This is a genomic window from Oceanicella actignis (assembly GCF_008124525.1).
Classification (GTDB): domain Bacteria; phylum Pseudomonadota; class Alphaproteobacteria; order Rhodobacterales; family Rhodobacteraceae; genus Oceanicella; species Oceanicella actignis.
Genome location: NZ_VNHJ01000007.1, coordinates 1 through 54,770 on the forward strand (window position 1 = coordinate 1; position 54,770 = coordinate 54,770).

51 protein-coding genes (1 of these 51 running past the window's edge) are annotated in these 54,770 nt (G+C 74.5%); 21 read left to right on the plus strand and 30 right to left on the minus strand.

Annotated features, from left to right (window positions below; all coding sequences use genetic code 11):
- From LY05_RS10370 to LY05_RS10425, 12 genes are all read right to left on the minus strand, one after another.
- Positions 1-467: acetyl-coenzyme A synthetase N-terminal domain-containing protein (locus tag LY05_RS10370; RefSeq protein WP_148923128.1), on the minus strand; the 467-nt coding region annotated here is incomplete at its 3' end.
- A gap of 185 nt (positions 468-652) precedes the next feature.
- A complete protein-coding gene (locus LY05_RS10375) occupies positions 653-1,597 on the minus strand; it encodes an AEC family transporter (protein WP_148923129.1) in 945 nt (314 codons plus the stop codon).
- A gap of 8 nt (positions 1,598-1,605) precedes the next feature.
- A complete protein-coding gene (locus tag LY05_RS10380; RefSeq protein ID WP_072747610.1) occupies positions 1,606-2,433 on the minus strand; it encodes an MBL fold metallo-hydrolase in 828 nt (275 codons plus the stop codon).
- A complete protein-coding gene (locus LY05_RS10385; protein WP_148923130.1) occupies positions 2,430-3,239 on the minus strand; it encodes a TatD family hydrolase in 810 nt (269 codons plus the stop codon). The genes LY05_RS10380 and LY05_RS10385 overlap by 4 nt, the downstream gene beginning before the upstream one ends.
- Positions 3,240-3,290: 51 nt before the next feature.
- Entirely contained in the window at positions 3,291-4,424 is a 1,134-nt protein-coding gene (locus LY05_RS10390; protein WP_072747608.1) for a DNA polymerase III subunit delta', read from the minus strand.
- Positions 4,421-5,056 carry a dTMP kinase gene (tmk, locus tag LY05_RS10395; protein WP_148923131.1) on the minus strand — a complete coding sequence of 212 codons (636 nt, stop codon included), beginning with the start codon at positions 5,054-5,056 and terminating at the stop codon, positions 4,421-4,423. Before tmk ends, LY05_RS10390 begins: the two co-directional genes overlap by 4 nt.
- Positions 5,053-6,315 (minus strand): D-alanyl-D-alanine carboxypeptidase family protein, encoded by a 1,263-nt coding sequence (locus LY05_RS10400; protein WP_148923132.1) that lies wholly within the window; start codon positions 6,313-6,315, stop codon positions 5,053-5,055. Before LY05_RS10400 ends, tmk begins: the two co-directional genes overlap by 4 nt.
- Positions 6,316-6,345: 30 nt before the next feature.
- On the minus strand, positions 6,346-7,497 hold the full coding sequence (locus LY05_RS10405) for an SPOR domain-containing protein (protein ID WP_148923133.1): 1,152 nt from the start codon (positions 7,495-7,497) through the stop codon (positions 6,346-6,348).
- Positions 7,498-7,835: 338 nt separating this feature from the next.
- On the minus strand, positions 7,836-8,561 hold the full coding sequence (locus tag LY05_RS10410; protein ID WP_072747605.1) for an alanyl-tRNA editing protein: 726 nt from the start codon (positions 8,559-8,561) through the stop codon (positions 7,836-7,838).
- Complete coding sequence (locus LY05_RS10415) at positions 8,558-11,005, minus strand: DUF3772 domain-containing protein (RefSeq protein WP_148923134.1); 2,448 nt, start codon at positions 11,003-11,005, stop codon at positions 8,558-8,560. The genes LY05_RS10410 and LY05_RS10415 overlap by 4 nt, the downstream gene beginning before the upstream one ends.
- 30 nt (positions 11,006-11,035) lie before the next feature.
- Positions 11,036-12,076: a cysteine synthase A gene (locus LY05_RS10420; RefSeq protein WP_148923135.1), complete on the minus strand. Its 1,041-nt coding sequence runs from the start codon at positions 12,074-12,076 to the stop codon at positions 11,036-11,038.
- Positions 12,077-12,190: 114 nt separating this feature from the next.
- Positions 12,191-13,222 (minus strand): pseudouridine synthase, encoded by a 1,032-nt coding sequence (locus LY05_RS10425; RefSeq protein WP_170258974.1) that lies wholly within the window; start codon positions 13,220-13,222, stop codon positions 12,191-12,193.
- Between the two features lie 361 nt (positions 13,223-13,583).
- Here LY05_RS10425 and LY05_RS10435 point away from each other — a divergent pair, with 361 nt between their 5' ends.
- Both LY05_RS10435 and LY05_RS10440 read left to right on the plus strand, forming a co-directional pair.
- Complete coding sequence (locus LY05_RS10435; RefSeq protein WP_148923138.1) at positions 13,584-14,129, plus strand: GNAT family N-acetyltransferase; 546 nt, start codon at positions 13,584-13,586, stop codon at positions 14,127-14,129.
- Positions 14,126-14,620, plus strand: coding sequence for a nucleoside deaminase (locus tag LY05_RS10440; RefSeq protein ID WP_249041931.1), 495 nt, complete (start codon positions 14,126-14,128; stop codon positions 14,618-14,620). The genes LY05_RS10435 and LY05_RS10440 overlap by 4 nt, the downstream gene beginning before the upstream one ends.
- A 320-nt stretch (positions 14,621-14,940) precedes the next feature.
- Here LY05_RS10440 and LY05_RS10445 read toward each other — a convergent pair whose 3' ends face one another.
- Positions 14,941-15,624: a metal-dependent hydrolase gene (locus tag LY05_RS10445; RefSeq protein WP_148923139.1), complete on the minus strand. Its 684-nt coding sequence runs from the start codon at positions 15,622-15,624 to the stop codon at positions 14,941-14,943.
- Positions 15,625-15,770: 146 nt separating this feature from the next.
- Here LY05_RS10445 and LY05_RS10450 point away from each other — a divergent pair, with 146 nt between their 5' ends.
- The 3 genes from LY05_RS10450 (at position 15,771) to gatA (ending at position 18,732) form a co-directional block, all read left to right on the plus strand.
- On the plus strand, positions 15,771-16,457 hold the full coding sequence (locus tag LY05_RS10450) for a ceramidase domain-containing protein (RefSeq protein WP_148923140.1): 687 nt from the start codon (positions 15,771-15,773) through the stop codon (positions 16,455-16,457).
- A 423-nt stretch (positions 16,458-16,880) separates the two neighbouring features.
- Positions 16,881-17,168, plus strand: coding sequence for an Asp-tRNA(Asn)/Glu-tRNA(Gln) amidotransferase subunit GatC (gene gatC / locus LY05_RS10455; RefSeq protein WP_072747598.1), 288 nt, complete (start codon positions 16,881-16,883; stop codon positions 17,166-17,168).
- A gap of 76 nt (positions 17,169-17,244) precedes the next feature.
- Positions 17,245-18,732: an Asp-tRNA(Asn)/Glu-tRNA(Gln) amidotransferase subunit GatA gene (gene gatA, locus LY05_RS10460; protein ID WP_148923141.1), complete on the plus strand. Its 1,488-nt coding sequence runs from the start codon at positions 17,245-17,247 to the stop codon at positions 18,730-18,732.
- A gap of 322 nt (positions 18,733-19,054) precedes the next feature.
- On the opposite strand, the gene cobM is transcribed toward gatA, so the two are convergent.
- The 7 genes from cobM to LY05_RS10495 all read right to left on the minus strand — a co-directional run bounded on the left by cobM (position 19,055) and on the right by LY05_RS10495 (position 26,635).
- On the minus strand, positions 19,055-19,819 hold the full coding sequence (gene cobM / locus LY05_RS10465) for a precorrin-4 C(11)-methyltransferase (RefSeq protein ID WP_148923142.1): 765 nt from the start codon (positions 19,817-19,819) through the stop codon (positions 19,055-19,057).
- On the minus strand, positions 19,816-21,675 hold the full coding sequence (cobJ, locus tag LY05_RS10470) for a precorrin-3B C(17)-methyltransferase (RefSeq protein ID WP_148923236.1): 1,860 nt from the start codon (positions 21,673-21,675) through the stop codon (positions 19,816-19,818). The genes cobM and cobJ overlap by 4 nt, the downstream gene beginning before the upstream one ends.
- A gap of 83 nt (positions 21,676-21,758) precedes the next feature.
- Complete coding sequence (gene cobI / locus LY05_RS10475) at positions 21,759-22,469, minus strand: precorrin-2 C(20)-methyltransferase (protein ID WP_148923143.1); 711 nt, start codon at positions 22,467-22,469, stop codon at positions 21,759-21,761.
- Positions 22,466-23,668, minus strand: coding sequence for a precorrin-6y C5,15-methyltransferase (decarboxylating) subunit CbiE (gene cbiE, locus LY05_RS10480; protein WP_072747594.1), 1,203 nt, complete (start codon positions 23,666-23,668; stop codon positions 22,466-22,468). Before cbiE ends, cobI begins: the two co-directional genes overlap by 4 nt.
- Positions 23,665-24,342: a precorrin-8X methylmutase gene (locus LY05_RS10485; protein WP_148923237.1), complete on the minus strand. Its 678-nt coding sequence runs from the start codon at positions 24,340-24,342 to the stop codon at positions 23,665-23,667. Before LY05_RS10485 ends, cbiE begins: the two co-directional genes overlap by 4 nt.
- A 905-nt stretch (positions 24,343-25,247) precedes the next feature.
- On the minus strand, positions 25,248-26,393 hold the full coding sequence (locus LY05_RS10490; protein ID WP_148923144.1) for a sirohydrochlorin chelatase: 1,146 nt from the start codon (positions 26,391-26,393) through the stop codon (positions 25,248-25,250).
- A complete protein-coding gene (locus LY05_RS10495) occupies positions 26,390-26,635 on the minus strand; it encodes a DUF6732 family protein (RefSeq protein WP_072747592.1) in 246 nt (81 codons plus the stop codon). Before LY05_RS10495 ends, LY05_RS10490 begins: the two co-directional genes overlap by 4 nt.
- A gap of 289 nt (positions 26,636-26,924) precedes the next feature.
- Between LY05_RS10495 and LY05_RS10500 the strand changes: the two genes are divergently transcribed.
- The 10 genes from LY05_RS10500 (at position 26,925) to LY05_RS10545 (ending at position 38,282) form a co-directional block, all read left to right on the plus strand.
- A complete protein-coding gene (locus tag LY05_RS10500) occupies positions 26,925-27,308 on the plus strand; it encodes a DUF1636 family protein (RefSeq protein WP_148923145.1) in 384 nt (127 codons plus the stop codon).
- Between the two features lie 2 nt (positions 27,309-27,310).
- Positions 27,311-28,360, plus strand: a complete 1,050-nt coding sequence (gene cobT, locus LY05_RS10505; protein WP_148923146.1) for a nicotinate-nucleotide--dimethylbenzimidazole phosphoribosyltransferase — start codon at positions 27,311-27,313, stop codon at positions 28,358-28,360.
- Positions 28,360-29,352, plus strand: a complete 993-nt coding sequence (gene cobS / locus LY05_RS10510) for an adenosylcobinamide-GDP ribazoletransferase (protein WP_148923147.1) — start codon at positions 28,360-28,362, stop codon at positions 29,350-29,352. Before cobT ends, cobS begins: the two co-directional genes overlap by 1 nt.
- On the plus strand, positions 29,349-29,888 hold the full coding sequence (locus LY05_RS10515; RefSeq protein WP_148923148.1) for a histidine phosphatase family protein: 540 nt from the start codon (positions 29,349-29,351) through the stop codon (positions 29,886-29,888). The genes cobS and LY05_RS10515 overlap by 4 nt, the downstream gene beginning before the upstream one ends.
- Entirely contained in the window at positions 29,870-30,379 is a 510-nt protein-coding gene (gene cobU, locus LY05_RS10520) for a bifunctional adenosylcobinamide kinase/adenosylcobinamide-phosphate guanylyltransferase (protein WP_072747588.1), read from the plus strand. The genes LY05_RS10515 and cobU overlap by 19 nt, the downstream gene beginning before the upstream one ends.
- Positions 30,376-31,890: a cobyric acid synthase gene (locus LY05_RS10525; protein WP_148923149.1), complete on the plus strand. Its 1,515-nt coding sequence runs from the start codon at positions 30,376-30,378 to the stop codon at positions 31,888-31,890. The genes cobU and LY05_RS10525 overlap by 4 nt, the downstream gene beginning before the upstream one ends.
- Before the next feature lie 875 nt (positions 31,891-32,765).
- Positions 32,766-33,632, plus strand: coding sequence for an HTD2 family dehydratase (locus tag LY05_RS10530; protein WP_148923150.1), 867 nt, complete (start codon positions 32,766-32,768; stop codon positions 33,630-33,632).
- A gap of 28 nt (positions 33,633-33,660) precedes the next feature.
- A complete protein-coding gene (locus LY05_RS10535; RefSeq protein WP_148923151.1) occupies positions 33,661-35,661 on the plus strand; it encodes an acyltransferase family protein in 2,001 nt (666 codons plus the stop codon).
- Positions 35,658-36,794, plus strand: a complete 1,137-nt coding sequence (locus tag LY05_RS10540) for a pyridoxal phosphate-dependent aminotransferase (RefSeq protein WP_148923152.1) — start codon at positions 35,658-35,660, stop codon at positions 36,792-36,794. Before LY05_RS10535 ends, LY05_RS10540 begins: the two co-directional genes overlap by 4 nt.
- A gap of 141 nt (positions 36,795-36,935) precedes the next feature.
- Positions 36,936-38,282 carry a DUF3422 family protein gene (locus LY05_RS10545; protein ID WP_249041932.1) on the plus strand — a complete coding sequence of 449 codons (1,347 nt, stop codon included), beginning with the start codon at positions 36,936-36,938 and terminating at the stop codon, positions 38,280-38,282.
- Positions 38,283-38,286: 4 nt separating this feature from the next.
- Here the strand turns inward: LY05_RS10545 and LY05_RS10550 are convergent, their stop codons facing one another.
- Positions 38,287-39,057 carry an amino acid ABC transporter permease gene (locus LY05_RS10550; protein ID WP_083581351.1) on the minus strand — a complete coding sequence of 257 codons (771 nt, stop codon included), beginning with the start codon at positions 39,055-39,057 and terminating at the stop codon, positions 38,287-38,289.
- A 345-nt stretch (positions 39,058-39,402) separates the two neighbouring features.
- Here LY05_RS10550 and LY05_RS10555 point away from each other — a divergent pair, with 345 nt between their 5' ends.
- A complete protein-coding gene (locus LY05_RS10555; RefSeq protein WP_072747583.1) occupies positions 39,403-40,197 on the plus strand; it encodes a transporter substrate-binding domain-containing protein in 795 nt (264 codons plus the stop codon).
- Between the two features lie 295 nt (positions 40,198-40,492).
- Here LY05_RS10555 and LY05_RS10560 read toward each other — a convergent pair whose 3' ends face one another.
- The 4 genes from LY05_RS10560 to LY05_RS10575 all read right to left on the minus strand — a co-directional run bounded on the left by LY05_RS10560 (position 40,493) and on the right by LY05_RS10575 (position 44,930).
- Positions 40,493-41,707, minus strand: a complete 1,215-nt coding sequence (locus tag LY05_RS10560; RefSeq protein ID WP_072747582.1) for a beta-ketoacyl-[acyl-carrier-protein] synthase family protein — start codon at positions 41,705-41,707, stop codon at positions 40,493-40,495.
- Positions 41,708-41,714: 7 nt separating this feature from the next.
- On the minus strand, positions 41,715-41,981 hold the full coding sequence (locus LY05_RS10565; protein WP_072747581.1) for an acyl carrier protein: 267 nt from the start codon (positions 41,979-41,981) through the stop codon (positions 41,715-41,717).
- Between the two features lie 64 nt (positions 41,982-42,045).
- Positions 42,046-43,116 carry a UDP-3-O-(3-hydroxymyristoyl)glucosamine N-acyltransferase gene (locus LY05_RS10570; RefSeq protein WP_072747580.1) on the minus strand — a complete coding sequence of 357 codons (1,071 nt, stop codon included), beginning with the start codon at positions 43,114-43,116 and terminating at the stop codon, positions 42,046-42,048.
- 74 nt (positions 43,117-43,190) lie between these two features.
- Positions 43,191-44,930, minus strand: coding sequence for a L,D-transpeptidase family protein (locus LY05_RS10575; RefSeq protein ID WP_148923153.1), 1,740 nt, complete (start codon positions 44,928-44,930; stop codon positions 43,191-43,193).
- Positions 44,931-45,223: 293 nt separating this feature from the next.
- On the opposite strand from LY05_RS10575, the gene mepK reads away from it, so the two are divergent.
- Positions 45,224-45,787 carry a peptidoglycan L,D-endopeptidase MepK gene (gene mepK, locus LY05_RS10580; RefSeq protein ID WP_072747579.1) on the plus strand — a complete coding sequence of 188 codons (564 nt, stop codon included), beginning with the start codon at positions 45,224-45,226 and terminating at the stop codon, positions 45,785-45,787.
- Positions 45,788-45,791: 4 nt separating this feature from the next.
- On the opposite strand, the gene LY05_RS10585 is transcribed toward mepK, so the two are convergent.
- Positions 45,792-46,424 carry an NnrU family protein gene (locus tag LY05_RS10585; RefSeq protein ID WP_170258975.1) on the minus strand — a complete coding sequence of 211 codons (633 nt, stop codon included), beginning with the start codon at positions 46,422-46,424 and terminating at the stop codon, positions 45,792-45,794.
- Positions 46,425-47,248: 824 nt separating this feature from the next.
- Here LY05_RS10585 and LY05_RS10590 point away from each other — a divergent pair.
- Entirely contained in the window at positions 47,249-48,016 is a 768-nt protein-coding gene (locus tag LY05_RS10590; protein WP_148923155.1) for a CbiX/SirB N-terminal domain-containing protein, read from the plus strand.
- Positions 48,017-48,028: 12 nt separating this feature from the next.
- Here LY05_RS10590 and LY05_RS10595 read toward each other — a convergent pair whose 3' ends face one another.
- Positions 48,029-48,784 carry an SDR family NAD(P)-dependent oxidoreductase gene (locus LY05_RS10595; protein WP_148923156.1) on the minus strand — a complete coding sequence of 252 codons (756 nt, stop codon included), beginning with the start codon at positions 48,782-48,784 and terminating at the stop codon, positions 48,029-48,031.
- 10 nt (positions 48,785-48,794) lie between these two features.
- Positions 48,795-49,769: an NADPH:quinone oxidoreductase family protein gene (locus LY05_RS10600; RefSeq protein ID WP_148923157.1), complete on the minus strand. Its 975-nt coding sequence runs from the start codon at positions 49,767-49,769 to the stop codon at positions 48,795-48,797.
- 303 nt (positions 49,770-50,072) lie between these two features.
- On the opposite strand from LY05_RS10600, the gene pimC reads away from it, so the two are divergent.
- Positions 50,073-51,269, plus strand: coding sequence for a pimeloyl-CoA dehydrogenase large subunit (gene pimC / locus LY05_RS10605; protein WP_148923158.1), 1,197 nt, complete (start codon positions 50,073-50,075; stop codon positions 51,267-51,269).
- Positions 51,270-51,290: 21 nt separating this feature from the next.
- The gene (locus tag LY05_RS10610) at positions 51,291-52,427 is read left to right on the plus strand and encodes an acyl-CoA dehydrogenase family protein (protein WP_072747573.1); all 1,137 of its coding nucleotides are present in this window, start codon (positions 51,291-51,293) and stop codon (positions 52,425-52,427) included.
- A 262-nt stretch (positions 52,428-52,689) separates the two neighbouring features.
- Here the strand turns inward: LY05_RS10610 and LY05_RS10615 are convergent, their stop codons facing one another.
- Positions 52,690-53,490, minus strand: coding sequence for a crotonase/enoyl-CoA hydratase family protein (locus LY05_RS10615; protein ID WP_072747572.1), 801 nt, complete (start codon positions 53,488-53,490; stop codon positions 52,690-52,692).
- A 57-nt stretch (positions 53,491-53,547) separates the two neighbouring features.
- On the opposite strand from LY05_RS10615, the gene LY05_RS10620 reads away from it, so the two are divergent.
- The gene (locus tag LY05_RS10620; protein ID WP_148923159.1) at positions 53,548-54,000 is read left to right on the plus strand and encodes a DUF2799 domain-containing protein; all 453 of its coding nucleotides are present in this window, start codon (positions 53,548-53,550) and stop codon (positions 53,998-54,000) included.
- A gap of 6 nt (positions 54,001-54,006) precedes the next feature.
- Here the strand turns inward: LY05_RS10620 and LY05_RS10625 are convergent, their stop codons facing one another.
- Positions 54,007-54,770: the 3' portion of a class I SAM-dependent methyltransferase gene (locus LY05_RS10625; protein WP_091764219.1), read on the minus strand. Its footprint extends 28 nt past the window's final position; the window shows 764 of its 792 coding nt (coding positions 29-792); the start codon falls outside the window, past its right edge; its stop codon occupies positions 54,007-54,009.

The following is a 54,770-nucleotide window of genomic DNA, read 5'->3' on the forward strand; positions in this document are numbered from 1 at the left end:
GCGCAGGCCAGCATCGCATAGGCCGCCGCCGGGATCATCGGCAGATACAGCACCACCCGGTCGCCCTTCGACACCCCCATCGCCCGCAGAACGTTCGCAAAGCGGCACACCTGGCGGTGAAGCTCGGCGTAGGTGATGTGTTCGCTCACTCCCGGATCGTCCGATTCCCAGATGATCGCCGTCTGATCCGCCCGCTCCTTCAGGTGACGGTCCACGCAGTTCGCGCACACGTTCAGCGTCCCGTCCTCGAACCAGCGGATCGACACGTCGGGATACGCGAAGGACGTGTTCTTCACCTTCGTATACGGCCGGATCCAGTCCAGCCGACGGCCATGCTCGCCCCAGAAAACCTCGGGATCCGAGATCGAGCGCGCATACATCCGCTCGTAGCCCGCCGCGTCGACATGCGCCCGCGACGATATCTCGGGCGGAATCGGGTAGATCCTGGGTTCGGTGGTCTCGCTCATCAGGGTTCCTCCGGTCTGCGGTCTGAAGCGCCGCGGGCGGGCGCGGCGTCGGCGCGCCCGGCCCTGTTGACCCGAGGTCATAGCACAATTCGCAAAGAAATGCGCAACTTTCTGACCCTGAACGATTTTTTTGTAAATTTACATACCGATGCGACGTCAAGAATGTGAATTCTTGACGCGCCGGTTCAGAATCCCGCCGCCTCGAGCGCGAACAGCCAGAACGACGCCGTCGCCACCGAAGCCGCCGTCGCCATCAGCACCGTCGAGGCCGCCACCGCCGTCGCGCGCTGATACATCGCCGCGAAGACATAGGCGTTGATCCCCGGCGCCATGGCCGCCGTCACCACCGCCGAGCGCACGAACTCGACCGGCAGCGCGAACACCCATCCCGACAATACAAGGGCGATGGCCGGATGCACCAGCAGCGACAGGACCGAGACCATGATCCCCTCGCCCAGCCCGCCGCGGATCGCATAGCGCGTCAGCGCGCCGCCCAGCCCGAACAGCGCCGCCGGAAGCGCCGCGCGCGCCAGCATCTCGACCCCCGCCAGCGCCGGCTCGGGCAAGGCGAAGCCGCTCGCATTCGCCGCCAGCCCCAGCGCCAGGCCGATGGTCAGCGCGTTGCGGAACATCGTCCCCGCCACGGCGCGCAGGGTCGCCGCGACGCCGCGTCCGTCGGCGCGCACGGTCTCCATCGCCAGGATGCCCACCAGATAGCATAGCGGCGCATGGATCGAGATGATCACGTAGTTTCCCGCCACCGCATCCGCGCCATAGGCGCGCTGGGTGATCGGCAGCCCCAGCAGCAGCGAATTCGAGAACAGCGCCGCGAAGCCGATCGCGACGCTCTCGCCCGGGCGGCGGCCGAACAGCCGCCACGCCCCCAGCGCCCCCAGCGCGAAGCACAAGAGCGCCCCGGCGTAGAAGCTGACCAGAAGCCGCCAGTCGTATTGCGCGTGCAGGTCCAGCCGATACATGCCCAGGAACAGCAGGCACGGCACGCCGAAGCGCATGGCGAAGGCCAGCACCCCGTCCACATGCCCCGGCTGGAAGAAGTTGGCGCGCGCGGCGCCGTAGCCGCCGGCGACCACCACGAAGACCGGCAGGATGATGCGCAGGATGTCCAGCATCGCCGCCCTCAGGCGTCCGCCGCGGCGTCGGCCGGCGGGAAGGCGTCGGGAAAGACCAGCGTCATGCCGTCATGGGCGGGCTCGACATGGTCGGGCGTGCGCGCGGCGACCTCGTCATAGTCCATGTCGATGTGCATGTTGGTCAGCACCCCCCGCCGCACGCCGGCGCGGGCGATCCAGGACAGGGTCTTGTCCAGATGCGCGTGGGTGGGATGGGGCTTGTAGCGCAGCGCGTCCACGATCCAGGTGTCGGCGCCCTCGAGCGCGGCCCAGGCCTCGTCGGTCATCTCGTGCACGTCGGGCAGATAGACCGCCGGCCCGATGCGAAAGCCCAGCGCCGCGATCGCGCCGTGATCGACGGCGAAGGGACGGAAGGGAATCGGCCCGCCGGCGCCGTCGATGACGAACGGCCCCTCGATGGTGCGCAGGTCGAGGATCGGCGGATAGGGCGAGCCCTCGGGCTGCACGAAGGCGTAGCCGAAGCGCCCGATCAGGGCGTTCTGCGTCTCGGGCGAGGCATAGACCGGCAGGCGCGCGCGGCGGTTGAAGACGATCATGCGCAGATCGTCGAGCCCGTGGACATGGTCGGCGTGCTCATGCGTGTAGAGCACCGCGTCCAGCAGCCCCACCCCTGCATCCAGCAGCTGCCGGCGCAGGTCGGGCGAGGTGTCGATCAGCACCCGCGTGACGCCCTGCGGCCCCTCGCGCTCGACCAGCAGCGAGCAGCGCAGCCGCTCGTTGCGCGGGTTGGTCGGGTCGCACGCCCCCCACAGCCCGCCAAGGCGCGGCACGCCCCCCGACGAACCGCACCCCAGGATGCGCAGGCGCAGGGTCATGCCGTGGCCTCCTGCGGCGCCCAGGCGGCGGCCTTGGCGAAGAGGCGCTCGAAATTGGCGGTGGTCGCGGCGGCGAACGCCTCGAGCGACAGGCCGAACAGCTCGGCCCCCACCTGCGCCGTCAGCGCCACATGGGCCGGCTCGTTGCGTTTGCCCCGATGCGGCGGCGGCGCCAGGTAGGGCGCGTCGGTCTCGACCAGGATGCGGTCGAGCGGCGCGTCGCGGAAGATGGCGCGCAGCGCGTCGCTGCGCTTGAAGGCGGCGATGCCGGACATGGACAGGTGGAAACCCAGCGACAGGGCCTCTTCGGCCAGCGCCCGGCCCGACGAGAAGCAGTGCATCACGCAGCCGAAGGCGCCGGCGGCGCGCTCTTCGCGCAGCACGCGCGCCACGTCCTCGTCGGCGTCGCGCGCGTGGATGATCAGCGGCAGCCCGGTGCGGCGCGCCGCCTCGGCATGCACGCGCAGGCTTTCGATCTGGGCGTCGCGCGTGTCGGCCGAATAGTGCAGGTCGATGCCCGTCTCGCCGATGCCGACCATCTTGGGGTGGCGCGCCAGCGCGACCAGCGCCTCGACCGTGGCCTCGGGCGAGCGGCCGACATTCATCGGGTGGACCCCGACGGCGTAGAAGACCGGGGCGTGCTCCTCGGCGATGGCGCGCACGCGCGGCTCCTGGTCGAGACGGGTGCAGATGCTGACCATCCGCGTCACCCCCGCCGCCTGCGCGCGCTCGATCACCTGAGGCAGGTCGTCGGCGAAGTCGGGAAAGTCGAGGTGGCAGTGGCTGTCCGCAAGGACGGGAGGCATGGGCGGCTCCGGCGTTCGTGACCCGATGCGCGGCGGCGCCGGCTTGCGGCGTCAGGCCTGCCGCGCCGCGCGGGCGGCGGCGGCGTCAAGCGCCAGCAAGGTATCGAGCATGATCTGCGCCGGGTCAAGATTGACCGCGCGCGCCGCGCGCGCGCGCGCCGGCGCCGTCATGGCCGCCTCGGCCCAGATGCGCGCGCGCGCCTCGCCGCCGCCCAGCCGCCGATGCAGGGCCTCTTCCTCGGGCGTCGCCGCTTCGGGCGCCGCGCCCAGCGCAGCGCCGCGCGCCAGCCGCGCCAGCAGCAGCGCCAGAAGGCGCAGCGCGGCGTCGAAGCGTTCCTCGCCCGCGGGGCCGGCGCACTCGGCCGCAAGGCGCTGCATCTCGACCCGGTCCATGCCCGGCGCGCCGGCCAGGAGCCGCGCCAGGCGCCGGAACAGCGCCGGTCCGTCGGCCGCGCGCAGCCGCAGCGCCTCGCCCGCCGAGCCGGCCGCCAGCGCCGCCAGCGTCGCCGCCTCGTCCGAGGCAGGATCCAGCCCGATCGCGCGCGCCAGCGGCTCGGCCGCCAGAGGCCGCAGCGCCAAGCGGCGGCAGCGCGAGCGGATGGTGGGCAACAGCCCCGCCGGCGCGTGGCTGACCAGCAGGAACAGGCTGCGCGCGGGCGGCTCCTCGATCAGCTTGAGCAGCGCGTTGGCGGCGCTGGGGTTCAGGTCGTCGGCCGAATCCACGATCGCCGCCCGCCAGCCGCCATCGGCGGCGGTGCGGCGGAACAGCTCGGCCATGGCGCGGGCGTCCTCGACCACGATCTGCGCGCGCAGGCGCTTGCGCGCCGGGTCCCAGCCGCGGCGCAAGAGCCGCAGCCGCGGCTCGGCCAGCGCCGCGGCGCGGCGAAAGACCGGATGCGCGGGATCGAGCGCCAGGCTGTCGGGCGCCGGCCCCTCGGCGCCGCCTTCGGACCAGGCCAGCACCGCCCGCGCGATGCGCCAGGCCAGCGTGGCCTTGCCGACGCCGCGCGGCCCCTCGAGCAGCCAGGCGTGGTGCAGACGCCCGCCGCGCCAGGCGTCCAGAAAGGCGCGCTCGGCGGCCTCCTGCCCGAACAGCGCGACCGCCTCGCGCGGGTGGGGGGCGCCCTCGACCCGGTCGGGCTCGGGCGGGGCGGCCTCGGGCTCGATCTCGGCCGGGCGCCTCATGCGCGCGCCTCGAACAGCGGCGCCGCGGCGGCCCAGACGCGCGCGGCCACGGCCTCTTCGTCGCCCTCGGCGTCGATCAGGCGGCAGCGGGCGGGGTTGGCGGCGGCCAGATCGCGGAAAGCGGCGCGCACCCGCGCCTGAAAGGCCAGGCCGAAGCGCTCGAAGCGCTCCTCGGCCGTGCCGCGGGCCAGGCCGCGCGTCAGCCCCGTGCGCGGCGCGATGTCGAGGATCAGCGTCAGATCGGGCTCGATCCCGATGGCCAGCGCATGCAGCGAATCGGCCAGCTCGGCGCCGGCGCCGCGCACCACGCCCTGATAGACGCGGCTCGAATCGGCGAAGCGGTCGCACAGCACCACCGCCCCGCGCGCAAGCGCCGGCGCGATGGTGCGCTCGACGTGATCGCGCCGCGCGGCGTTGAAGAGCAGAAGCTCGGTCACCGCCGACCAGCGGGCCGGGTCGCCCTCGAGCACCAGGCGGCGGATCTCTTCGGCGCCCGGCGCGCCGCCCGGCTCGCGCGTCTCGACCACCTCGCGCCCCTGGGCGCGCAGGCGGACGGCCAGGCGGCGCAGCTGGGTCGTCTTGCCGGCGCCGTCGGCGCCCTCGAAGCTGAGGAACACGCCGCGCGCGCTCACCGCGCGCCCTCCGCGCCCTCGCCGGCGACATCCTCGGCCGCCTGGCTGAGCGCGCGCATGGCCCGGGCGAAGACAAGGCGCGCGGCGGCCTTGAAGCGCTCGGGGAAGCCGCCCTCGGGCACGGCTTCGGCCGCCACCACCGGGACCTCGATGGGCGCCATGTCGGGGGCCTCGATCACCAGCCGCGCCACCTCCTGCCCCCTGGCCACGGGCGCCTCGAGCGGACCTTCGTAGACGATGCGCGCGCGCAGCTTGTCGCGCGCGCCCCAGGGCACGGTGGCGACCACGTCGCGCGCGACCGTCAGCGGCGCGCTGGGGCGCGCGCCCAGCCACACCTCGGCCTCGCCCAGGATCTGCCCGGCGGCGTAGAGCTTGCGGTTCACGAACTCGCGGAACGCCCATTTGACCAGGCGCTCGGCCTCGAGCGCGCGGGCCTTGGCGTCGGGCAGCCCGCCGATCATCAGGATCACGCGCCGGTCGCCGCGCCGGGCCGACCCGACCAGGCCGTAGCCGGCCTCTTCGGTGTGACCGGTCTTGAGCCCGTCGGCGCCGACATCGGCGAAGAGCAGCGGGTTGCGGTTGCGCTGGCGGATGCCTTCCCAGGTGAACTCGGTCTCGGCGAAGATGGGGTAGTATTGGGGGAAATCCTCGATCAGCCGCTGCGCCAGGGTCACCAGATCGCGCGGGGTCATGCGCTGGCCCGGATCGGGCCATCCGGTGGCGTTGGCGAAATGCGATCCGCGCAGGCCCAGCTGCCGGGCGCGCTCGTTCATGCGCGCGGCGAAGGCCTCCTCCGAACCGGCCAGGCCCTCGGCCAGCACGACGCAGGCGTCGTTGCCCGACTGGACGATGACGCCGCGCAGAAGGTCGGCGACGCGGATCGCGTCGCCCTCGCGCGCGAACATCTTCGAGCCGCCCATGGCTGCCGCCCGCGCCGAGACGCGGAAGCGATCCTCCATGGACAGGCGGCCCTCGGCCAGCGCCTCGAAGACCATGTAGACGGTCATCAGCTTGGACATCGAGGCGGGCGGGATCGGAACGTCGGGGTCGCGCGCCAGAAGCTCGGCCCCCGTGCCCGCGTCGATCACCAGCGCGGCCCGCGCGGCGGTGTCGAGCGCGCGCGAGGGCGCGGCGGAGCCAAGCGCCAGCGCGGCGAACAGGGCCGCGGACAGGGTTGCGCGCAGGCTGGGGCGCAAGATGGGGCGCAGGCTGGGACGCGGCGGGCGGGAGGCGGCGGAGCGCGGCGTGGCGTCAGGCATTGCGCTGTCCTTCTCGTGCGGCGGCGCCGGTCATCGGCGCACGCGCATGGCGTCGGGAAAGCCCGCGGCACGGGCAAGGTCCAGGGCGTCGCGCGCGGCGCCCTCCCGGGCGAAGGGGCCGAGCAGCAGACGCACCCAGCCGCCCTCGGGCGCGCCGACGCGCACCGGCAGCCCCTGGGCGGCGAAGCGGCGCGCGGCAGCCTCGGCGTTCGCCGGGTTGCGGAAGCTGGCCACCTGAACATACGGCCGTTCCGGCGCCTCGGCCAGATCCGGCGGCACGCCCGCCTGCGCGCCCTGCGGCGCGGCGGCGCCAGCCTTGGGCGGCGGCGCGCCGCGCGCCGTCTCGGCGCCGGACGCGGGCGCGGCGCGGCCCGGCGCCACGCCCGCGGGCGCGTCGGCGCGCAAGACGGCCCCGGGCGAGGCCGAAGCCGCCGCCGGCGACGCGATGGGCGGCGAGGAGGGCGACGGGGCGGGCGACGGGGCGGGCGAAGCGGCGGGGGACCGGCGAGGCGGGGCCGCGGCGCCTGCGCCCGTTCCGACCTCGATGGGGCGGGCGGCGCCAGCTTGCGCAGCCGTGGCGGGCGCCGGCGCCTCTTGCCTTGCCGGATCCGACGGCGCAGGGGCGGCTCCGGCGAGCGCGGGCGCGGCGGCCGCATCGCCCCCCGCCGTCCCGGCGCCGGCGGCCGATGGATGCGCGGCGGGCGACGCTCCGAGGGCCGAGCGCCCCGCCCCGGCCCGCGGCGCGCCCGCCGCCTTGGGCGCCTCGGCGCCCGGCCGCGCTTCGGCGTCAGGCGGCACGCCAGGGGCCTGCGCGCGCGCCTTGGCGACATCGCCCCCGCCCGCCTCCGCCCCCTCCTCGCCGGCCGCCCCGGCGCGCGCTCCCGACGGGGCGGGCGCGAGCGCGGTCAGGCGCACGCGCGCCACCTGCCCCGGTTCGATCCCCAGCGCGCGCGCCGCCTCGGCCGAAAGCAGGATCGAGGGGCCCGCCAGCCATCCCTCGCGCCCCAACAGCGCGCCGTCCACGAAGGCGCCGCCGTCGAGATTGCGGATGCGCCCGCGCAGCGGACCGCGGATGCCCGGATGCGCCGCCCACACGCCGCCGAGCGAGGGCGCGCCGTCCCACAGCGTCAGCCCTTCGACGTCGAAGGCGGCGGGATCCTCGATCAGGGAGGCAGGGGCCAAGGGGGCGGCCGAGGCGGGGGCTTGCGACGACTCGCGCGACGACTCGGGCGGCGTCGAGGCCGGCGCGCCGCCCTCGCGCCCGTCGGCCGGCGATGGCGCCGCCGCCCCATCGCGCGCCGTCGCAAGGCTCGCCGCGCCCACCGCCGCGTCAAGCCCCGCCGCGCCCGCCGCGCCGGGCCGCAGGTCGGGCCGCACAGGCCCTGCGCCCGGCTGCGGCGCGCAGGCGGCGGCGAGCAGCGCCGCGCACGAGGCCAGGGCGCAGCGCCCCGGCGCGGCCCGCGCGCTGGGCCGGGCGCTGGGCCGGGCTGCGCCCGGCAAGGGGCTCGGCGCGCGCGCCCTCACGGCTCCAGATGCAGATGGACGCGCCTGTTGCGGCGGCCCTTCTTCTCGATCTTGCCCAGACGAACGCCCCCGATCAGCCCGGTGCGCGCCACATGCGTGCCGCCGCAGGGCTGAAGGTCGATCGGCGCCTCGGCCGGGCCGATGCGGATCAGGCGCACGCGCCCGGCGCCGACGGGCGGCCGCACGCTCATGGTCTTGACGAGGCCGGGATTGGCCGCGAGCTCTTCGTCCGAGATCCAGGTCTCGGTCACGGGGTGATCCTGCGCCACAAGCTCGCGCAGCCGCGCCTCGAGCGCGTCCCTGTCCTCGGGCGCCTCGGGCATGTCGAAATCAAGCCGCCCGCGATCGGCGGCGATCTGCCCGCCGGTCACCGGCAGCGGAATGACCACCGACAGCAGGTGCAGCGCCGTGTGCACCCGCATGTGGCCCAGGCGCCGCTCGGCGTCGAGGCGCTGCATCACCTCGGCGCCCGGCGCGGGAACGGGGGCGCCGGGCTCGAGGATCAGAAGGCTTTCGTCGCGCCCCGCGCCCTTGAGCGTGTCGGCCACGCGCGCCGCCCCGCCCGCCCATTCGATGACCCCCGTATCGCCCGGCTGGCCGCCGCCGCGCGGATAGAAGATCGGAGCGTCGAGGACCACGCCCTCGGGGCCCGAGGCCAGCACGCGGGCCGGCGCCTCGAACAGCTCGGGGCGCTGACGCCAGAGCGGCGCGGGCGCGCTCATGCCGCGCCCCCCTCGCCGCCGCCCGAAGGCGCCCCGTCGCCCGCCGCGCCGCGCTCGGCCAGCAGCGCGCGCAGCGCGTCCACGTTGCGCAGGTTGAGGTCGCGCTGCGGGAACGGGATCTCGATCCCCTCCTCGCGGAAGCGGCGCTCGATCTCGAAATTCATCTCGCTGCGCACGCTCACCACCTTGTTCACATCGCGCAGATAGGCGCGGATCTCGAAGTTCAGGGCGCTGTCGCCGAATCCCTGGAACACGACGAAAGGCGCAGGATAGCCCATGGTCAAGGGGTGCGCGCGCGCGATCTCGAGCAGGATCCGCTCGACCTTGCGCACGTCCGAGCCATAGGCCACCCCGACCGGCACGATCACCCGGCCGATCGTGTTGCCATGGGTCATGTTCAGCACCTGGCTCGAGATGAGCTCGGAATTGGGCACGATCAGCGTGGCGCGGTCGAAGGTCTCGATCTCGGTCGCGCGCACGGCGATCTTGCGCACCGTGCCCTGGCGCCCGCCGACCTCGATCCAGTCGCCGGTCTTGACCGGGCGCTCGATCAGCAGGATCACCCCCGAGACGAAGTTCGACACGATGTTCTGAAGGCCGAAGCCGATGCCCACCGACAGCGCGCCGGCGACGATGGCCAGGTTCGACAGGTCGAGCCCCGTGGCCGTGATCGCCGCCAGCCCCGCCACCGTGTAGCCCACATAGCCCACGCCCGAGACCACCGCCGCCCGCGCGCCCGTGTCGAGCCGCGTGTTGGGCAGCACCGAGCCGCGCAGCACCGCCTGCACAAGCCGCGTCGCGCTGACGCCCAGCACCAGCACCACGGCGAAGGTGAGGAAGTCGAGCGGCGAGAGGCGCACGTCGCCCACCGCGAAGCCGCCGGTCAGCATCCGCCACCATTCGCTCAGATCCGAGGGCCGCGCGCCCCAGACCAGCGCCAGCAGCGGCAGCTCGACGCACAGGATGGCGAAACCCGCCAGGATCGGGATCAGGCGCAGGCCGCTGTTCTCGTCCCCGCCGACCAGGGCCTCGACCGCGTCGCGCACAAGGCGCTGCAGCACGATCCCCGCCCCGATCAGCCCCACCGTCAGGATCGGCGGCTCGGTCAGATAGCGCGAGGCCGCATAATAGCCCGCGGCCGCAAGCAGCACGCTCAGCGGCGCGCACAGCCGCAGCCCCAGCGCGCCCAGCGCCTGCGCGCGCCGCACCAGCTGGGATTGCTCGGCGACGGCCTCGTCCTCGACCGCCAGATCGTCGCCGCCGGCGCCGGCGGGGGCGGCCGGATCGGGCCGCACATGGCGCGCGAAGGCCAGCATCGCCGTCGCGCCCAGCGCCGTCACGCCAAGGTTCCACACCGCCAGCGTGTTCGGGCTCAGCCCCAGCGCCTGGCCGCCGCGCAGGAAAAGCTGCGCGCAGAACAGCGCCAGCCCCAGCAGCATCGTGGCGCGAAAGGCGCTGCGCGCCTCGCGGTCGTCGGCCGAGGACAGCCGCAATTCGGGATCGTAGGGCGCGTAATAGGCCAGGCCGATCGCCCGCGCGCCCAGAAGCGCGATCAGCGCCGGCGCCAGCGCGTCGGCCAGAAGCCGCCCCGTCGCCCCCGTCAAGCCGCCATGGCGCAGGATCAGCACCAGGCCCGCCGCCGCCGCGGCCGGCGCCAGCACGCGCACCGTCGCGGCGAAGACGGCGATCAGCAGGCGCCGCCCCCCGCCCGCGCCCTCGAGCATGCGGCGGAACATGGACGAGGCGCGCGCGCGCATCGCCGCCGCCGCGCCCGCCGCGGCGATGACCAGCCCCAGCAGCAGCGGCAGGCGGTCCTCGCGCTGACGCGCGCGCACCGGGTCGCTCCAGGCCTGGCGGACCTCGGCGGCCACGCGCGCGCCGAACGCGGCCGTCTCGGCCAGGGCCGGGCGCCAGACCTCGGGCGACAGGGGCGTGGGGCCGCGCGTCAGCAGCTCGCGCGCGAAGCGCTCGCGCACGCTGGCGTCGATGCGCGCGATCAACGCGTCGGCCAGCGCGGCGGCCTGCTCGGCCTTGCGCGCGCGCCCGTCGATCTGGGCCAGCTTCTCGTTCAGCGCGGCGCGCTCGGCGGCGACCGATTCGGCCTCGGTCGCGCCCTCCTCGGGCGGCGGGCCAAGGGCCTGGAGCTGGGCGCGGACCGGATCGGCGTCGGCGCGGATCTTCTGCGCCAGAGCGCGCGCCGCAATCCGCGCCGCGTCAAGCTGCGCGCGCAGCTCCTCCAGCTCCTGGGTGGCGACCTCGGGGTTCTGCAGCAGCTTCTCGGCGCGGGCGGCCAGGGCCTCCCAACCGGCGATCTGCTCGGCCTCGACGCGCGAGGGGTCGCCCTCGCGCGCGCTGGCCGACACCGTCGCCGCCATGGGCGCGGCCAGCGCGGCGACGGCCATCAGCGCGCCGGCCAGCAGCGCGCGCAGGATCTTCAGCTTCATGGCGGAATTCTCCGTGCTCCCGCCGCGCGGTCAGACCTCCTCGAACACCGTCGGCAGCTCGGGCGCCGGCGCCTCGAGCCAGTCGGGCGTCGGAAGTCCCTTTTCGCGCAGGAAGGCGGGGTTGAACAGTTTGGACTGGTAGCGCGTGCCGTAATCGCACAGCACCGTCACGATGGTGTGGCCGGGCCCCATCTCCCTGGCCATGCGGATCGCGCCGGCGACGTTGACGCCGGACGAGCCGCCCAGGCACAGCCCTTCCTCGCGCAGAAGGTCGAAGATTACGGGCAGGGCCTCGGAGTCGGGGATGTTGTAGGCCATGTCCACCTCCAGCCCCTCGAGATTGGCGGTGATGCGCCCCTGGCCGATGCCCTCGGTGATGGACGAGCCCTCGGCCTTCATTTCGCCCTTGGTATACCAGTTGTAGAGCGCGGCGCCGTCCGGGTCGGCCAGACCGATCTTGACGTCGGGCTTGCGCGCGCGCAGCCCCGCGGCGACGCCCGCCAGCGTGCCGCCGGTGCCGACGGCGCAGATGAAGCCGTCGACCTTGCCGCCGGTCTGCTCCCAGATCTCGGGCGCGGTCGAGTCGATATGCGCCTGGCGGTTCGCCACGTTGTCGAACTGGTTCGCCCAGAAGGCGCCGCCGGGCTCAGTCTGGGCCAGGCGCTCGGCCAGGCGGCCCGAATAGCGGACGTAGTTGTTGGGGTTGCGATAGGGAACGGCGGGCACCTCGACCAGCTGGGCGCCGGCCAGGCGCAGCATGTCCTTCTTTTCCTGGCTCTGGGTCTCGGGGATCACGATCACGGTGCGAAAGCCCATGGCCCGCCCGACCAGCGCAAGCCCGATTCCCGTGTTGCCCGCCGTGCCCTCGACGATCGTGCCGCCGGGGCGCAGAACGCCGCGCGCGACCGCGTCGCGGATGATCCACAGCGCCGCGCGGTCCTTCACCGACTGGCCGGGGTTCATGAACTCGGCCTTGCCCAGGATTTCGCAGCCCGTCAGCTCGGAAGCCTTGCGCAGGCGGATCAGCGGCGTGCCGCCGATGGCGTCGGGCATGTCCTTGCACAGTCTCATCGCGTGGATCTCCGTCATCGTCGCGCAGGCGACATACCTAGCCTTGCCGGGCGCGGGCGGCAACCGGCGCGCGCAGGCGCCGGCGGAGCGAAGCGGGCAATTGCGCGCCGCCCCTCATCGGCGGCCGCGCCGCCCCGCGCCCGTCGGCAAGCCGCCCCCGCCGCGGCCGTGGGCGTCCGGCGCGCCGCCCTCGGGCGCGCGGGGCTTGACGCCCTCGGGCGCGCGGGGCTTGCGGGCCGGGCCGGGCTTGCCCGCGGGCGCGGGCGAAGCGGGGCGCGCGGCCTTGCCCTGCGGCGCGCCGTCCTCGCGCCCGCGCAGGCCGCGGCCGCGCCGGGCGCCCTTGCCCGCCGGGGCCGACGCCTGGCCGGCCTCGCCCTCGGGGCGCGGGGGCGCGGGGGCGCGGTCCGAGGGATCGATGGCGATGCCCAGCTGCTCGCGCAGCACCTTGGGGCGGATCTCCTCGACGGCGCCGGGCGCAAGATCGCCCAGCTGGAAAGGCCCGTAAGAGATGCGGATCAGCCGGTTGACCATAAAGCCCAGCGATTCGAGCGCGCGGCGGATCTCGCGGTTGCGGCCCTCGCGGATGCCGATGGTCAGCCAGGCGTTGGCGCCCTGCTGGCGGTCGATGGTCACGACCATGGGCTGGAAGCGCTCGCCATCCACCGTCACGCCGCGCTCGAGCGGGGCCAGCGCCTCGGGCGTCGGCGCGCCCTTCACGCGCACGCGATACTTGCGCAGCCAGCCCGTCGAGGGCAGCTCGAGCCGCCGCTTGAGCGCGCCGTCGTTGGTCAGCAGCAGCAGCCCCTCGGAATTCAGGTCGAGCCTGCCCACCGACATCACCCGCGGCAGCTCGGCGGGCAGGCTGTCGAACACCGTCGGGCGGCCCTTTTCGTCGCGCGCCGAGGTCACCAGCCCGGCGGGCTTGTGATAGCGCCACAGGCGCGGGCGCTCGGGCGCCGCCACCGGCTGGCCGTCCACCTCGATCCTGTCGTCGGGGCCGACATTGAGCGCCGGGCTGTCGATGCGCCGGCCGTTCACCTTGACGCGCCCCTGGGCGATCATGCGCTCGGCCTCGCGGCGCGAGGCGACGCCCGCGCGCGACAGGCGGCGCGCGATGCGTTCCATTTCGTTCTTTTCGCTGGTCATGCCCCTCACTACGCCGCGCGCGCCGCGGCGCCAAGAGCCGTCTGCGCGCCCTTGCCAATCGCCGCGCAAGGGCGAAGATGGAGGCATGACCGCAACGCCTCCGCCACACCGGCCCGACGCAAGGCCCCGAACGCGCCCCGACCGGGGCCCCGCGGCCGGTTGCGAAGCCTCGGCGGGCCCGCCGCAGGCCGCGCGGGCGGGCGCGGCGGCGCCGCGCGAGGCCGGCGCGCGCGGCCCGGACGGACCCGCCCCCGCCCCACGCATCGCCGCCGCGCCCGCAGACGCGCCCACCGTCGCGCCAGCCGACGCGCCACCCGTCGCGCCAGCCCTCGCCCCCGTGCGCTGGCTGCGCACCGCGCGCATGAGCGGCCGCCCCCTGGCCGAATCCGATGCGCCCTTCCTGCGCGCGCTGTTCGCCGATCCAGCCGTGGGCCCTCTGGTCAGCGCCGAGCGCCGCCCCTGGGACGCGGCGCTGGCGGCCGAGGCCGCGGCCGATTACGCGCGCCACTGGCGCCGGCGGGGCTGGGGGCTGCGCCTGTGGATCGAGGGCGGGCGCGCGCGCGGCGTCGCCGGCTTCAACATGTGCGAGATCGGGGGCGTCGAGGCCGTCGAGGCCAGCTTCGCCTTCGTGCCGCGCGCCCAGGGCCGCGGCCTGGCCGAAGAGGCCATGCGCGCCGCGCTGGACGAGCTGCGCCCCCCGGTCGTGTGGGCGGTGATCCATGCCGACAACGCGCCCTCCGAGCGGCTCTTGCGCAAGCTTGGCTTCGCGTCGGCGGGCGCGCTGCCCGCCGAGGGGCCCGAGGAGGTCGCGCCGCGCGCGCGGCTGCTTTTCGTGCGCGCGGCGCAGCGCGAGGCGCCGCCGCGCGCCCCGGGCGCCGGCGCGCGAACCCCCGGCCCGACGACATGAGCGCGCCACGATCCGCGCCGCTCCGCGCGCCCCAGCCCCCCTTCCGCAGCCACATGGCGCTGGCGCTGGACGAAGCGCGCGCCGCCGCCGCGCGCGGCGAAACCCCCGTCGGCGCCGTGATCGTGGACCCGCGCGCCGGCCGGATCGTGGCGCGCGCGGGCAACCGCACCCGCGAGCTGCGCGATCCCACCGCCCACGCCGAAACCCTGGCCATCCGCGCCGCCTGCGCGGCGCTGGGATCCGAGCGGCTGCCGGGCCTCGACATCTACGTCACGCTCGAGCCCTGCCCCTTCTGCGCCGCCGCCATCGCCGCCGCGCGGCTGGCGCGCGTGTATTACGGCGCCGCGGACCCGAAATCGGGCGGAGTCGAGCAGGGGCCGCGCATCTTCGACCACCCGCAGTCGCACCACCGACCCGAGGTCTATGGCGGCATCGACGAGGCCGCCTCGGCCGCCCTCCTGCGCGCCTTCTTCGCCGCCCGGCGCGGCTGAAGACGCCCAGCGCCGCCCCTGCCCGCATCGCCGCGGGCCGCCCGGGCGCGAGCCGCACGGCGGCCCCGGAGCGGGGCCGGGGTCGCCGCGCGGGGCGCGCCTTGCGCGCCGGCTGGCCCGCCCGCGTTACGCCGCGCAGGAGCGCCGCCGCCCCGCTCCGCGGCCCGCGCGCGGCGCCCGATCCGGCGCCCGCGCCCATCCGCCGCATCGCGCCGCGGCCCGCGCGCGGGGCGCGAATCCTGCGCCCCCCGGCTCGCAGCGGGCGGGGATGTCGGCCCACCCCGCGCTCGGCCCCCTCTGCGGGCCGTCGCGGCGCGCGCTCAGAGCTCGAAGGGAACCATGACCTCGGGCTCGAGCACCTGAACCCCCGGCAGCTCGGCCTTGAGCACCTCGGCGTCCTGCGCCAGCAGCGGGAAGGTCTTGTAGTGGCAGGGGATGACCGTCTTGAAATCGAAGAAGGTGCGCGCCGCATAGGCCGCCCGCCGCTGATCCATGGTGAAATGGCCGCCGCAGCACAGGATGCCGATCTCGGGCCGGTGCAGATCCTGGAAGATCGCCATGTCGGCCATCACGTCCGTGTCGCCCGAGAAGTAGATCGTGCGCCCCTCGCCGGCGATCATGAAGCCGGCCTCGGTCCCCGAATAGGGCAGGTCCGGCCCCGACGAGGAATGCGTCGCCGAGACCATGGTCACCGCCGTCTCGCCCAGCGCGACCGTGCCGCCCTTATTGAAGCCGATGGTGGGCACGCCGCCGGCGACGCGGAAATGCTCCATCAGGTCGTAGATGCCCACGATGGGCGCGCCCGTGGCCTTCGAGATCTCGACCGCGTTCGCGCTGTGGTCGCCGTGGCCATGGCTGATCAGGATGTGCGTGGCGCCCGCCACCGCCTCGTCGAATCGGGCCTCGTCGAACATCGGATTGCCGCGAAGCCAGGGATCGACCAGCAGAACCTGGTCGGCGATCTCGATGCGGAAGCCGGAATGGCCAAGCCATGCGATCTTCATGAATGCTCCTCCTGCCGCGATTGCCGTATCGCTTCGGTCCGCTATCATCGCCCCCGAACGGGCCGCTGGCAAACCCCGCGCGCAAGGGGCGCGGCGGGCCCCCGACGCGGCCGCATCGAGGCGGGCGAGCGAAGCGAGGACGCGGCATGGCATTCGACCCCTACCGGCACATCGACGATTATTGCGAGCGCGTGGACGCCGCCTTCTGGGGCGAGCCGCTCAACGCCCTCACCAACGCCGCCTTCCTGATCGCCGCCTGGGTCTGCTGGCGCGCGGCGCGGCGCGCGGGCGGGCCCGACTGGGCATCGGGGCTGCTGATCGGCCTGATGGCGACCATCGGCGTGGGCTCGTTCCTGTTCCACACGCTGGCCAACGGCTGGTCGCTGTGGGCCGACGTGATTCCCATCCAGCTGGCGATCGTCAGCTACTTCTACATCATCGGCGTGCGCTTTTACGGCCTGCCGCGCTGGGGCGCGGGCGCGCTGACGGCGGGGGCGCTGGCAGCGATCTTCGCGCTGGGAACGGCGCTGACCGCGGCGCTCGGGCCGATGAACGGCTCGAGCGGCTATCTGGCCGTGGCGCTGGTCATCCTGGCGCTGGCCGCAGGGCTGGCGCTGCGCGGGCATCCGGCGGGCGGGGCGATCGCGGCGGGCATGGGGATCTTCGCCGTCTCGCTGACGCTGCGGACCATGGACATGGCCTGGTGCGAGGCCCTGCCCATCGGCACGCATTTCATGTGGCATGTGCTGAACGGCGTCACGCTGGGCTGGCTGACCCTGGCGGTCATCCGCCATGGCGGCGGCGCGCGCCGGGCGGCCGAGGCGGGGCGCTGAGCCGCGGCCGCCCGGTCCCTCGCCCCTTCGCGCCGCATCCGGGCGCGGAAGGGCTGGCCGCACGAACCGGCCGCGCGGCGCCGGCCGGCCGCGCGGCCCCGCGCCGGGGCGCCATGCAGGACCTTCGCCGCCGCGCGCCGGCGCCTCCGCCCGTGCGCCTCCGGGCGCCCCCGCCCATGCGCCATCCACCAGGCGCCCCCGCCATGCGCCATCCAGGCGCCCCGCCCGTGCGCCCTCCCCCGCGCCCCGTCTCCGCGCCCGGTCCCTGCGACCCATCCCTGCTCCCGATCCCTGCGCCGCGCCCCTTGCGCCCCGCCCGCCCGGCGCTTAGAACCGGGCCGGATCGCGCCGGGCTTGACCGCCGCGCCCCGCCGCCGGCCCCGCGCCCGGCCTCGTCCGAACGCAGTTGACAGGATCCGCCCGATGGCCATCGACAAGGACACCGCCCGCCGCGTCGCGCATCTTGCGCGCATCAGGGTCGAGGAGACCGAGCTCGAGACGCTCGCGCGCGAGCTTTCGGGCATTCTGGAGTTCATGGAGCAGCTTGCCGAGGTGGACGTCGAGGGCGTCGAGCCCATGACCTCGGTCACGCCCATGGCCCTCAAGCGCCGCAAGGACGAGGTCACCGACGGCGGCATCCGCGACAAGATCCTGGCCAACGCGCCCGACGCGCGCGACGGCTTCTTCACGGTGCCCAAGGTCGTCGAGTGAGCCGCCGGCGCCCGCGCGCCGCGCCCTGCCGCCCGTCCCCGCACCGCACCGCCAGCCGCCCCACCGGAGCCCCGCCATGTCCGACCTGACCCGACTGACCATCGCCGAGGCGCGCGACCTTTTGCGCGCGCGCAAGATCAGCGCCGCCGAGCTGGTCGAGGCCAGCCTGGCCGCCATCGAGGCCGCCGCGCCGCTGAACGCCGCCGTCGAGATCACCGCCGAGCAGGCGCGCGATGCCGCCCGCCGCGCCGATGCGCGCCTGGCCGAGGGCGACGCGCCCGACATGTGCGGCATCCCCATCGGGGTCAAGGACCTGTTCTGCACCGAGGGCGTGCGCAGCCAGGCGGCGTCGCGCATTCTCGAGGGCTTCCGCCCGCCTTACGAGAGCACCGTCACCGCCCAGCTTCGCGACGCGGGCGCGGCGATGACCTGCAAGCTGAACATGGACGAGTTCGCCATGGGCTCGTCCAACGAGACCTCGTGCTACGGCCCGGCGGTCAACCCCTGGCGCGCCCGGGGATCGGACGCGCGGCTGACGCCGGGCGGCTCGTCGGGCGGCTCGGCCGCGGCGGTGGCGGCGGGGCTGTGCCTGGGCGCCACGGGCACCGACACCGGCGGCTCGATCCGCCAGCCCGCCGCCTTTGCGGGCATCGTGGGGGTCAAGCCGACCTACGGGCGCTGCTCGCGCTGGGGGATCATGGCCTTCGCCTCGTCGCTGGACCAGGCCGGCCCGATGACGCGCACCGTGCGCGACGCGGCCATCATGCTGCGCGCCATGTCCGGGCACGACCCCAGGGATTCGACATCGGCCGACATGCCCGTGCCCGATTTCGAGGCGGCGCTGACGGGCGATCTGCGCGGCAAGCGCATCGGCGTGCCGCGCGAATACCGCATGGAGGGCATGCCCCCCGAGATCGAGGCGCTGTGGGCCCGCGGCGCCGAGATGCTGCGCGACGCGGGCGCCGAGCTTGTCGACATCTCGCTGCCGCACACGAAATACGCCCTGCCCGCCTATTACGTCATCGCGCCGGCCGAGGCCTCGTCGAACCTGGCGCGCTATGACGGCGTGCGCTACGGGCGGCGCGCCAAGCTGGCGCCGGGCGACGGCGTGACCGAGATGTATGAGAAGACCCGCGCCGAGGGCTTCGGCCCCGAGGTGCGCCGGCGCGTGATGATCGGCGCCTATGTGCTCAGCGCCGGCTATTACGACGCCTACTACCTGCGCGCGCAAAAGGTGCGCACGCTGATCAAGCGCGATTTCGAGCAGGTCTTCGAACAGGGCGTGGACGCGATCCTGACGCCGACCACCCCGTCGCCCGCCTTCGAGCTGGGCGCCATGGCCGAGCAGGACCCGGTGAAGATGTATCTGAACGACGTGTTCACCGTCACGGTCAACCTCGCCGGCCTGCCCGGCGTGTCGGTCCCCGCGGGGCTGAGCGCCGAGGGGCTGCCCCTTGGCCTTCAGGTCATCGGCCGCCCGTGGGAGGAAGGGCCGATGATGAACGTCGCCTACGCCATCGAGCGCGCCGCCGGCTTCGACGCCCGCCCCGAGCGCTGGTGGTGACGCCCCCGCGCCGCCCCTGCGCCGCGCGCCTTCCCGGCTGAGCGGGCGGGCGCAGGCGCGGCGGCGCGAGCCCGGCGCAAGGGCGCAATTCCGCGCCCCGTCCTTCAGGGCGCGAACCGCCGCGCCGCCCGCCATGGCGTCCGCCCCCGCCTCGATCCAGGCGCGGCGCCCGAACCCCGCGGCCGGCGCGCAAGCGCCCCACGCCAAGCCCTGGCAGGCAAGCCTCATGGCCCCGCGCGCAAGCCGAGCCGACCGGCGACGCAGCCCTGCGCCCCGGCGCGCGGATCGCGGCGCGGGGCCGGCCGCAACGGCGGCCCGAGGCTCAGTTGCTGCGGCGGGGGCGCAGGACGTGCGGATGGGCGCCGTCGTAAAGGGCGCTGTCGCGGAAGGCGCCGGGGTCTAGCGCCCGCCCCACCAGGATCAGCGCCGTGCGCGTCAGCTTGGCCGCGCGCACCTTCGCGCGAATGTCGGCCAGCGTGCCCTCGATGAAGGCCTGATCCGGCCATCCCACCCGATAGGCGACCACGACCGGGCAGTCGGCGCCGTAGAGCGGGATGAGCTTGCGCTCGATCTCGCGCAGATTGCGGATCGACAGGTGGATCGCCAGCGTCGCGCCGGTGCGGCCGATGGTCTCCAGATCCTCGCCCTCGGGCATGGCCGAAGACTTCATCGCCGTGCGCGTCAGGATCACCGTCTGCGCCACCTCGGGCACGGTCAGCTCGCGCCCCAGCGCCGCCGCCGCGGCGGCGAAGGCGGGCACGCCCGGCACGATCTCGTAGTCGATGCCCGCCGCGCGCAGGCGGCGGATCTGCTCGGCGATGGCGCCGTAAAGCGACGGATCGCCCGAATGCACCCGCGCCACGTCCTCGCCGCGGTCGCGGGCGGCCTCGATCTCGGCCATGATCTGGTCCAGCGTCATCGGCGCCGTGTCGATGACCCGCGCGCCGGCGGGCGCCTCGGCCACCACCGCCTCGGGCACCAGCGAGCCGGCGTAAAGGCACACCGGGCAGGCGCGGATCAGCCGCAGCCCCTTGACCGTGATCAGATCCGGGTCGCCCGGACCCGCGCCGATGAACCACACCTTCATGCCGCGCTCCCTTCCTCGCGCCCCGCACCCGCGCGCGCGTCGATCCGCCTGGCGTAGCCGCGCGGCGTATACATGCGCGGCCCCTCGCCCAGCATCGCCAGGCGCGATTGCGACGAGCCCACCAGCACCACCGTCAGCATGTCCACCTCCTCGACGCGCAGCGCGTCGAGGCGCCGGTAGGCGATGCGCTCTTCGGGCCGGCCCAGCGACGAGGCCAGCAGCACCGGCGTGTCGGGCGGGCGGCGTTCGAGCAGCATGTCGCGGGCGATGGCCAGCAGGTCGCGCCGGCGGCGCGAGACGGGGTTGTAGAAGGCGATGACGAAATCGCCCTCGGCCGCCGCGCGGATGCGTTGCAGGATCGTCTCGCGCGGGGTCAGCAGATCGCTGAGCGAGATGGCGCAGAAATCATGGCCCAGCGGCGCGCCCGCCCGCGCCGCCGCCGCCTGCAGCGCCGAGACCCCCGGCGCCGAGATCACCTCGACCCGCCGCGCCGCGTCGCCGACGCCGCCCTTGTCCGGCGCGCGGTCCATCAGCTCGAACACCAGCGCGCCCATGGCGTAGATCCCCGCATCGCCCGAGCACACGATGGCCACGTTGCGCCCCCGCCCCGCTCGCTCGAGCGCGTAGCGGCAGCGGTCCTCCTCGGCGCCCAGCGGAAAATCCGCGCGCGGCTTGCCCGCCGCAAGCGGCCCGAGCAGGTCGAGATACAGGCTGTAGCCCACCAGCTCGTCCGCCTCGGCGATCAGGCGCGAGGCCTCGGGCGTGCGCCAGTCGGCCTGCCCCGGCCCGATGCCCACCAGCGCCACGCGCCCGCGCGCGCGCCCCGCCGCCCATGGCGCCGCGCCGGGACCGATGCGCGCCGCGGCGCATGTGGCGTTGGCGCTCTTGCGCTTGGGCGCGATCAACGCGCCCTCGGGGCCGGCCAGCGCCAGCGCCGCGCCCTCGGCCACGCCGTGGCAGCCGACCTCGGCCAGCACCGTGGGCGAAGGGTTGGCCAGCCGCGGCGCCTCGGCTTCAAGCTGTTCGGCCGTGAACAGCCGCAGCGGCGCGCCAAGGGCGCGGGCGGTCTCGATCACCGCCGGCTCGTCGGCCTTCAGGTCCAGCGAGCCCGCGAAGGCCACCTGCAAGGGCGACAGCCCCGCCTCGCGCAGGGTGCGCCGCGCCAGATCGGCCATCTCGGCCGGATCGCAGCCGCGCGCGCAGCCCAGCCCCAGCGCGACGTCGCGCCGCCAATAGCGCAACGGCCCGGCGCCGCCCGCCGCAAGCGTCGCCGTCGGGGCCGGAGCGGCGCTTGCCGGCGCCTCGGGCGCCGCTCCGGCCGCGCCGGAGGCGGGCGGCCTGCCCGCCCGCGCAAGCGCCTCGGCCAGCCACGGCGCCTCGCCGGTCATCGCCGGCGCGGCGCCCGAAAGCAGCGCCGCGGCCAGCGCCTTCGCATCCTCGGGGTTCTCCAGCGCCCAACCCTCGGGCGGCTCGTCCAGCGCCACGCCCAGCGCCAGATCGCCCGCCGTGGTCAGCGCCGCCGCCCCGCCCAGCGCCGCGGCCAGCGCGCGCGCCATGCGGTTCGCCCCCCGGTGCCCGCCCAGCAGCGGCACGGCCGCCGAGCCGTCCTCGGCCAGCGCCACCACCGGCGGCTCGGCGCGCTTGTCGCCAAGAAGCGGCGCCAGGGCGCGGATCACGATCCCGGCGGCGCACACCGCCACGATGGGCCGGCCCGCGGCGAACAGCGCGCGCAGATGCGCGGCCGCGTCCTCGAAGGGCGCGCCCTCGTCGACGCGCCCGGCGCGCCCGTGCAGATCGGCGCCCAACGCGCGCGCGGCGCGGCGCGCGGTCTCGAGCCCCGAGGCCGTCAGGCACAGGACGGCCGGGACCGCGCCGGGCGCATAGGCCCGGGGGCGGATCTCGGGGCGGGAGTCGGGGCGGAAGTCGGGGCCGGCGGCGGTCAGGTCAGCCAAGGATCGTTCCCCTTGTAGATCAGGATCATCGAGAAATACGGCGCCTGCTCGGGCGCCTGCGCCAGCGGAACCGCGCGCTGGACGGGCAGCGAGGCGCGCTCGACATAGCCGGCGCGATCGGCCAGCCCCATGCGCCCCAGCAGCGCGCGGATGCGGGCGAAATGGCGCCCGACCTTCATGATCGCGACCGCCTCGGCGCCCTCGATGCGGCGGCGCATCTCGTCGTCGGGCAAGGGGCCGGGGATGACGGTCAGCACGTCGTTGCGCGCCGTCAGCGGCCGGCCCAGCGCGGCGGCGCAGGCGCCCAGGCTGCTGACCCCCGGCGTCACCTGCACCCGGTGATGGGGCGCCAGACGCGCATGCACATACATGAACGAGCCGTAGAAGAATGGATCGCCCTCGCACAGCATCACCACGTCGCGCCCCGCATCGAGGCGGCGGGCGATGCGCGCGGCCGCCGCGTCATAGACGCCCTGGGCGGGGTGGCGCTCGACGGCCATGGGGACCTCGATGCGCAGCTCTTCGGCGTCGGGGCGGATATGCGCGCGGGCGATGGCGCGCGCGAAGCTGTCGCCGCCGGCCGGGGCCAGATAGGCGACGACGTCGGCCGCGCCGATCAGCCGCGCCGCGCGCAGGGTCAGAAGCTCGGGGTCGCCCGGCCCGACCCCGACGCCGTGAAGCGTTCCGGTCGCGCTCATCGCTTGATCAGGCTCCACTGCACCACCGGCATCAGCGGCCGCCAGCCCTTGAGCCGCCCCACCGGCTCGACCCGCTCGACCGAGATGCGGGCCAGATCGCCCCCCATGCGGGCATGCAGACCCAGCAGGACCGCCTCGCTTTCCAGCGTCACCGCGTTGGCCACCAGCCGCCCCAGCGGACGCAGCGCGCGCCAGCAGGCCTCGAAGACCTGCTCGCTCAGCCCTCCGCCGATGAAGATGGCGTCGGGCGCCGGCAGCCCCTCGAGCGCGGCCGGGGCCTCGCCCTCGATCAGCTCGAGGCGCGGCGCGCCCAGCGCCAGCGCGTTCTCGGCCGCCATGGCGCGGCGGTCGGCGCGCGGCTCGATGCCGATGGCGCGGGCGTAGGCGGCGGCGCGCATCCACTCGATGGCGACCGAGCCGCAGCCGCAGCCCACATCCCAAAGCAGCGCCCCGCGCATGGGCATCAGCTTGCCCAGCGTGGCGGCGCGCACCTCGCGCTTGGTCATGGTCCCGTCATGGCGGAAGGCGTCGTCGGGCAGGCCCGGCGCGCGCGGCAGCAGCGCGGCATCGGGCGCGGCCACGCATTCGACCGCCAGCGTGTTGAAGGCCGGCACCTCGTGCGACCAGCTTTCGGCCAGCCCGTCGAAGCGCGCCTCGTCCTTGCCGCCCATGGCGGCGAAGACCGTCATGCGGCTGCGCCCATAGCCCCGTTCGGTCAGGAAGCGGGCGATGCGCGCGGGGGTGTCCGAGCCGGTGGTCAGGATCAGCAGGCGGATATCGGGCTGGATGAAGGCGATCATCTGCTCGACCGGGCGGCCGTGGACGGTCAGCGTCTCGACGTCGGCCATGGACCAACCCATGCGCGCGGCCGCCAGCTGAAAGGCCGACAGCTGCGGGTGGTAGACGATCTCGGCCGGGTCCAGCGCGCGCCCGATCCGCGCCCCGACCGAGAACCAGAGCGGATCGCCCGTGGCCAGCACCACCACGCGCCGCCCGCGCAGCGCGCGCAGCGTGTCGATGAGCGCATCGAAGGGCGAGGGCCACGAGATGCGCTCGGCCTTGACCTTGTCGGACAGGCGGTGGTGGCGCTCGCCGCCGATGATGATCTCGGCGCTTTCGACGATGGCGCGGGCGGCGGGGCTGAGCCCCTCCATCCCGTCCTCGCCGATGCCGACGACATGAAGCCAGGGTTCGCTCATGACAGCCCCTTCGCGATGGCGTTGACGGCGGCCGAGGCCATGGCCGATCCGCCCCGGCGCCCGCGCAGCGTCAGGAAGGGCGCGCCGCGCGGGTCGGCGGCCAGCTCGGCCTTGGACTCGGCGGCGCCGACGAAGCCCACGGGAAAGCCGAGTATGGCGGCGGGCCTGGGCCAGCCCGCATCCAGCAGCTCGAGCAGGTGGAACAGCGCGGTGGGCGCGTTGCCGATGGCCACCACCGCGCCCTCGACGCGCTCGCGCCACAGCTCGACCGCCGCGGCCGAGCGCGTGTTGCCGATGCGCTGCGCCAGCTCGGGCGTGCGCGGGTCGTTGAGCGTGCACAGCACCTCGACCCCGGCGGGCAGGAGGCTGCGGATGACGCCGGCGGCGACCATCTCGCAATCGCACAACACCGGCGCCCCCGCCATCAGCGCCTTGCGCGCCGAGGCGACGACGTCGTCGGACCAGGCCAGGCGGTTGGGCACGTCGGCCATGCCGCAGGCATGGGCAAGGCGCACCGCCACGTCGCGCAGATCCTCGGGCAGGTGATCGAGCCGCGCCTCGGCGCGCACGGTGGCGAAGCTTTCGGCGTAGATGGCGGCGGGGTCGCGCTCGTATCGCAGGCGCCGCGCGCCGGGAACGACGGCCCCCGACAGCGCGTGCTCGAGACCCAGCATCCACCCCTCTTCGCGCGCCACGGCCTCGCGCTCGGCCTCGCCCAGCTCCTCGGGGCCGGCGAACAGCGGAGCGAGGCGGCCCTCGGCGTCCAGCGCCGCCAGCTGCGAGGCGGCGGCGCGCACGCGCGCGGCGCGGGGGGGCTCGCCGGGGCGCGGGGCGGCCTCGACGAAGGCCAGGGCCGCTTCGGCGAAGACGATCGGCGCGGCGTCGGTGTCGGGGGCGGTCAGCCCGGTCTCGAAGGGCCAGATGCGCGCGCCCTCGAGCCGCGGATCGTCGCGCAGCCGGGCGACGGCGGGAATGCCGGTCAGCGCCTCGCCGCCGACCGAGCCGACGCCGTTGAGCTGCCACACCGGCGCGGGCCGCGCGCCGCGCGCGGCGGCCCAGGCCTCGGTCAGGCGCAGCTCCTCGAGCCCCAGCTGCGAGAAGGCCGCGGCCTCTTTCGGGCGCAGCTGGCTCAGTCCCGGATGGCGCTGGCTGGGCGGGTGCCCCCAGAAGGGGCCGTCCGCAAGGCCGAGGCGGCGGTTGAGCTCGCCGGCGATGGCGAATCGGTTGTTGTGATTGGCGCCCGTGTCGATCAGCGCCTCGGTCAGCCCGGCCCAGACGGCCATCCAGTCCGAGGCGCCGTAGGCCGCCGCGGCGAAGCCGCGCGGATAGCCGAAGGGAAAGCCGAACCCGGCCAGGACGCGCCGCCCCGAGGCGCGCTCTTGCGCCAGAAGATCGCCCAGCGCGCGCAGCGCCTCGGCCCGGGTCGGCGCGCTTTCAAGGCGCGCCAGCCCGTCCTTGCGCCGGTGCAGCGCCCAGGTCGGGGCGTCGGCGCCGGCGCCGGGCTGGCCGGCGGCCGACCAGGCGACGATCAGGTAGCTGTCGAAAAGGCTCACGGGTCTGCGCTCCTGCGCCCTGGGGCTCAACGGGGGCGCTTGAGGTGCTTGCGCACGCTCTGCGGCCCCAGCGGATGATCGGCGTGGGGGTAAGGCGGGTGGTGGTGATGGTGGTGGCCATGGTCATGGCCGTGCCCATGGCCGTGCGCGTGCCCATGGCCGTGCGCGTGCCCATGGCCGTGCGCGTGGTCATGCCCATGCTCATGCTCATGCGCCGCGTCCAGGCGGCACGCGCCGGTGCAGAAATCGTCGCACAGCGCGCAATCGGCCACGTTCGAGCCGGGCGCCGAGGCGCCCTGCCCCTCGACATGGTGATGGTGGCTTTCCTGCGGCATCCCCACCTCGGCCTCGAAGCCCAGCACCTGCGCGCGGTATTTGCACATGGCGCAGTTCATGGCGTTCTGACCCTCGAGGATCTCGGTCACGCGCTCGGCGAAGGTCTCGATCACCTTGGGGTGGTCGTTCAGATACCCTGCCTTCACGAACTCGATGTGCGGATGCGCCTTGGCCACCAGGTCGGCGAAGCCGTAGATGCGGTCGATGAGGATGCCCGTGAACAGGAAATAGGGGAACACGATCACCCGCCTGTAGCCCAGCCGCGCGACATGCTCGAGGCAGGGCTCGACCAGCGGGAAGGTGACGCCCGAATAGCCGGTCTCGGCCCAGCCGAAGCCCATCCCCTCCCACAACAGGCGGGTGATCTTGGCGACGTTGGAATTGGCGTCGGGGTCCGAGGCGCCGCGCCCGATCACCACCAGCGCCGTCTCGGTCAGCGGCACGGGGCCATGCTCGGCGTCGGCGCGCGCCACGGCCTCTCGCACGCGGTCGGCGGCGGCGGCGATCATCTTGGGATCGACGCCCAGCTCGCGCCCGTATTGCACGGTGACGCCATGCTCGGCGGCGTAGGCGTTCAGCACCGAGGGAATGTCGTTCTTGGCATGCATGGCCGCGAACAGCATCCCCGGCACGGCCAGGATGTGGTCGCAGCCCTGCGCGCGCAGCCGGTCCAGCCCGGCGCGGATGACCGGATTCGCGAATTCGAGATAGCCGTATTCCACCGGCCAGCCCTGCGGCAGATGCGCCGGCAGCTTCTGCGCAAGCACGGCGAATTCGTCCACCGCGGCCTGGCTGCGCGAGCCATGGCCGCAGATCATCACCCCGATGCGGCTCATGCGCGCTGGTCCGCGCCCGAGGCCTCGGGCTGCGCGTCGGCCTGCGAATCCTCGGCCTCGTCCTCGGCCTCGGCCGCGCGGCCGCGGCTCTTGGCCAGCCACGCCGCCAGCGCGGCGGCGGCCAGCATGGCGCCGGCGGCCAGCCAGTGGCTGTGGCCCGAAACCTCGGCCAGGTGCCCCGGATGGGCCAGGGCCGGCGCGGCGGCAAGCCCCAAGACGGCGGCGATAGCGTGACGGGTCATGGTCGGGTCCTTTCCTCCTGCTGCGCCGAGGAGGAAGCCCGCCGCGCCCGATGGCCCGGCCGGCCGGCGGATCGCTCCGCCCGTCGAACGGCCCCGGACCGCGCCCCCGGTTTGGGTCGGCGCCGCGCCCGAATCCGCTCCGCCCCTCCTCGGGGCGCCGTTCGCGCCCCTTCCTTATCATCTGGGGCGCGTGTCGCAATCCACTTTGATTCCGTCCCCCCGCGCGCATAAGACGACACGCGGCGGCGCCATCACGCGCCCGCCCCGCCCGATGCGCCAAGGAGAGCCGATGTCCGTCCGACTGATCATATGCGAAACCTGCGCCCACGCCCCCGGCGAGAAGGTGCGCGACGGGCGCACCGGCGGCGAGGCGCTGCTGGCCGAGGTCGAACGCGCCGCGCGCGACGCGCCCCAGGTCCGGGTCGAGCGCCACGCCTGCCTGATGGGCTGCGAGCATCCGTGCAACGCCGCCATCGCCGCCGAGGGCAAGATCGGCTATGTGCTGGGCCGCTTCGCCCCCACCGCGGACAGCGCGCGCGCGCTGGTCGAATACGCCGCGCTCTACGCCGACAGCCCCACCGGGCAGGTGCCCTACCGGCAGTGGCCGCAAGGGGTGAAGGGTCATTTCATCGCCCGCATCCCCGCGCCGCCCGCCGATCACGTCAAGGAGTGACCATGCTTGCCGATCTTCGCGTCCCGCCCTTCGACCCCGCGCTGCGCGCCCGCGTTCAGCACGCCATCGACGTCAAGACCAAGCCCCCGGGCTCGCTCGGCCGGATCGAGGAGCTGGCCCTGCAGCTGGCCCTGATCCAGGAAACCGAGGCCCCGCGCGTCGAGGCGCATCTGCTGTTGTGCGCCGCCGATCACGGCGTCGTCGCCGAGGGCGTGTCCGCCTGGCCGCAGGAGGTCACGGCGCAGATGGTCGCCAACTTCCTGGCCGGCGGCGCGGCCTCGACGGTCTTCGCGCGCGAGATGGGCTGCAAGGTGACCGTCGCCGACGCGGGCGTGGCCGCCCCGATCCCGCCCGCGCCAAAGGGCGCGCCGGCGCTGCGGCGCGCGGGCATCCGGCCGGGCACGCGCAACTTCGCGCGCGAGGACGCCATGACCCCCGCGGAACTGTCGGCGGCGCTGGAATTCGGCGCGGCGCTGGCGCGCGAGGCCATCGCCGAGGGCGCGACCGTCATCGCGCTTGGCGAGATGGGCATCGGCAACACCTCGTCAGCGGCGATGCTGGCGCACAAGATCGCCGGGATCGAGCTGGCGCCGCTGGTCGGCCCCGGCGCGGGGCTGGACGGCGAGGGCGTGTCGCGCAAGCAGCAGGTGCTCGAGCGCGCCGCCGCGCGCCATCCGCGCCGCATGGATCCGATGGCGGCGCTGGCGGCCTATGGCGGGCTCGAGATCGCGGCGCTGACGGGCGCCTGCGCCGCGGCCGCGGCCGGCGGGGCGGCGGTGCTGTCGGACGGGTTCATCGCCTCGTCGGCGGCGCTGGCGGCCATCGCCGCGCGGCCCGAGATCGGCCCGCGGGTGATCTTCTCGCACATGAGCCGCGAACCGGGTCATCGCCTGATGCTCGAGGCGCTCGAGGCGCGCCCGCTGCTCGATCTCGACCTGCGGCTGGGCGAGGGCACGGGCGCGCTGCTGGCGCTGCCGCTGCTCAGGGCCGCCTGCGCGATGCTGGCCGAGATGGCCACCTTCGAAAGCGCCGGCGTCTCGGGCAAGGACTGATGGCGCCGCCGCCCCGCCCCGACGCGCCCGAGCCGGGCGCCGCGCCCGAGGCGCATGGCGCGTCCGCCCCGCATGGCCAGGGCGCAAGCCCCGGAGACGCCGACGCGGCCCGCCTGCGCGGCCGGGCCGGCGCGGGCGGCGATCAGGGCGGCGGCGCGAGCGCCGACGCGGGGGGCCGCGCGGGCGGCGGCGGGAACGGCGCGCGCGCCGGGGCGGCAGGGGCGGCCGGCGCGCTGGGGCGCGAGTTGCGGCTGATCGTCGGCGCGCTGGGCTTTCTGACCCGCGCGCCCCTGCCCGCGCGGCTCTGGGCCTGGGCGGGGCACGAGCCCGACCGGCTGGCGCGCGCCGCGCGCTGGTTTCCGCTGGTCGGCGCGGCCGTCGGCGCGCTGTGCGCGGCGGTGTGGCTGGCGGCGGGCGCGGCGCTGCCCGCGCCGCTGGCGGCGGGGCTGGCGGTGGCGGCGGGCGTCGCGGCCACGGGCGCGCTGCACGAAGACGGGCTGGCCGATTGCTGCGACGGGCTCGGCGGCCATGCGGGGCGCGAGCGCGCGCTCGAGATCATGCGCGACAGCCGCATCGGCGCCTATGCTGGGCTGGGGCTGATCTTCTCGATCGGCCTGCGCTGGGCGGCGCTGGCGGCGCTCGAGCCGGCGGCCGGGGCGGCGGCGCTGATCGTGGCGCATGCATGGGCGCGGGCGCTGATGACCGGCGCGCTGGCGGCGTCGGACTATGCGCGCCCGACCGGCGCGGCGGCCGGCGCGGCGGGCGTGACGCGGGCCGAGGCGGGCGCCGCCCTCGGCCTTGCGCTGGCGATCGCCGCGGCGCTGGGCGGCGCAGGCGCCGTGGCCGCATGCGGCGCCGGTCTCGTGGCCGGCCTGTGGATGCTGCGCCTTCTCAAGCGCCGGCTGGGCGGCCATACGGGCGACGGGTTGGGCGCCATCGAGCAACTGGGAGAGATCGCCGTGATGACGACGCTGGCGGGGCTTTGGACATGATCTTCCTGCGCCATCCCACCCCCGACGCCCCGCCGGGGCTGTGCTATGGGCGGCTCGACCTGGACCTGGCCCCCGGGGCCGAGGCCGAGATCGCCGCCGCGCTCGACGCGACGCCGCGCGCGCGGCACGTCGTCTCGAGCCCCGCCCGGCGCGCGCGCATCCTGGCCGAGGCGCTGGCCGCGCGCGACGGGCTGGAGGTGCGCTTCGACGAGCGGCTGTGGGAATACGGCTTCGGCGCCTGGGAGGGGCGGCTGTGGTCCGAGCTGCCGCGCGAAGACACCGAGCGCTGGATGCAGGACATGTGGACGCGCCGCGACCATGGCGGCGACAGCTTCGAGCAGCTCCACGCCCGCGTCGAGGCCGCGCTGCGCGACATGCCCGACGGAGCGGTGGTCGTCTGCCATGCCGGGCCGATCCGCGCCGCGCAGATGATCCTCATGGGGCTGAGCTTCGAGCAGGTCTTCGCCCGCAAGGTGCCCTTCGCCGCGCCCATCGATCTGCGCAAGGAGGCCGCCCTATGGCGCGCGTCGCTCTGATCCTTGGCGGCGCGCGCTCGGGCAAGTCGGCGCGCGCGCTGGCGCTGACCCGCCCGCCGCGCGTCTTCCTGGCCACCGCCCAGGCGCTGGACGAGGAGATGGCCGCGCGCATCGCCGCCCATCGCGCCGAGCGCGGCCCCGACTGGACCGTGGTCGAGGAGCCGCTCGAGCTGACGCGCGCCCTGGCCGCCCATGCCGCCGAGGGGCGCTGCGTGCTGGTCGATTGCCTGACGCTGTGGCTCAGCAACCTCATGGCCGCCGGCCGCGACCCCGAGGCCGAGGCGGCCGCGCTGGCCGCCGCCCTGCCCGCGCTGCCGGGCGAGATCGTCTTCGTCTCGAACGAGGTCGGCATGGGGCTGGCGCCCATGAACGCGCTCGGGCGCGCCTTTCGCGACGCGCAAGGGCGGCTCAACCAGACCATCGCCGCCGTCGCCGACCGGGTCGAGTTCGTCGCCGCCGGGCTGCCGCTGACGCTGAAGGACAGGCCATGACCGCGACGCTGATGATCCAGGGCTGCGGCTCGAACGTGGGCAAGTCGGCGCTGACGGCGGGGCTTGCGCGGCTGTTCGCGCGGCGCGGGCTGCGCGTGCGCCCCTTCAAGCCGCAGAACATGTCCAACAACGCCGCGGTGACCGCCGACGGCGGCGAGATCGGCCGCGCGCAGGCGCTGCAGGCGCGCGCGGCGGGCGTGGCGCCCTCGGTGCACATGAACCCGGTGCTGCTCAAGCCCGAGACCGACCGCGGCGCGCAGGTCATCCTGCGCGGCCGGCGGCTGACCACGGCGCAGGCGCGCGACTATCACCGCCTCAAGCCGCAGCTGATGGAGGCCGTGCTCGACAGCTTCGCGCGCCTGCGCGCCGAGGCCGACCTGGTGCTGGTCGAGGGCGCGGGCAGCCCGGCCGAGGTCAACCTGCGCGCCGGCGACATCGCCAACATGGGCTTCGCGCGCGCCGCCCATGTGCCGGTGGCGCTGGTGGGCGACATCGACCGCGGCGGGGTGATCGCGCAGATCGTCGGCACGCAGGCGGTGCTCGACCCGGCCGACGCGGCGCTGATCCGCGGCTTCATCGTCAACAAGTTCCGCGGCGATCCGGCGCTGTTCGAAGACGGTCTGCGTCTGATCGAGCAGCGCACGGGCTGGCGCTCGTTCGGGGTCGCGCCGTGGTTTCCCGACGCCCATCGCCTGCCGGCCGAGGACGCCGCCGATCTGACGCGCGCGCGCGCCGCCGACGCGCCGGACGGCGCCGGGCGCGACGGCGCGGCCGCCCCGGCGCGGCCGCCGGTCAGGATCGCGTGCCCGCTCATCTCGCGCATCGCCAATTTCGACGATCTCGACCCGCTGCGCCTCGACCCCGCCGTGCGGCTCGAGATGATCCCCCCCGGCCGCGCCCTGCCCGGCGACGCCGACCTGGTGATCCTGCCCGGCGCCAAGTCCACGCGCGGCGATCTCGACTTCATCCGCGCCCAGGGCTGGGACGTCGACATCCTGGCCCATTGGCGGCGCGGCGGGCGCGTGCTGGGCATCTGCGGCGGCTACCAGATGCTGGGACGCAGCGTGGCCGACCCCGACGGCGTCGAGGGCCCGCCCGGCGAGACGCCCGGCCTTGGCCTTCTGGACGTGACCACGGTCATGCGCCCCGACAAGCGCCTGACGCTGGCGCGCGGGCGTTGCGCGCTGACGGGCGAGGCGGTCGAGGGCTATGAGATCCATATCGGCGTCACCGAGGGCCCCGACCGCGTCCGCCCGGTGTTCGAGCTGGACGGCCGCGCCGAGGGCGCCTCGAGCCCCGACGGGCGCGTGCGCGGCAGCTATCTGCACGGCATGTTCGCCGCCGACGGCTTCCGCGCCGCGTTCCTGCGCATGCTGGGCGCCGCGCCCGCGCATGACTCCGCGCCGGGCTACGAGGCGCAGATCGACCGCACGCTCGACGCGCTGGCCGACCATCTCGAGGCGTCGCTGGATGTGGACGGCCTGCTCGAGGTCGCCCGCGCGGGCGTGTAGGGCGCGCTCGGCGCAGCGCCCGCGCGCCGACACGGCGCCGGGGCGCGCGCCGGCGCCCGCATCGGCAAGCCGCTGCGGGCCGCAAGCGCGCGCGCAACGGCCGCCGAAACGGCGATGCGACCCGTCGCGGAACCGGCGCAGCGACGCCGGGGGCAGGCGCCCGTCGCGCCGCGGCGCCGGCGACGCGACGCCCAGGCGGCGGCGCGCGGGCGCACCGCGCGCCAGCCGCCGCAACAGACACGACCTTTCAGCCTTCCGACGCGCGCGATCGCGACCCTGGCCTGCACGGTCGGCATCCTTTCGGCGGCCGCCCCACCTGCGCGATCGCGCGCTCGCGCCAAGCGCATCGCCGATGGGCGGGCCGCCCCGCGCGTTCGCGGTCTTCTCGCGGTCTTGCGGATCGCTGCGAACCGCAACCTGTGCGTGCGACTACCCGCGCGCGATCGCGCGAACGGCTGCGTCGATCCAGATGCTCGATTGCGCAAGGCCGCCCCACCCCCTCGCGCGGCGGCGCCATCCTCGACAAGTGCGCTCGCGCTCGCGGCGCCCCATCGCGCGTACGGTCGCACCTCGGCGATCGCGCGTCGCGCACGCCTCGCGCGACGGCGCCGCCCCGCACGCGCGCTCGCGCGCCAAACGCCGCCTTGTGCGCCGGCCGCGTCCGGGGGCCGCCACGCGAGCGCAAGACCCGGCCATGCGCCGCGCCCCCGCGGCATCCGGGCCCCGGCTGCATGCGCTTGCGTCCCCGAGCGGCCCCGGGCGCGGCACGCGATCCTTGCCGGAAGCTCCCATTCCGCCCCGCCCGGCGCCGCGCTCGGGGGGCGCAGGGCGCGGCGGCTCTTGACTTCGGGCCACGCGCGGCGTTCTCAGGCTTCATGACCCCGAAACGCATCCCCGACAGCGCCGGGAACGCGCGCGTCATCGAGGACCCGCTCGACCCCTGGCACGCCGCGGCGCTGCACGCCGCGCTCGACCTCGACGGCCCGCCGCCGCAGGCCGGCGATCCGCTGCCGCCGCTGTGGCACTTCGTCTATTTCCGCGAGGCGGCGCGCGCCTCGGCGCTGGGCCATGACGGCCACCCGCGCACCGGCGACTTCATCCCCGACGTCGGCCTGCCGCGCAGGATGTGGGCGGGCGGGCGGCTGCGCTTTCTGGCGCCGCTGATCCTGGGTGCGCCCGCGCGGCGGGTGTCGGCCGTGCAGAACGTGGCGCTCAAGCAGGGCCGGGGCGGGCCGCTGGCCTTCGTCACCATCCGCCACGAGATCTTCGCTGGCCAGACCCTGGCGATCCGCGAGGAGCAGGACCTGGTCTACCGCCCCCTGCCCGCGCCCGGCGACCCCGCGCCCGCGCCCGCGCCGCGCCGCGCCGACGCGCCCGCCTGGCGGCGCGAGGCGACGGCGGACAGCACGCTGCTGTTCCGCTATTCGGCGCTGACCTACAACGGGCACAAGATCCATTACGACCTGCGCCATGCGACCGAGGTCGAGGGCTACCCCGACCTGGTGGTCCATGGGCCGCTCATCGCGCAGCTTCTGGCCGATCTGGCGCGCGCGCATGCGCCCCGGCCCCTGGCGCGGTTCGAGTTCCGCGCCGTCTCGCCCGTGTTCCGCGGCCGCCCCTTCGCGCTGTGCGGCGCGCCCGAGCGCGCGGGAGGGGCGGAGCAGGCCATCGACCTTTGGGCGCTGAACGAGGACGGGCGCCTGGCCATGACCGCCCGCGCCACGCCGGAGCCCGACCGGTGACGCGCGCCGGGGCCGGGGAAGGCGGCGCATGAAGGCCTTCGCTGCCGCGCCCGAGGGGGCCGAGCGCGCGCCCGCGCGCCCGCCCTATCGTCCCGACATCGACGGGCTGCGCGCGGCGGCGGTGCTGGGGGTGGTGGTCTATCACGCCTGGCCCGCGCTTCTGCCCGGCGGCTATGCGGGCGTGGACGTGTTCTTCGTGATCTCGGGCTTTCTCATCACCGGGATCATCGCCGCCGAGATGCGGGCCGGGGCGTTCTCGCTCACGCGCTTCTACGAGCGGCGCTTTCGCCGCATCCTGCCCGCGCTGTTCGTCATGCTGGCGGCCTCGACGGCGGCGGCCTGGGCGCTGCTGCCCCCGCGCGAGCTGATGGAGTTCAGCCACGCCCTGCGCGGCGCGGCGGTGTTCGCGGCGAACATCGCGCTGGCCGACCTGACCGACTACTTCGCCGGCCCGGCCGAGATGCAGCCCCTGCTGCACACCTGGTCGCTGGGGGTCGAGGAGCAGTTCTACCTTGTCTTTCCGCCGCTGCTTTGGGCGCTCTTGCGCCTTGGCCGCGGGCGAACGCTGGCGGCGCTGGCGGCGCTGGCGGCGGCGAGCTTCGCCATGGCGCTGTGGGGCGTGCGCACGGCGCCCGACAACGCCTTCTTCCTGCCGCACATGCGCATGTGGCAGCTGCTGGCCGGCGCGCTGCTGGCGCTGGCCGCGCCGCGCCCATCGAGCGACGCCGCGGCGCTGGCGCTGGCGGGGGCGGGCGCGGCGCTGATCGCGGGCGCCTTCGTCCTGCTGGGACCGCAGGCGGGCTTTCCGGGCTGGCCGGCGCTGGCGCCCACGCTTGGCGCGGTGCTCATGATCGCGGCAGGCGGGCGGGCGAACCCGGTTTCCCTGATGCTGGGGGCGCGCTGGCCGGTGGCGATCGGGCTTGCGTCATATTCGCTTTACCTGTGGCACTGGCCGCTGCTGGCCTTTGCGCGCACGCTTTCGGACGGGCCGCTGGAGGGCTGGACGCGGGCGCTTCTGGTGGCGGCGGCCTTCGCGCTGGCCTTCGCCTCGTGGCGCTGGATCGAGCGCCCCTTCCGCGCGCGCCCGCCGCTCTTGTCGCGGCGCGCGGCGTTCGCATGGGCGGCGGCGGGATCGGCGGCGTTCTTCGCGCTTGGCTGGGCCGGCAAGGTCGCCGACGGCGCGCCCTGGCGGTTCGACCCGGCGCTGCAAGCCGTCTATGGCGCGCGTCAGGCGTATTTCGAGGGCCCCGGCCGGGCCTGCGGCGCGCGCACCGGCGCGATCGCGCGCGCAACGGACCCGGCCGAAGCCGCCGCCCTGGCCTGCCGCATCGGCGCGCCCGAAGGCCCGGCGCAATTCGTCCTGTGGGGCGATTCGCTGGCCATGGCGCTGCAACCGGCGCTGGACGAAGCCGGGCGCGCGCTGGGCGCCGGGGGGCTGGCGCTGGGCCGCTCGGCCTGCGCGCCCCTGCCCGGCTTCCTCCGGCGCGAGGACGCCAAGTCGCGCGAATGCCTCGCCTTCAACGCGCGCGCGATGCAGATCGCCGCCGCGCCGCAGATCCGCGCCGTGGTCATCGTCAGCGCGCTGCAGTCGCTGCTTGCCGGGCCGCAAGGCCCCGAGTTGCGCGCGCGCCTGCTCGACACGGTCGCGCGGCTGCGCGCCATGGACAAGCAGGTCGTCATCGTCGCGCCGCCGCCCCGGCCCGGCTTCGACGTGCCGCAGGCGCTGGGGCGCGCGCTGCGCTTCGGCCGCCCCGCCCCCGAGGGCCCCGCCCGCGCCGAGGCCGAGGCCGCCCTCGCCCCGCTGACCGAGGCCATGGCCGCGGCGCGGGCGCTGGGGGCGCTGACGGTCGACTCGACGCCCGTCTTCTGCGCCCGCGGCCGCTGCGACGTCGCGCGCGAGGGCCGCGCCCTGTTCGCCGATTCGCTGCACCCCTCGCCCGAGGGCGCGCGGCTGATGACCCCCGCCATCGCGCGCGCGCTCGCCCACGCCCTGCGCGCCGCGCCCCAGACCCAGGACGACGACCCATGAGCGACCGCGACGCCGAACCCGCCCGCCCGCCGCGCCTGACGGCGCTGGCCCGCAGCCTGCCCGCCTCGGTTCCCTTCGTGGGCCCCGAGGCGCAGGAACGCGCGCTTGGCCGTGCTTTCCGCGCGCGGCTTGGCGCGAACGAGAACGTCTTCGGCCCCTCGCCGCGCGCGCAAGAGGCCATGCGCGCCGCCGCGGCCGAGGCGTGGATGTATGGCGACCCCGAGGCGCACGAGCTGCGCGCGGCCATCGCCGCCCATCACGGCGCCCGCCCCGAGAACGTCATCGTCGGCGCGGGGATCGACGGGCTTCTGGGCGATCTGTGCCGCCTGATCGTGGCGCCCGGAACGCCCGTGGTCTCGTCGGACGGCGCCTATCCGACCTTCGCCTATCACGTCGCGGGCTTCGGCGGGCGGCTGGTCGCGGTTCCCTACGCCGCCGACGACCGCGAGGATCCCGAGGCGCTGGCCCGCGCGGCGCGCGAATGCGGCGCGCCGCTGGTCTATCTGGCCAACCCCGACAACCCGATGGGCTCGTGGAACGGCGCCGAGGCCGTGCGCGCGATGCTGGACGCGCTGCCGCCCGATTGTCTGCTCTGCCTTGACGAAGCCTATGCCGAGTTCGCCCCCGAAGGCGTCGCGCCCGAGCTGCCGGCGGACGATCCGCGCGTCATCCGCATGCGCACCTTCTCCAAGGCGCATGGCCTGGCGGGGCTGCGGGTGGGCTATGCGCTGGGCGCGCCCGAGCTGATCTCGGCCTTCGACAAGGTGCGCAACCATTTCGGCGTCGGCCGCCTGGCGCAGGCCGCGGCGCTGGCGGCGCTGGGCGACCGGGCCTGGCTTGACCATGTCCGCGCCGAAGTCGCCCGCGCGCGCGCGCGCATCGCCCGGATCGCGCAGGAGGCGGGACTGCGGGCGCTGCCCTCGGCGACCAACTTCGTCGCCGTCGATTGCGGGCGCGACGGCGCCTTCGCGCGGCGCGTGGTGCAGGCGCTGGCCGCGCGCGGGGTCTTCGTGCGCATGCCCTTCCGGGCGCCGCAGGACCGGTGCATCCGCATCTCGGCCGGCCGGCCCGAGGATCTGGACCTGCTGGCCGAGGTCCTGCCCGCGGCGCTGACCGAGGCGCGCGCGGGCTGAACGGGGCGCGGGCCCATCCGCGACGGGCGGCGGCCGGCCCAGGGCGCCGGCCGACCGCCCGCGCAGCGCCGCCGGCGCGAAGGCGGCGCCGAGGCAAATGCTGCGGCAAATATCGCATGCCCCCCGCGGCGGAGCCGGGCTATGCTGCGCCCTCACGCCCTCTTGCGCCGGACCGCCATGATCGACCGACTGCCGCCGCAACATCCCGACCGCATCGCCCTGGCCAACGAGCTGCACGCGCGCCCCTTCCCCGAGCTGGCCGCGCCCTGCCGCGCCGCGATGATCGCCCTTCAGCCAGAAAGCGGCGCGGCCGAGCGCGACCCCGAGGCCGACCGCGCCCATCTGCGCGCGCTGCTCGACCGCCACGGCGCGCAGCACCCGGCGCCGGGCGCCGACCACTATTTCGGCGCCCTCGGCCGCGCGCGCCTGAAATGGGAGCGCCACACCGAGTTCGTCTCCTACACCCTGTTCCTCGACGGCCCCGCCGCCCAGCCCTTCGACGGCGCCGATTTCGCGCTGTTCCCGCCCGACTGGCTGGCCGAGGCGCCGGGCCGGATCATCGCCTCGGCGCTGGTGCATGTGGATCTGACCGAGGACGCCGCCGCCCCCGGCCCGGCCGAACGCGCGATCCTCGAGCGGTGCTTCTCGGCCGAAAGCCTGGCGCTTTCGCGCGTGCTCGACGGCAAGGCGCTGGCGGCCACCGATTTTCGCCTGCACGAGCATGGCTGCGCGCGCATCGCCGTCTTCGTGCGCCCCGAGGTCGGACGCCGCCGGCTGGGGCGGCTGGTGCAGCGCCTGCTCGAGCTGGAAACCTACAAATCCGCCTCGATGCTGACGCTGCCCGTGGCGCGGCGCGCGCAGCGGCGGCTGTCGGAGATCGACCAGGAGCTGACCCGGCTGATGGAGGGGCTGCGCCGGGGCGACGGCGACTCGCGCGCCACGCTCGACGCGCTCATGGAGCTGTCCACCGAGATCGAGACCATGGCCGCGCGCGCCGCCTTCCGCTTCGGCGCCGGGCGCGCCTACGAGACCATCGTGCGCGACCGCATCGCCGCGCTGCGCGAGGAACGCGTCGAGGGGCGCCAGACCTTCGCCGAGTTCATCAACCGCCGCTACGATCCGGCCATGCGCACCTGCCACGCGGCCGAGGGCCGGCTGCGCGATCTGGCGGCGCGGGCGGCGCGGGTGGCCGATCTGCTGCGCACGCGCGTCGACGTCGAGATGTCGGCGCAGAACCAGGCGCTGCTCGAAAGCATGGACCGGCGCGCGGCGCTGCAGCTGCGCCTGCAGGAAACGGTCGAGGGCCTGTCGGTGGTCGCCATCAGCTACTACGCCGTCAACCTGGCCGCCTACACGCTGGCGCCGCTGGCCAAGATGGCGCATGTGGACAAGACGTGGCTGACCGCCGCGCTGGCGCCGCCGGTCGTGGCGGCCGCGTGGTGGGGGCTCAGGCGCATGCGCCGGCGCCTGGCGGGCGGCGGCGACTGAGCGCTCAGCCGTCGGGCCGCGCCAGCCGCCGCTCGAGCCAGCGCACCGCCTGGCTCGCGATCAGGATCAGCGCAAGATATTCGAGCACCAGGATGGTGTAGATCTCGAGCGCCCGATACTCGGTGGTGTTGAGCTCGTTGGCCCTGCGCGTCAGCTCCTGCGCGCCGATGACCGAGACCAGCGACGACATCTTGAGCATGTAGACGAACTGGTTGCCCAGCGCCGGCAGGATGCGCCGCAACGCCTGGGGCAGGATCACCAGCCGCATCGTCTGCCACGAGGACAGGCCGATCGAGCGCGCGGCCTCGATCTGCCCGCGCGGCACCGACTGGATGCCGGCGCGGAAGATCTCGGCCTCGAAGGCGCTGTCCGACAGCGCCAGCGCCAGCACGCCGGCCCAGAACACCCCCAGATCGGCGCCCGAGCCGAGGATCGCCGGCAAGCCGTAATAAACGTATAGCAGCAGCACCAGCACCGGCACCGAGCGCACGACCTCGACATAGACGCGGTTGACCGCCCGCCACCAGGGGCTGCGCGACAGGCCGGGCAGCGCCACCACAAGCCCCAGCGCGACCGAGATCGCCAGCGCCGTCAGCGACAGCGCCAGCGTCAGCTTCAGCCCGCCGAGCATGAACAGAAGGTTGCTGCGCCCCGAGGGCAGCAGCGGCGACACCACATACCACCCGCCGGACGCGCATCCGCCCAGCGCCAGCGCCGCCGCCAGCGCCCCGGCCACGCCCGCCGCGCGCCGCCATCCGCCTGTTCCGCCGGCCATGCCGTCCCGCCCCCCATGCCCGCGCGCAGCCGCACGCGCCCCATGCCTGCGCGCATCCGCGCGCCCGAACTCATGCGCGCATCCGCGCAACCGAACCGGTGCGCGCATCCGCGCGACCGGAATGACGCGCGCATCCGCGCGACCGAACTGACCCGCGCATCCGCGCGCGGGGGGCATCCTAGCGCCCGGCCCCGCCAAGGCAACCGCCGCCCCCGGCCTAGACCGCGCCGCCACGCCCGCCCGGCCGAGGCGAACGCCTCGCCCGGGGGCGACATCGGCGCCGCACGCGCTATGATCTCCGAACGGCCCGCGCGCGGCGCGGGCGCGACAAGGACGGAGAAGCACATGAAGAACTTCATCGCCGGCGCGATCGCCGCCCTCGGGCTCGGGGCGCTGAGCCTTGCGGCCGGCCCCGCCGCGGCCCAGTCAGCGCTGCAGGACATCCTTCAGAGCGGCAAGCTCAAGGTCGGCGTGACGGGCGACTGGAACCCCATGTCCATGCGCGACCCGGCCACCAACACCTTCCAGGGCTACGACATCGACGTGACGCGCAAGCTGGCCGAGGATCTGGGGGTCGAGGTCGAATACGTGCCCACCGACTGGAAGACGCTGGTCAACGGCGTGACCTCGGGCAAGTATCACATCACCGGCTCGGCCTCGATCTCGCCCGCGCGGCTCAAATCCGCCGGCTTTTCCGACAGCTATCTGACGGTGGCCATCCTGCCCTTCACCACCCGCGACAAGCTGCCGCGCTTCGCCGGCTGGGACAGCATCGACAATCCCCAGACCCGCGTCGCCACCACCCTGGGCACGACCTTCGAGCGCATGGTCAAGGACTGGTTCCCCAACGCCCAGCGCAAGACCGTCGAGGCGCCCGCCCGCGGCTATCAGGAGGTTCTGTCCGGGCGCGCCGACGTCTTCATCACCTCGAACGTCGAGGGCGCGACGCTGACGAAGAAATACCCCGATCTCGTGCAGATCCCGGTCGACAAGCCCCGCGCGCCTTCGGCCATCGCCATGCTGCTGCCGCAGGCCGATCAGGTGTGGATCAACTACGTGAACCACTGGATCCGCATCCGCAAGCTGTCGGGATTCTTCGACGAGACGGCGGCCAAGTGGGGTCTGGCGCCGCCCTCCTGACGCGCGGGCGCGATCCGGGCTGGATTTCGCATTTCGGCGGATCGGGATTTTTCCGATCCGTCGTTCATTTTAAAGTTGTGTTATGAATTTTGCATGAATAAGACTCGGCAAGAGAGCGGCGGCGCCGCTCTCTCGGACCCTGGGGGCGGGCGCACCGCTACGCTACGCTACACCGAACGGGCCGCTTGCGGCCCGGGCCTGTCCCCGCCCCCGGGGCTCCGTCACGCCAGCCGCGCATCGCGCGAATGCGGGACAATTCCCGAATTTCGTTCACCTTTGGGAAATCTCGCGCCGCTCAGCCCTCGAAGCGGCGCGCGACCAGCACGGCGTTGAGGCCGCCGAAGGCGAAGGAATTGCTCATCGCCGCGCGCAGCTCGGCCCGCCGCGCCTCGTTCGGCACCACGTCCAGCGCGCATTCGGGATCGGGCTCTTCGAAATTGATGGTGGGGGGAATCACCCCTTCGCGCAGCGCATGAATCACCGCCGCCAGCTCGACCGCACCGGCGCCGCCCAGGCAGTGCCCGTGCATCGACTTGGTGGACGAGACCATCAGCCGCTCGGCATGTGCGCCGAAGGCGGCGCGCAGCGCCTCGCACTCGGTGCGGTCGTTGGCCGCCGTGCCGGTGCCGTGCGCGTTCACATAGCCGATCTCCTCGGGGGCGATTCCCGCATCCTCGAGCGCCGCGCGCATGGCCCGCGCCGCCCCCTCGGCCGAGGGCTGCACGATGTCGCCCGCATCGGCCGACATGCCGAAACCGGCGATCTCGGCCAGGATCGGCGCGCCGCGCGCCTGCGCCGCCTCGAGCGGCTCGAGCACGAAGATCGCCGCGCCCTCGCCCTGCACCATGCCCGTGCGGTTGCGCGAGAAGGGGCGGCAGGCGTCGCGCGCCATCACGCGCAGCCCCTCCCACGCCTTCATCACGCCGAAGACCAGCGGCGCCTCGGCCCCGCCGGTCACGGCGATGTCGGCCATGCCCGCGCGCACCATGTGAAAGGCCTGCCCGATGGCGTGATTCGACGACGAGCACGCCGTCGAGACCGACCAGGCCGGCCCGCGCAGGCCATGGCGCATCGAGATGTTCGAGGTCGGCCCCGACACCATCAGCCGCGGCACCACGAAGGGGTGCACGCGGTTCTTCCCCTCCTGGAACACGGCGCGATAGGCCTCGTCGATGGTGCCCATTCCGGTCAGCGCCGTGCCGATCACCGTCGCCGCGCGCAGCCCCGCCTCACCGGCGAAGGAGACGCCCGATTGCGCCACCGCCTCGTCCGCCGCGGCCAGCGCCATCTGCGTGGCGCGGTCGAGCAGCGCCAGCTCCGAGCGCGAAAAGCGGTCCTCGCCGCGGAACTCCCTGGCCTGCGCGCCGATGCGCACCGACAGGCGCTCGACGTCGGGCATCTCCAGCTCGCCCACGCCCGAGCGCCCCGCCTCGAGCGCGGCGCAATGCTCGGCCGCCGTCGAGCCCAGCGCCGAAACCACGCCCATGCCGGTGACGACGACGCGCCTCATGCGCCGCTCAGCCCTTTTGCTGCGCGATCAGCGTCCGCACCCCTTGGGCGATCTTCTCGACCGACGAGATGTCGAACTCGCCCGAGGTCGGATCGTTGGCGTTGAAGGGGACCGAGATGTCGAAGGCCTCTTCGATGGCGAAGACGGCCTCGACCAGTCCCAGGCTGTCCACGCCAAGCTCCTCGGGGCTGGACTCGGGCTTCACCTCCTCGGGCGAGATCAAAGCCTGCGCGGCGATGATCTCGACGATCTTGCGCATCACCTCGTCCGACATCGCGTTCTCCCAATCCTGCGTCGCCGTCTCCTATCGCGTCGGGCGGCGACGGGAAAGCCGAAATTCATTTCCCGAGCCGCCCGATCAGCCGCGGCAGGCGCCGCATGGCCATCATCATGCGCATCCATTCGTCGCGCGCGATGGCCGGCGAGCCGATCACCACCGCCCGCGGCGGCACGTTCGAGCCCACCCCGGACGAGGCCGCCACCACCGCGTCATGGCCCACGCGCACATGATCGGCCACGCCCACCTTGCCGCCCAGCACCGCGCGGTCGCCGATGCGGGCGCTGCCGGCCACGCCGACCTGGGCGCAGAGCAGGCAGTTCTCGCCGATCTCGACGTTGTGGCCGATCTGCACGAGGTTGTCGATCTTCGTGCCCGAGCCGATGCGCGTGTCGGTCAGCGTGCCGCGGTCCACCGTCGAGCCCGCGCCGATCTCGACGTCGTCGCCGATGCGCACGGCCCCCAGCGAGTGGATGCGCGCGTGATGGGTGTTGAGCGCGTCGGCCGCCACGGCGCCGGTCTGGCGCGCGCTTTCGACGGCGCCCTTCTCGGGCGTGACGAAGGAAAAGCCGTCGCCGCCGATCACCGCGTTGGGCTGGGCGATGAAGCGGTCGCCGATGCGCACGCGCTCGCCCACCCGCACGCCCGCATGCAGCAGCGCATCGTCGCCGATGCGCGCGTCGGCGCCCACGCTGGCATGCGCCAGGATGCGCGCGCGCGCCCCGATGCGCGCGCCCGGCCCGATCCAGACGAAGGGGCCGATCGACGCGCCGGGGCCGATGCTGGCCGACGGATCGACGACGGCCGAGGGGTGCACGCCCTCGGGCGCATGCGGCGGATGCTGGAAGGTCTGCGTCAGCGCCGCCATCGCATAGCGCGGACGCGGGGCGAACAGCGCCGCCTCAAGCCCCAGCGCCCGCCAGTCGGCGCCCGGCCACAGCAGCGCCGCGCGCGCGCCCCCGCCCTTCAGCGCCTCGGCGTAGGAGGGGCTGGCCGCCACGGCCAGATCCTCGGGTCCCGCCTCGGCCGGATGGGCGGCGCGGACGACCGCGATCGACAGATCGCCCGCCCCCTCGACGCCAAGCGCGCGGGCAAGGTCGGAAAGCGTGATGCGGCGAAGATTCTGGGGCATGGCGCGGCCTCGGGCTGGGTTCGTTGCGCCGACCCTATACCCTTCGCGCCGCCCCGGCGCCAGAAGCGGCGCGCTCAGCCCTCGCCGGGCCCCGCCTCGGCCACGCGCGCGCCCTCGCCCGAGGGGGGGTCGCTCAGGCCCTGCGCGCGCAGCGCCTCGTAAAGCCGGGCGTCGCGCCCGTAGACGTCGGCGCGGAACTGCGGCGTGCCGTCCGCCGCGACCCAGACCGTGCGATAGCCGATATGCACCGGCATCGGCGGCCGCAGCGTCACATAGACCTCGCGCCCGGCCTCGAGCCAGCGCGCCATGCGCTCATCGACATCGGGATATTGCGGCGCAAGCAGGCGCCGCGCCAGCGCGAAGGGGTCCTCGACGCGCACGCAGCCATGCGAATAGGCGCGCCGGTCGCGCGCGAACAGCCGCTTGGCCGGCGTGTCGTGCATGTAGATGCTGAAGCGGTTGGGGAACATGAACTTCACGCGCCCCAGCGCGTTCTCCTCGCTCGGATCCTGCTTGACGAGGAAGGGGAAGCGATCGGCGTCGAAGGCCGAGAAGTCGGCCGGCATCTGCTCGGGCGGCAGGGGCGCGCCGTCGCGGCCGACAAGGCGCATGCCGTTGCGCTCGAGATAGGCGGGGTCCTCGCGCAGCTTGGGCAGGATCTCCTTGACCGCGATCGAGCGCGGCACGTTCCAGATCGGGTTGAAGACGAGATGGGTCATCTCGTCGTCGAACTCGGGCGTGCGGAACCTGGGCGCCTTGCCCGCCACGATGCGCGCCGAGTGGACGGGCGCGCCATTCTCGAACAGCGTCATGCGGAAATCGGCCAGGTTGACCTCGATCCGCCGGGGCGCCGGCGCGCGCGGCCGCCAGCGGATGCGCTCGAGATTGACCGCCGCCTGGCGCATCCGGTCCTGCGCCGAGGCGCCGAGCGCCTCGAAGCTGAGCGCGCCGGCCACGCCGTCATCGTTCAGGCCGTGCCGGCGCTGAAAGGCGCGCAGCGCCCGCTCGAGCGCTTCGTCGAAAAGCTCGGGGTCCTCGGCGGGCGCGGGCTCGGCCAGATCGCCCATCAGCGCAAGGCGCGCGCGCAGCCGCGCCACGCGCGGGCCGCGATCGCCGCGCCGCAAGGTCGGGCCGCTCAGATCCTCGGGCGGCCAGACGCCGGCGCGCGCAAGGCGCCCGAGCTCGGCGTAGAGCGCGCGCAGGGCGGCGTAGTCGGCGTTGGCCGGCGCCAGCGATTCCAGCGCCGCGCGCAGGGCGGCCCCATCGCGCGCCTGGGCGGCCAGCGCGATCAGACGCTCGGGCGCGGGGCGCTCTGGGCGGATCTGGATCTCGGGATCCACGCGCGAGGGGTCGAGCGCCCCCGAGGCGAGCCCCGTTCCCACGCGCAGCAACGCGCGGCTGAGCGCCGCCTCGGCCCGCGCGGCGGCGCGCATCGCATCCGGCCCCGGCGCCTGGGCGCGCGCCATGGCGGCGCGCAGATCCTCGGCCAGCCCCGCCGGCAAGGGCAGCGCATGCGCGCTCGCGTCTTCGATCGCGGACAGAAGTCCGCCCGCCCGCCCGCGCCCCGCATCGTCGAGCCAGAGCGGGCGCCATGCCCGCGCCTCGTAGGCGCGGCGCAGCGCGGCGTCTCCGGCCAGCTCGGCGCCCAGCGCGGCCGGCCACGAGGCCTCGTCCCAAGGCGCGGGCGCAAGCGCGCCCCGCTCCTGCGCGGCCCCCGAGGCGGCCCCCGAGGCGGCGCGCGGCCCGGAAAGGTCCGGCGCCAGCGTCAGCGCCAGAAGCAGCGCAAGAGGGATCGCGAAAGGCCTGAAAATCATCGTTGCACTCCGAACACGGCGCCAAGGGCTTTGCGTCGCATCATAGACGCGCCGCCCTCGCGGCACGAGAATGACGCGCGATGCGTGAGCAAATCGTGATCATGCGTGGGATTTTCGTCGCAGAAGCGGCCCGCCCCGCCGGCCGCGCCCGGCCGATGGGCGCCGAAATTGCGGCGAATCTGCAACTTGGCGCGACATTCGCCTCATGTGATATGGTTGACGCAATGCTCCGCAACCGGGGCGAAGCCGGGCAACTCCGGCGGCGTAGTGTGAACGAGGCGGCAGGAAGCATCATGACCATGGACCAGCGGCTCACCCGCAGGGGCCTTCTCGGGCTGATCGGCGCCGGAGCGGCGCTTGCCGCGGCGCCCGGGCTGGCGGCGCCGGCGACCTTGCGCGGCAAGGGCGACTATCGCGCGATCCACCTCTTCAGCTCGCGGCTTGGCGAAAGCGTCAATACGGTCTACTGGATCGACGGCGAATACATTCCCGAGGCGCTCGACGAAATCAGCCATCTGCTGCGCGACTGGCGCCAGGATCTGGTCAAGCCCATCGACCCGCGCGTGATCGACATTCTGGCCGAGGCGCACCGCAAGCTGGACGCGGCCGAACCCTTCGAGGTCGTCTCGGGCTATCGCAGCCCCCAGACCAACGCCATGCTGCGCCGGCGCAGCAGCGGCGTGGCGCGCAACAGCTATCACATCAAGGCCATGGCGGCGGACGTGACCATGCGCTCGCGCAGCGTGGAGCAGATGTATCGCGCCGGCCTGTCCTGCCATGGCGGCGGCGTGGGCCGTTACTCGCGCTCGGGCTTCGTGCACATGGATTGCGGCCCCGTGCGCAGCTGGGGCCGCTGAGCGCTCAGAACCAAGCCAGCGGATCCGGCCCGATCAACGCCGGATGCAGGCGCAAAAGCGCCAGCCAAAGCGCCGCGCCCGCCGCCGCCTCGACGGCGAGGCGCGCCGACGCGGCGCGGCGAAGGCGCGCGGCAAGGCGGCCCGAGCGCGGCGGCGCGCGCCGCTCGAACGCCGCGACGCCGGCCAGGGCGAACAGCGCGAAGCCGCCGAACATCATCGCCGCGACCGCGTCGCCATTGGCGATCAGATGCGCCAGCGCCCAAAGGAACAGCCCCCACAAGAGCGGATGCCGCGTCAGCGCCGCCACCCCGTCGGGGCTGGCCGGCGCCGCGCCGGGCAGGATCGAGACGGAATGCGGATTGGGCCGCGCCGCCCCGGCCGCCAGCAGGATCGAGGCCGGCAGCATGAGCGCCACCGCCGCGGCGGCCGTCTCGGGGCCCGAGGGCCAGAGCTCGACGGTGGGCGCGCGCAGCGCCGCCGAGATCGTCCAGGCCAGAGCCCCGACCGACAGCGCGCTGTAGAGCGCGACGTAGCGCCCGCGTCCAAGGCGCGCGATGAGCCTTGCGCGCAGGTCTGCGACGCGCGGCGCCAGGTGCAGGGCCAGAAAGACGGCGTAGGCGGCGAGAAACTCGGCCATCGGGCGCTCCGCGAGCATGGCGACGATCCGGCCTCCGTTCTGGACCGCGCGAAGACGGCGCGCAAGCCCCCGCCGGCGGCCCGCAGCGGCGGGCCGATGCCGCGCCGGGCGCGGCGGCGCGCGAAGCGGCGCCTTGGGGCGCACGGCGCCGACGCCCACGCGAGCGGCGGGCCGAATGCGCGGCCCCGGCGGCGCCGGGCCCGAGGGCGGCGCGCCGTCGAGGCGCAAGGGGCGCCCGAGGCGCGCGCCGGCGGCATGGTCGGCTTGCAAGCCGACCGGGCGAATGCCGGTCGCGCGGGCCCGGCCCCATCGGTCGGCCGCGCAAGGCGTCGTCGAAGGGAACGCAAGGCGCAGGCCATCCGCCGCACCGCCCGGCCCATGCCCGGACGTCGCGCGGGAAAGCCATGCCGGAACGAAGCATCGCGCGGCGCCGGTGCGTGGAAGCCGAGACGAGGTTGATGAGCGGAACCTGGTGCAGCGCGCCGCCGCCCGATTGACGGTCGCGCGGCCCCCCGAAACGCCCTGCGCCCCGCCCGCGCCGGTCGGCGATGGCGCTAGCGGATCCGCCCCGCCAAGCCCGAGCCCAAGCGCGAAAAGCCCGGGTCGGCCTTCGCGCGAGCGGAAGCGCCCGCGCCCATCGCCCGATGCGCTCGGCGCCCGGCGGCGCCTCCTTCGCGAATGGCGCGATCCCTGGAACGCGGGGCCCGCGCCGCCGCCGCAAGGGCGCGATCCGCCCCTCGCCGCCCCTTGCCCGCCGCGCGCTCAGGGCTAACTTGCGCGGCGCGGGCGAAGCGCCGCCGCGCCGGACACCGAAGGAGCTTGACATGAACGCACCCGCGCTCTCGCCGCCCGCGGTCGCGCTGCTCATCGCTCATGGCTCGCCCAGCCAGCCCGAGCGGGCCGAAGCCGCCTTCGCCGACATCGCCGCGCGCGCCGAGGCGCTGGCGGCGCCGGCGCGCATCATCTCGGCCACCCTGGCCGCGCCGGGCGCGCTGGCGCGGGCGCTGACGGAAGCGGGCGCGCTGGCGGGACCGGGGGCCGAGGCGGCGGCGCTGCCCTTCTTCATGACCGATGGCTGGTTCGCCTCGGACGAGCTGCCGCGCCGTCTGGCCGAAGCCGCGCGCGCCTGCGCCGGCGCGCCGCGGCTGCGCCTGCTGCCCCCCTTCGGCGCAGAGCCCGAGCTGGTCGAGATCGGCGCCGCGCGCGCCCGCGCGGGGGCGCTGGCGGCGGGGTTCGATCCCGCCGAGGCGACGCTGGTCGTGGCCGCGCATGGATCGCCCTCGGACCCGCGCCCCGGCGCGGCGGCGCGCGACTGGGCGCGGCGGGTGCGCCGGCTGGCCGGCTTCGGGGCGCTGAGGGTGGGCTTCGCCGACGAGGCGCCCAGCCTTGCCGAGGCCCTGCGCGTGCGCGGCCCGGCGGTGTGCCTGCCCTTCTTCATCGGCCATGCCGGCCATGCCGAGCGCGACCTGCCCGAGGCCGCGCAAGAGGCGCGCTATGCGGGCGTCATGCTCGACCCGATCGGCGCCGATCCCGAGACCCCGCGCCTGATCGCGCAGGCGCTGGCGCGGGCCGCCCCGCGCCCCGCGCCCTGAGCGCAGGCGCCCTCAGCAGACCGTCTCGCCGCCATCGGCCACGATCACCTGACCGGTGATGTAGGCCGCGGCCGGCGAGCACAGGAAATGCACCACCCCGGCGATGTCGTCGGGCACGCCGATGCGGCGCAGGGGGTTCTTCTCTTCGGACTGGCGCCGGCGCTCGGGATCGTCGGTCAGCGCCTTGGCGAAATCGGTCGCCACCAGCCCCGGCGCGACCGCGTTGACGCGCACGCCCTTCGGGCCCCACTCGACCGCCAGATTGCGCGCCAGCGAAGCCTCGGCCGCCTTGGACATGCCGTAGCACCCGATGACCGCGTTGCCGCGCAGCGCCGCGATCGAGCTGAGCAGCACCACCGCTCCGCCGCCATTGGCCGCCATCTGCGGCAGCACCAGATTGGTCAGCCAGATGGTCGAGAGCACGTTCACCGTCATGATCTTGTGAAACGCGTCGTCGCTCAGCGCCGAGATCGGCCCGTAGACCGGGTTCGTGGCCGCGTTGCACACCAGAATGTCGATGCGCCCCCAATGGGCCAGCGTCTTCTCGACCAGCTCCTCGATCTGGGCCTTTTCGCCCACATGGCAGGGAATGGCGATGGCCTCGCCGCCGGCGGCGCGGATCTCTTCGGCCACGGCCTCGCAAGGGCCGGCCTTGCGCGACGAGATCACCACCTTGGCGCCCGAGCGCGCCATCTGCATCGCGGTCGCCTTGCCGATGCCGCGCGACGAGCCGGTGATGACGGCGACCTTGCCTGAAATGTCGAACATGGCGGCCTCCTCAGGGCTTGAGCACGATCTTGCCGATCGCCTGGCGGTTCATGAGCATGCGCAGCGCCTCGGGCGCCTGCTCGAGCGGCAGCACATGGCTGACGCGCGGCTTGAGCTTGCCCTCGGCGTGCCAGGCGAAGAGCTGCTCGAAATTGCGCCGGTCCTCTTCGGGTTCGCGCATGCGGAAGGCGCCCCAGAACACGCCCACGATGTCGCAGCCCTTGAGCAGCGGCAGGTTCATCGGAACCTTGGGAATGGTCCCCGAGGCGAAGCCGATCACCAGCACGCGGCCCTTCCAGGCGGTGGCGCGCAGGGCCTGCTCGAACAGATCGCCCCCGACGGGGTCGTAGGTCACGTCCACGCCGTTGCCGCCGGTCAGCTTCTTGAGCTTGTCCTTGATCTCGCCGTCGGAATAGTCGAGCAGCTCGTCCGCGCCGGCGGCGCGCGCGGCTTCGAGCTTCTCTTCGCTCGAGGCCGCGGCGATCACCTTCGCGCCCATCAGCTTGCCGATCTCGACCGCCGCAAGGCCGACGCCGCCGCCCGCGCCCAGCACCAGCAGCGTCTCGCCCGGCTGCAGGCGCCCGCGCTGCTTGAGCGCGTGCATCGAGGTGCCGTAGGTCATCGAGAAGCCCGCCGCCGTGACCCCGTCCATCGACTCGGGCCGGCGCATGAGCGCGGCCGCCGGCGCCAGGATCTGCTCGGCGAAGCCGCCATAGCCCGTCATGGCGATGACGGGATCGCCGGGGCTCCAGCCGCTCACGCCCTCGCCCACCGCATCGACCACGCCGGCCACCTCGCCGCCGGGCGAGAAGGGCGGCTCGGCGCGCAGCTGATACTTGCCCTCGATGATGAGCGTGTCGGGAAAATTGACGCCGCACCCCTCGACGCGGATGCGCACCTGGCCCTTGCCCGGCTCGGGCACGGGAACCTCCTGCACCGCCAGCTTCTCGGGCGGGCCGAACTCGGAACAGATCACAGCGCGCATGTCGCCTCCCTTTCGATCGTTTCGCCTGGCGCGGCGGCCGCGCCGCCGCTCCTGCGGGCACATTGCCCGCCGCGAAACAAGATTTCAACATGCAGAACGGCCGACCCGCCGGCCGCCCGCGCTGACGTGGCGGCGCCCGCGGCCGGAGACGTTGACAGGGACCGGGGCGCACCTTAGCGTTTCGGCGGCATTGCGGAACGCGCTTTCGCAAGCCGCCGACGCCGCGCCGCCCGCCCCCCGCAAGGCCGGCGCGCGCGGCGCGGCGGCGCGCAGGCCGCGCCCCGCCCCCGACAGGAGACGAGCATGGAACTGGCCTTCACCAAAGAGGAACTCGCCTTCCGCGACGAGGTCCGCGCCTTCATCGACGCGAACCTGCCCGCGCGCATCCGCGACAAGCTGCGCGACGGAAGGCACCTTTCGAAGGAAGAGATCGTGGAGTGGACCCGCATCCTTCACAAGAAGGGCTGGTCCGTGCCCAAATGGCCCGTCGAATACGGCGGCTGCGACTGGACGCCGATCCAGCAATACATCTTCTCCGAAGAGCTGGCCGCCGCCCCCGCGCCCGAGCCGCTGCCCTTCGGCTACTCGATGGTCGGGCCGGTGATCTACACCTTCGGCAACGAGGCGCAGAAGAAGCGCTTCCTGCCGCGCATCGCCGACCTGTCGGACTGGTGGTGCCAGGGCTTTTCGGAACCGGGCGCGGGCTCGGACCTGGCCTCGCTCAAGACCCGCGCCGTGCGCGAGGGCGACCACTACGTCGTCAACGGCCAGAAGACCTGGACCACGCTCGCGCAGCATGCCGACTGGATCTTCTGCCTGGTGCGCACCGACCCCGAGGCCAAGAAGCAGCTGGGCATCTCGTTCCTGCTGATCGACATGAAGACCCCCGGCATCACCGTGCGCCCGATCCAGACCATCGACGGCGGGCACGAGATCAACGAGGTCTTCTTCGACGACGTGCGCGTGCCGGCCGAGAACCTGGTCGGCGAGGAGAACCGCGGCTGGGACTACGCCAAGTTCCTGCTCTCGAACGAGCGCGTGGGCATCGCGCGCGTGGGCGCCTCGAAGGCGCGCATCCGCCGCATCAAGGAGCTGGCCGCGCTCGAGCGCATCGGCGAGGGCCGCGTGATCGACGATCCGCGCTTCCGCGCCAAGCTGACCGAGGTCGAGATCGAGCTCAAGGCCCTCGAGATGACGCAGCTGCGCGTGCTCGCCTCCGAGGCCCGGAACGGCAAGGGCAAGCCCAACCCGGCCTCGTCGGTGCTCAAGATCAAGGGCTCCGAGATCCAGCAGGCGGTGACCGAGCTGCTGATGGACGTCGTCGGCCCCTACGCCCTGCCCCGAGCCCCGCAGGAGGACGGCTGGAACGAGCCCCCGGTCGGGCCCGACTGGGCCGACGCCGTGGCGCCGTCCTACTTCAACACCCGCAAGGTGTCGATCTATGGCGGTTCGAACGAGATTCAGAAGAACATCATCGCCAAGGCCATTCTGGGCCTGTGAAGCGGACGGAGAACGACGAGCATGGATTTCGACCTGAACGAGGAGCAGCGCCTTCTCAAGGAGAGCGTGGACCGTCTGCTGCTGGACCGCTACGACTTCGAGGCGCGCAAGCGCCACATGAGCGGCCCCGAGGGATGGAGCCCCGAGATCTGGGAAAGCTTCGCCGAGCTGGGGCTTCTGGCCCTGCCCTTCTCGGAAGAGGACGGCGGCTTCGGCGGCGGCGGCGCCGAGGCGATGCTGGTGATGGAGAGCTTCGGCCGCGCGCTGGTCGTCGAGCCCTATTTCGCCACGGTCATCCTGGGCGGCGGGCTGATGGCGCGCGCCGCCTCGGCCGAGCAGCGCGCCCGGGTGCTGCCCGGCGTGATCGAGGGGCGCACGCGGCTGGCCTTCGCCCATTCCGAGCGCCAGTCGCGCTATGACCTGGCCGATGTGCGCGCCACGGCCGTGCGCGACGGCGAGGGCTGGAAGCTGAACGGCGACAAGACGCTGGTGCTGCACGGCGACTGCGCGCAGCAGCTGATCGTGTCGGCGCGCGTGGCGGGCGGGCCGCGCGACGAGGGCGGCGTGGGCCTGTTCCTGGTCGCCGCCGACGCGCCCGGCCTGTCGCGGCGCGGCTACGCCACGCAGGACGGCATGCGAGCGGCCGAGGTCGCGCTGCGCGACGTGCGCGCCGAGGCGCTGGGCGATCCCGAGGGCGCCATGCCGATCATCCGCCAGGTCGCCGACGAGGCCGTCGCCGCCCTGTGCGCCGAGGCCGTCGGCGCCATGGAGCGGGCGCACGAGCTGACCATCGAATATCTCAAGACCCGCCAGCAGTTCGGGGTGCATATCGGCGCCTTCCAGGCCCTGCAGCACCGCGGCGCCGAGATGTTCGTGGCGCTCGAGCAGGCGCGCTCGATGGCGATGCTGGCGGCGATGATGTCGCGCGATCCCGACCCGGTCGAGCGCAGCCGCGCCGTGTCGGGCGCCAAGGTCCAGGTCGACCGCTCGGGCCGCTTCATCGGCCAGTCGGCCATCCAGCTGCATGGCGGCGTGGGCATGACGATGGAGTATGCCGTCGGTCACTACTTCAAGCGTCTGAGCATGATCGAGAAGACCTTCGGCGACATCGACCACCACCTGCGCCTGGTCTCCGAGGCGGGGGGCATGGCGCTCTGACCCCGGCCCGGGCCGCGGGACGAGACGGCGGCGGAGGTCATCCGCCGCCGTTTTCCTTTCGGCGGCTCCGGGCGCCATGGCCGCACCCCGCGCGCGCTCGCAAGCCGCAGGTTGCCCAGGCGCGGCGGGGCCGACGCCCGGCGCGCGCCCGAACCTTGGCGCAGGTGCTCAAGACGGGACCGAGACGCACGCCCCCCGGCGCATTTTCTCCGCAGCGCGCGCATGCGCGACGGGCCGCCCGACAAGGGGCGCGGCGCGCGGGTCAGTCGAAGCGCGGCGGCCGGCCCTCGAGCCCGGCGCGGACGCATTCGAGCTGCTCGGGACCGCCGATGATCTCCATCTGGATGCGGCTTTCGGCCATCAGGATCTCGGCCTCGCGATCCTCTTCGACCAGGTTCAGAAGCCGCTTGGCCGCGCGGATGGCGGCGGGGCTCTGAGCGGCGACGGTCGCGGCCAGCTGGCGCGCGCGGGCCAGCGGATCGTCGGCGATCTCGGTCACAAGGCCGAATTCCAGCGCCTTTGCGGCGTCGATCATCTCGGCCGTGTAGGTCAGACGCCGGATCACGTCGCCGCGCGCCAGCCGGCGCATCAGCGCCATGCCGCCCATGTCGGGCACGATGCCCCATTTCATCTCCATCACCGACACGCGCAGATCCGGCGCGGCCACGCGCATGTCCGCCCCCAGCGCGATCTGGAGCCCCCCGCCCAGCGCGACGCCATGCATCGCGGCGATGACGGGAATCGGCGCGCGTCGCCACATCATGGCCGCGTGCTGGAACAGGTTCGCGTCGCCCCGGTCCCGCACGGTCAGATCGCCCAGCCCCGCGCCCGGCTGGGCCATGCGCGCGAAGTTGCTCTTGTCGAGCCCGGCGCAAAAGGCCCGCCCTTCGCCGCGCAGAACCACGGCGCGCACCTGCGCATCGGCGCATGCGCGCTCGAGCGCCGCTTCCATGCCCGTTATCAGCTCGGGCGTGATGGCGTTCATGCGCTCGGGCCGGTTGAGGATGATCTCGGCCACATGGCCGTCCTTCTCCAGCAGAACGGGGGTCGCTTCGTCGGTCATGCCTGCCTCCTGTCCGCGCGCCTTGCCGGGGCCGCAATCGCGCGCCACTCTCGGGCCATGGAACAGAAGCGACTCGGCCATGGCAAGCGCGACGCGGCGGAAGCAGGGGCGCGGCGCGCGGCCCGCCGCGCCGGCCTGCTGGCGCTGGCGCTGGCGGCGCTGACCGCGGCGGGCGGCTGCGCGCCGCGCGCGGGCCTGGGTCCGCCGCCCGCCCCCGTCATCCGCGCCGGCGATTGCGAGGACCCGGACTGGATGCTGCTGGGCTTCGAGGACGGCCTGCGCGGCGTCGCCCCGGCGGCGCGCGGCTATGCGCTGCGGCGCGCGGCGTGCAAGCTGCCCAACGACCCCGACGACGCGCGCGCCTATGCCGCCGGACACGCGCGCGGCCTGCGCCGGCGCCCCGCCGCGGCCGACGCCCCGCCCGCCCGCTGGCCGCTGCCGCGCATCGGCGCGCATGTGGGGCTGGGCTCGGGCGGCTGGACGACGGGCGGCGTCTCGATCGGGTTCTGAGCGGGCCTAGCCCTCGGCCCTCCCGGCCCCGGCGCGATGGCTGCGCGCTCCGTCCGGGGCCGGACGGGGCCTGCCGGCCAGCCCGGCCAGCACGTCCTCGATCGAGGCGCGCGCCCGCTCGCGGCGCCCGCGCGGCAGGGCGTAGACCGTGCGCGTCGCCTCGACCAGCACCGCGCCCGCGAGGCGGTGCGCGCCAAGGCGGCGTCCGGCGCGTTCCCACAGCTGATGGGTCTTGAGCCAGAAGCGCCTGTGGCTGGGCGGCCCGAACAGGGCGGCGGCGTGACGCTCGGGCTCGAAGCCATGGGCGGCCAGCGCCGCGTCCAGCTGGGCCGCGCTGTAGGGCCGGCCGTAGCCGAAGGGCGTGGCGTCCGAGCGCGCCCACATGCCCGAGCGGTTGGGCGCGATGATCATGACCTTGCCGCCCGGCGCGAGAACGCGGCGCATCTCTTCGAGCAGGGCGTCGGGGCGCGCGCAGCTTTCCAGCCCATGGGCGACGATCAGCCGGTCGGCGAAGCCCACGGGCAAGGGCCAGTGAGTCTCCTCGACCAGGACCGAGACGTTCGGCCCCTCGGCCGGCCAGGGGCACACCCCCTGCGGCGCGGGCATCAGGCAGAGGGTGCGCGCGGCCTCGGCCATGTAGGGCCGCAGCAGCGGCGCGGCGAAGCCGAAGCCCACCACGGTCTCGCCGCGCGCCGATGGCCACAGCGCGGCCATGGCCTCGCGCAGGGCGCGCTGCGCCGCGCGCCCCAGCTGGGTGCGGTAGTAGAAGC

What these genes read in the sequence shown, in the direction of transcription:
- LY05_RS10380 (WP_072747610.1), bottom strand. Translation starts at nt 2,433, where the DNA reads ATGACCCTGCGCCTGCGCATCCTGGGGTGCGGTTCGTCGGGGGGCGTG.
- LY05_RS10555 (WP_072747583.1), top strand. Translation starts at nt 39,403, where the DNA reads ATGAAGAACTTCATCGCCGGCGCGATCGCCGCCCTCGGGCTCGGGGCG.
- LY05_RS10400 (WP_148923132.1), bottom strand. Translation starts at nt 6,315, where the DNA reads ATGCCTGACGCCACGCCGCGCTCCGCCGCCTCCCGCCCGCCGCGTCCC.
- LY05_RS10530 (WP_148923150.1), top strand. Translation starts at nt 32,766, where the DNA reads ATGACCCCGAAACGCATCCCCGACAGCGCCGGGAACGCGCGCGTCATC.
- cbiE (WP_072747594.1), bottom strand. Translation starts at nt 23,668, where the DNA reads ATGAGCGAACCCTGGCTTCATGTCGTCGGCATCGGCGAGGACGGGATG.
- LY05_RS10595 (WP_148923156.1), bottom strand. Translation starts at nt 48,784, where the DNA reads ATGTTCGACATTTCAGGCAAGGTCGCCGTCATCACCGGCTCGTCGCGC.
- LY05_RS10485 (WP_148923237.1), bottom strand. Translation starts at nt 24,342, where the DNA reads ATGCTGGGTCTCGAGCACGCGCTGTCGGGGGCCGTCGTTCCCGGCGCG.
- gatA (WP_148923141.1), top strand. Translation starts at nt 17,245, where the DNA reads ATGTCCGACCTGACCCGACTGACCATCGCCGAGGCGCGCGACCTTTTG.
- LY05_RS10615 (WP_072747572.1), bottom strand. Translation starts at nt 53,490, where the DNA reads ATGACCGACGAAGCGACCCCCGTTCTGCTGGAGAAGGACGGCCATGTG.
- LY05_RS10410 (WP_072747605.1), bottom strand. Translation starts at nt 8,561, where the DNA reads ATGAGCGCGCCCGCGCCGCTCTGGCGTCAGCGCCCCGAGCTGTTCGAG.
- LY05_RS10560 (WP_072747582.1), bottom strand. Translation starts at nt 41,707, where the DNA reads ATGAGGCGCGTCGTCGTCACCGGCATGGGCGTGGTTTCGGCGCTGGGC.
- LY05_RS10375 (WP_148923129.1), bottom strand. Translation starts at nt 1,597, where the DNA reads ATGCTGGACATCCTGCGCATCATCCTGCCGGTCTTCGTGGTGGTCGCC.
- cobS (WP_148923147.1), top strand. Translation starts at nt 28,360, where the DNA reads ATGGCGCCGCCGCCCCGCCCCGACGCGCCCGAGCCGGGCGCCGCGCCC.
- LY05_RS10445 (WP_148923139.1), bottom strand. Translation starts at nt 15,624, where the DNA reads ATGAAGATCGCATGGCTTGGCCATTCCGGCTTCCGCATCGAGATCGCC.
- LY05_RS10610 (WP_072747573.1), top strand. Translation starts at nt 51,291, where the DNA reads ATGGATTTCGACCTGAACGAGGAGCAGCGCCTTCTCAAGGAGAGCGTG.
- LY05_RS10515 (WP_148923148.1), top strand. Translation starts at nt 29,349, where the DNA reads ATGATCTTCCTGCGCCATCCCACCCCCGACGCCCCGCCGGGGCTGTGC.
- LY05_RS10545 (WP_249041932.1), top strand. Translation starts at nt 36,936, where the DNA reads ATGCTGCGCCCTCACGCCCTCTTGCGCCGGACCGCCATGATCGACCGA.
- LY05_RS10495 (WP_072747592.1), bottom strand. Translation starts at nt 26,635, where the DNA reads ATGACCCGTCACGCTATCGCCGCCGTCTTGGGGCTTGCCGCCGCGCCG.
- LY05_RS10620 (WP_148923159.1), top strand. Translation starts at nt 53,548, where the DNA reads ATGGAACAGAAGCGACTCGGCCATGGCAAGCGCGACGCGGCGGAAGCA.
- LY05_RS10590 (WP_148923155.1), top strand. Translation starts at nt 47,249, where the DNA reads ATGAACGCACCCGCGCTCTCGCCGCCCGCGGTCGCGCTGCTCATCGCT.
- LY05_RS10490 (WP_148923144.1), bottom strand. Translation starts at nt 26,393, where the DNA reads ATGAGCCGCATCGGGGTGATGATCTGCGGCCATGGCTCGCGCAGCCAG.
- LY05_RS10535 (WP_148923151.1), top strand. Translation starts at nt 33,661, where the DNA reads ATGAAGGCCTTCGCTGCCGCGCCCGAGGGGGCCGAGCGCGCGCCCGCG.
- LY05_RS10385 (WP_148923130.1), bottom strand. Translation starts at nt 3,239, where the DNA reads ATGCCTCCCGTCCTTGCGGACAGCCACTGCCACCTCGACTTTCCCGAC.
- LY05_RS10450 (WP_148923140.1), top strand. Translation starts at nt 15,771, where the DNA reads ATGGCATTCGACCCCTACCGGCACATCGACGATTATTGCGAGCGCGTG.
- LY05_RS10390 (WP_072747608.1), bottom strand. Translation starts at nt 4,424, where the DNA reads ATGAGGCGCCCGGCCGAGATCGAGCCCGAGGCCGCCCCGCCCGAGCCC.
- LY05_RS10570 (WP_072747580.1), bottom strand. Translation starts at nt 43,116, where the DNA reads ATGCCCCAGAATCTTCGCCGCATCACGCTTTCCGACCTTGCCCGCGCG.
- cobI (WP_148923143.1), bottom strand. Translation starts at nt 22,469, where the DNA reads ATGAGCGCGACCGGAACGCTTCACGGCGTCGGGGTCGGGCCGGGCGAC.
- LY05_RS10435 (WP_148923138.1), top strand. Translation starts at nt 13,584, where the DNA reads ATGAGCGGCCGCCCCCTGGCCGAATCCGATGCGCCCTTCCTGCGCGCG.
- LY05_RS10565 (WP_072747581.1), bottom strand. Translation starts at nt 41,981, where the DNA reads ATGTCGGACGAGGTGATGCGCAAGATCGTCGAGATCATCGCCGCGCAG.
- cobM (WP_148923142.1), bottom strand. Translation starts at nt 19,819, where the DNA reads ATGAAGGTGTGGTTCATCGGCGCGGGTCCGGGCGACCCGGATCTGATC.
- mepK (WP_072747579.1), top strand. Translation starts at nt 45,224, where the DNA reads ATGACCATGGACCAGCGGCTCACCCGCAGGGGCCTTCTCGGGCTGATC.
- cobU (WP_072747588.1), top strand. Translation starts at nt 29,870, where the DNA reads ATGGCGCGCGTCGCTCTGATCCTTGGCGGCGCGCGCTCGGGCAAGTCG.
- LY05_RS10600 (WP_148923157.1), bottom strand. Translation starts at nt 49,769, where the DNA reads ATGCGCGCTGTGATCTGTTCCGAGTTCGGCCCGCCCGAGAAGCTGGCG.
- LY05_RS10550 (WP_083581351.1), bottom strand. Translation starts at nt 39,057, where the DNA reads ATGGCCGGCGGAACAGGCGGATGGCGGCGCGCGGCGGGCGTGGCCGGG.
- LY05_RS10415 (WP_148923134.1), bottom strand. Translation starts at nt 11,005, where the DNA reads ATGAAGCTGAAGATCCTGCGCGCGCTGCTGGCCGGCGCGCTGATGGCC.
- cobT (WP_148923146.1), top strand. Translation starts at nt 27,311, where the DNA reads ATGCTTGCCGATCTTCGCGTCCCGCCCTTCGACCCCGCGCTGCGCGCC.
- LY05_RS10420 (WP_148923135.1), bottom strand. Translation starts at nt 12,076, where the DNA reads ATGAGACTGTGCAAGGACATGCCCGACGCCATCGGCGGCACGCCGCTG.
- LY05_RS10440 (WP_249041931.1), top strand. Translation starts at nt 14,126, where the DNA reads ATGAGCGCGCCACGATCCGCGCCGCTCCGCGCGCCCCAGCCCCCCTTC.
- LY05_RS10575 (WP_148923153.1), bottom strand. Translation starts at nt 44,930, where the DNA reads ATGATTTTCAGGCCTTTCGCGATCCCTCTTGCGCTGCTTCTGGCGCTG.
- pimC (WP_148923158.1), top strand. Translation starts at nt 50,073, where the DNA reads ATGGAACTGGCCTTCACCAAAGAGGAACTCGCCTTCCGCGACGAGGTC.
- LY05_RS10500 (WP_148923145.1), top strand. Translation starts at nt 26,925, where the DNA reads ATGTCCGTCCGACTGATCATATGCGAAACCTGCGCCCACGCCCCCGGC.
- gatC (WP_072747598.1), top strand. Translation starts at nt 16,881, where the DNA reads ATGGCCATCGACAAGGACACCGCCCGCCGCGTCGCGCATCTTGCGCGC.
- LY05_RS10525 (WP_148923149.1), top strand. Translation starts at nt 30,376, where the DNA reads ATGACCGCGACGCTGATGATCCAGGGCTGCGGCTCGAACGTGGGCAAG.
- LY05_RS10540 (WP_148923152.1), top strand. Translation starts at nt 35,658, where the DNA reads ATGAGCGACCGCGACGCCGAACCCGCCCGCCCGCCGCGCCTGACGGCG.
- LY05_RS10425 (WP_170258974.1), bottom strand. Translation starts at nt 13,222, where the DNA reads ATGACCAGCGAAAAGAACGAAATGGAACGCATCGCGCGCCGCCTGTCG.
- LY05_RS10585 (WP_170258975.1), bottom strand. Translation starts at nt 46,424, where the DNA reads ATGGCCGAGTTTCTCGCCGCCTACGCCGTCTTTCTGGCCCTGCACCTG.